A 54,294-nucleotide genomic window follows, 5' to 3' on the forward strand; every position below is an offset into this window, starting at 1 on the left:
AGGGCCGGGGCCATTTTTTTGCCATGCTGCGTTGTCGGTCGCTTATGTAGAGCGACTACGCCGCGCTTCCTCCGCCGTGCCTGGCCCCAAGATGGCCTCCGGCAAGCGGGTGAAGGAAACGTCAACAGACCCAGGCAAACGTCCTCGTTTATTTTCTCAATGATGGCATGATCACCAGGGCAGAACCAGCCGCACCACGGCGTGAATACCTGTCGATAGCACAGGCAAAGCCGATTGCGTTCTGACCCTTGCCGTCAGCCCGCCGCATCAGCAAGATAGGGCCTGACCTTTTCTTCAGACTGCCGGATAACAACATGAAGTTCTGTAGCGAGTGCGGCCAGTCGGTTACCGCACGCGTCCCCGATGGAGACACCCGTTCGCGCTTCGTCTGTGACCACTGCGAGACCATCCATTACCAGAACCCGCGTATCGTCGCCGGCTGCCTCGCCGTGCACGAGCAACAGGTGCTGCTGTGCCGCCGAGCCATCGAGCCGCGCCTGGGCTACTGGACACTGCCCGCCGGCTTTATGGAAAACGGAGAAACCACCGAGCAGGCCGCCCTGCGCGAAACCTGGGAAGAAGCCCGTGCGCGGCTGCAGTCGCAACAGCTGTACATGCTGTTCAACCTGCCCCACATCAATCAGGTGTACATGTTCTTCCGCGGCGAGCTGGCCGATCTGGACTTCAGCGCCGGCGAGGAAAGCCTCGAAGTACGGCTGTTCCACGAGGACGAGATCCCTTGGGATGAGCTCGCCTTCCCGACCATAGGCAAGACCCTGAAGCAGTACTTCATTGACCGGCAGCAACAGCACTACCCGGTACACATGCGCGACATCACCTACCGCCCCGGGCAGGTGCGCCGATGAGACTGGTCGGCCTGCTGCTCTGCTGCCTGTTCAGTGTGTCCGCGTTGGCGGCTCAACCGCCGATCGATCGCCTGCTGATCGACAAGTCGGAGCGCCGCTTGCAAATCATCAGTAACGGCGAGGTCTTGCACGAGTACCGCATATCACTGGGCCGGCAACCGGTTGGCCCCAAGCGCCAGCAGGGTGATCAGCGCACGCCCGAGGGCGTGTACAGCATTGATTGGCGGCACGAAAGCGCGCAGTACAATCTCAGCCTGCATTTGGACTACCCCAACTTGAAGGACCGCATGGCCGCCTTTGAGGCCGGCATCGAGGATCCGGGCGGCATGATCATGATCCACGGCACCCCCATCGACGAGGAATACCCTGAGTGGTACTTCAAGGGGCTGGACTGGACCAATGGCTGCATAGCCTTGGGCAACGCGGAAATGCGCGAGCTGTGGGAGCTGGTACCGGATGGCACCATCGTTGAGATCGTGCCTTGACCCATGGTCGACCAGGCTGAGTCACCTGGTCGCATTGCCCACCCGCTCTCGAAACAAGTGTGATGCAACCTAACCAAGCTTGCTCTCACGCCAAGCGGGGCGCAGACCGACCACGCGCGGCCGCCAATGGAGGTGTCATGTTTTTCAGTAGAAAGCACGAAGAAAAAATAGCTCAGCTGGAAAAGAAGTTGTTCCGCCTGGAGCAGGTGGCCGACAGCCTGAACAGGGAAATGCTGGTCATGACGCTCGATGAAGCCGGTGTCATTACCGGGCAGAACAGCAATTCGGCAAACGAGCTGGGTTATTCGCAGGACCGGGTAAGCGGCCGCAAGCTGCTCGACTTCGTGCCGGAAAATGCCCGCAGCACCCCGCACTTCAAAAGCCTGAAGGCGGCGCTGGAGAATAAAGAGCACTGGGTAGGCGCGATTCAGTTTCAGCGCGCAGAAGGCAAACAGGCTTGGCTGCGCTCCATCCTGCAGCCGATCAGGGATGAACGCCAGCAACTGCAACAGTTCACCCTGCACAGCACCGTGCTCACCCGCACCATCGAGACCTCGCGCGAGTATCAGGATCTGATTCAGGCCCTGAACCGCTCGATGGCGCTGATCGAGTTTGATCTCAAGGGCCATGTACTGCACGCCAATGACTGCTTTTTGAGCGCCATGGGCTACCGCAAAGAGGATATCATCGGCAAGCATCACCGCATTTTCTGTGATCCCGACGAAGTCAATTCCAGTGCCTATACCGCGTTCTGGGACAGACTGGGCCGCGGCGAGTGCGTATCCGACCGTTTCAAACGATTCGACCATTACGGCAACGCGGTCTGGCTGGAAGCCTCTTACAACCCGATCTTCAGCCAGGACAACGAGCTGTACAAAGTGGTCAAATTTGCGACCGTGATCACCAAGGAGATCGAGCGCGAACAGGCGGTTGCCAACGCTGCCAGTGTCGCCTTTGAGACCTCGACCCAAACCGACGCCATCGCCGACGAGGGCGCTCAGGTGATAGACAACACCCTGCAGGTCATACGCGAGCTGTCCGTGCAGATGGAGCGGGCCGGTGAGGAGATGTCGGCGCTGGACAAGCAGTCGCAACTGATCGCCAGTATCGTCCAGAGCATCAGCAGCATCGCCGACCAGACCAATCTGCTGGCCCTCAATGCCGCCATTGAAGCGGCGCGCGCGGGGGAACAGGGTCGTGGTTTCGCGGTGGTCGCCGATGAGGTGCGACAGCTGGCCCAGCGCACCAGTAAAGCCACCGAGGAAATCGTAGAGGTGGTGCAAAAAAACCAGAGTCTGACCCAATCTACCGTCACGGCTATCAAGCAGAGTCAGCAGAAGGCGCAGCAAGGCCTGGAACTGTCCAGCGAATCCGGCCGGGTCATGCATGAGATCAAGAAAGGCGCGCAGCAGGTGGTCAACGTGGTCAGTCAGTTTGCCAACCAGCTGAAGTAAATGTTGGCCAGGCAGGCTGCGCCCGATGCAGCCTGCCCGTCAGGCGATATGGGTGCGGACGTAATCGAATGCCGGCTCCTCGTATGGGTGAGCCGCTTTCAACGCCTCAATGGCCCCGGTTAGGCAGTCCCCGGCGCACAGCATCTCCACCCGGTACTCCTCAACCTGCTCGACCTGGTCCTGCATGCCCAGATGCGGGTTGCTGCCGGCCAGCGGGCGAAACTGCCCCAGCCCCGCAACCTGCCAGCAGCAACTGTCGTAGTTACCCAGGCGTCCGGCGCCAGCTGCAAACACCGCTTGTTTCACCTGTTCCAGGTGACTGACCGGCACGTAAAAGCATAATTTATACATTCGCTATCCTCCGAATAACTCCATGCCAGCGCAGCCCACGGACCGACAGCCTGGACTAGACTGGCAGCATAACAACCGCATGACCGGCAAGGAGACACCCATGACCATCGACAGCAACCGCCTGCTGCTGGAGCTCGAAAAGCTGCGCAGGGAAGTCAACCGCGAGGTGATCAATCCGGCCATTCCCGCGCTCAGCATTGAGGCCTTGAAACCCATGCTGAGCATGATCGCACAGTGCCGCAAAGACTATCTGTGCTGCCTGCTGGACATCGCCGAGCACAGCGCCGGCAAACCGCCGGGCGAAGAGCAGGTTGCCCGTTTGCGCGCCTATCGGGAAACCTACGATGAACTGGTCAACGCCGCCAACGCATTGGAGACCGCCGTTCAACGGGACTATCTGGACGTGCGCGTCAGTCGGCGCTGAGCGCTGCCGGGCTGGCCAGCAGGCGCAGGCAGCAGTCCACCTGCGCGCTGACGGCTGCCTGCAGTCGCTCCGCCGGTAGCTCCACCAGCAGCGCATAGCGCCGCGCCCCCCAGACCATCAGGTGCAAGGCCTCAAGCTGCGCATCAGATGGCATCGCCGGCAGATCATCGGCAGCCTCCAGCACCCGGCGCCAGGCCTGCAGCAACTCACTGTAGGCGCGCTGCTGATGCTTGGCCTCGGCTACCACCGGTTCCAGCTCCAGCATCTGCGGATGAAACCATGCCGACTCGCCAGCCACACCGCCCAGTAACCGCACCAGGCGCGCCACCCGCTCCTGCCAGCTCAGGTCAGGCGGGGCGATAGCCTGCTCCTGAATCGCCTCCAGCATGCGCTCGATGCAATGCCGCACATAGCCCGAGTGCAATGCCTCCTTACTCGGGAAGTAATCGTACAGCGTGCCCACCGCCACGCCCGCCTCCAGCGCCACCGCTCGGGTGGTGATGCGCTCCCAGCCCTCACGCTGCCAAATCCGAACATAGGTGTCGAAAATAGCCTGCACCGTGAACTTGGCACGCGCCTGAGTCGGACGTTTGAGTGGCTTGTTACGCGGCTGTGAGGGGGTGGCTTTACTGGTCATGGAATTCCGAACCCGGTAACGAGACAGACAGGCTACAGTCATTGCACAACGGATTCACCCCCAACCGGAGTCGACCATGACCGTTATCAGCCAGTTGCAGAACAACAAGAAAGACCTCCATCAGACCCGCATCGCCACCCAGCCGCTACCCGCCCTGCAACCGGGCGAAGCGCTGCTGCGCATCGATCGTCTGGCGCTGACCACCAACAACATCACCTACGCCGCCTTTGGCGAAACGCCCCACCTGCGCTACTGGGACTTCTTCCCCACCGGCGCCGCCGAGTGGTTTCACATGCCGGCCTGGGGCTTTGCCGAAATCGTCGAGACCACCGTCGAAGGCCTGCAGGTGGGTGAGCGCTTCTACGGTTACTGGCCGATTGCCTCGCATGTGGTGATGAACCCGGTACGGGTATCGGAGCGCGGCTTCTATGACGGCATCCCCCACCGCCTGGAGCTGACTTCTGCCTACAACCAGTATCAGCGCATCAGCACCGACGCCGCCTACCGTGCTGAAGATGAAAACTATCAAATGCTGCTGCGCCCGCTGTTCATTACTTCATTTATGCTGGCCGACTTTCTGGAAGACAACGCCTTCTTCGGCGCGCGCCGCATCGTTTTCTCCAGCGCTTCCAGCAAAACCGCCTACGGCACGGCCTTCTGCCTGGAAGACAACCCGAACGTCGAGCTGATCGGCCTGACCTCCAGCGGCAACACCGAGTTCGTCGAGAAGCTGGGCTGCTACGCCCAGGCGCTGGCCTATGACGATGTCGAGCAGCTGGATGCCAGCGTGCCGACCATTTACGTCGACTTCTCCGGCAACAACGACCTGCGTAACCGCGTGCACCAGCACTTCCAGGATAACCTGGTACACAGCTGCTTTGCAGGCTCGGCGCAGAACCACGAACACCTCAGCGCCGCCGACACGCCCTCCCACGGCCCGGCCCCGCAGCCCTATTTTGCGCCCTACCAGATCAAGAAGCGCAATGCCGATTGGGGCGCCGCCGAGGTCACGCGCAAGTTCAACAAGGCGCAATTGGCATTTACCCAGCGCATCAAGAACCCCGAGCAGCCCTGGATGCTGATCAACGAGCATCACGGCCTGGAACAGGCCAAGGTACTGGTAGAGGATCTGGTTGCCGGACGGATTGATCCCAAGGCTGGCCACGCCGTTCTACTCGGCTGATCCACGCGACACATCAGCCCCGGCTCTGCGCCGGGGCCGATCCACCGCTATGCCGGGTTCAGCCAACGACGCCACCGACCCAGCCGGATGCCCACCCGCCTTACTGTATCTCGAGTCGCACCGGCAACAGTCCTTCGCGCAAACTGCCAATGCGTGTAAAGGCAGACTTGGACAGATCGATCACCCGCCCGCGCACGAAGGGACCGCGGTCGTTGATCCGCACCACCACGCTCTTGCCATTATTCAGGTTGGTTACCTTGACCCGCGTACCAAAGGGCAGGGTCTTGTGCGCTGCCGTCAACCGGTCATGGCTGTAGCGCTCACCATTGGCGGTCAGCTGATTCTGGTGCCGGTCGGCATAATAGGAGGCCTGTCCGCTCTCCACACCCGCGCCCTTGGGCAGCACGCTGCAACCGGCCATCAACAGCATCAGGGTCACTAGAACAATCCGCTTCACGGGCACATCACCTCACACAAGCCGGCCACGCCGACAACAGGCAGATAGACCGCCCGCGATCACAGAGGTTCGCCCGTAAAAAAGGGGCGCAACAGCAGGCCGCAGCATCCCCCGACGCTACCAGGCGGACCCTGCCTGAATGTAAAACGCACTGTCCTCCGGCCCTTCAGCCACATCCCCCCCCATCCAGAACCCGTATTGCTGCAACACCTGATAGCGCACGCCTGCACCGCGGTTCACGCGGGAGGAGCTGGCGCCAATATCACCCAGGGTGTCACCCGTGCGGCCAACGCCGGTGAACAGGTTGAACTTCCAGTTGGGTCGCCACTTCCAGGTCAGCTCGGCCTCGGTGACCAGCACCGCTTCCCCCTGATAGCGGGTGGCGGAGATACCACGCAAGTCGATCGACGGCAGCACGTAGGGCGGCAGGCTGCGATCGCCGGCCACCGCGTCATACTGCGCGCGCAGGGCAACATCCCAGTGCGGAGATAACTCCCAGTAATTCAGGCCATGCAGATGTAGCGCGTTGTATTCCACGTCACTGCCAATCGCCTCGTCGAAACGGCTGAGGTGGGCAACATAGTTGAATCCCGCCGTCGGCCCCAACGGGTTGTTGCGTGAGTCGTACTCCAGTACCAGCCCGAGCCCGGACGTGGTGATGTCTTTTTCCAGAAAGCGGGCCACCAGGTCCGCTGCGGCGGGCGGCACCTTGCCGGCCTCGCGCGAGGCGGTGTAGGTCGTATTTACCTCGCGATAAAGCTGACGCACGCCGGCAAACCAATTGCTGTCGTGGTAACGCATCATCAGCTGCTGAAAGACAAATGGCCCTACCAGATTCATTTCGACCGGACGCTGGAGGCTGGTCTTACCCAGCGAATAGAACTCCAGATTCAGGTCACCGTAGAGCAGGAAGCCCTTGTAACGCAGGCGATCATCCATCCAGAACCCCAGATGGCCAATGCCGGCGCCCTTGGTGCCGTTATCGGTGGCGCCTACCCCCAGCAGGGAAATATTGCTCGGCAATTGACTCGCCTGGCCGCGCTCGCGCGCCGCCGCTTCCTCGTCGGACTCATGAAACAGCAGGCCGGTTACCGCCAGACCATTGCCCACCGCGGGCTCGGTGATAATGGTCGGCACCGGCACGAAACCGCCGGGCAGCTTGGAGAGAAAACCGTTGGAATCGTAGACCCCGTCCTCGGGGTCAATGATGTAGTGGTTGTTGTTCGCCGCAGCCGCATTGAGGCTGCATACCAATAGCATTGCGCTCCAGGATACCCGCTGCATCAGTCATCCTCGACAAGGTCCTCCACCACCGTTTCGGGCCTGAGGTGCGCGGGCCAGGGGTTGCTGGATGGCACCGATACCGGCTGAGACTCTGCGGCGGGAAAGACAAACCACACGCGATAAAGCAGATCCAGTGCCCAGGCAGCCATCTGCTGTGCATCGTCATCCGGTGCACCGAAAACCTTTTGATAATAGTCGGCCAGCGCCTGTTCTGCCGGAGCGTAGTGTGCATCCAGCTTATCCAGCAGTAGCCGATGTTCCGGGGCCTGGTCAGCCCACTCTCGCAGCGCGGCATCGACCGTTGAGCGACGGTTGTAGGCAGCTGTCGCGTCCAGCGCCCAGGGCCGCTGCGCGAGGTTGCCAAGCATGTGCGCCGCCGCCAGACGAATGCGCGCCGTCGGTTGCAGGGTCCCTTCATTGAGGCCGGGGCCAAGGGCCTGATCCAGCAAGGCTGTCAGCCGCTCAACCGCCGCCGGCAATGCGCTGGCCGGTGGACGAAAGCCGAGTACACAGGCCGGCCGCGCACTGTTGGCAGAGAACACCCGCCAAGGGGCAAGAACCTGATACGGCTCCCCCAGGGTCACCAGCCACAGCCCCTGGTCACTGGTAAACACCAGCGGCGGTCGCCAGCTGTCTTCCAGCAGCAGTGCATCCGGTGCAGCGGGACTGCGCCAACGGGCCGAATAGACGTCACCCTGCCAGCCTCGGGGTTGCTGCTCGACAACCAACTGCCGGCCTTGGGCGTTCGCTTGCGTCACATAACGATCGCGCCCCTGTGCATCTGACTCATGCACAAAGACGCCGCCATGATGCAAGGGCGCGCCAGCGGAAATATCGGCCTGCAAAGCCCCCAGCTGCCAACGCCCGGCGAAAGGCTCAGGCAATACCTGCGGCGCATACAGACGTGGCGCGGTGGAGGCATACACCGCTTCCGCCAGCTGACGTGCCTGCTCACAGACCGGCTCAGCGCCCTGCGCGCCAGCGCTCCAAACGGCCAACGCCGCGCTGATCAGGACGGCACTGCGCCGCCCCCCGCTGCACCCTCTACTCCACCCCGTCATCCAGCCCCTCCTGTCATCACTCATCACTTACCGGGCGTTCGCGGAGGTACCGGGCAAAGCGCGGCATCCCGCCTGCTGTCAGTCCGTTATAGCGATAGGTTACCCGGCTGCCCAGGGCCGGCGGTGTCACACGGTCGACGTCGCTGAGGCCCGACCCCAGCCGAAACCGCCGGCCCTGTTCATCCTCGACGATCAGCGCCCCCACCTGCCCGGCGTACTTGCCCTGCCCCGCGGTGTAGCCCACCACAAACGCCTCGGCATCGTCGTGCAGCTTGTATTTCAGCAGCGCGTCGCTGCGGCCTGCGTGGTAACGCGCACTCTGGTGATGCAGCATCAACCCCTCACCGCCCAGCGCCACCACCCGCTCCAGCTCACGCGCCAGTGCGGCGCTGTTGGGCAGTCTAGACTGCTGGACTGGCAGCAGGTAGTCACTGCCGAGCGCTGTCAGCCCCGCCATGACCGCCACCCGCTCAGAGAAAGGCCCGCCGTGTTCCGGCAGGTCAAACACCATAAAGCGCACGTGCCGCCACGCCTGCTCGGGAACATCGCTGCTGCGCACCAGCGCGCTGATTTGCGCAAAGCGCCCACGCCCCAACCACAGCTCGCCGTCCATCGGATACGCTGGCCAGCCCTGGGTAAACCAGTCCGGTACTCGCACTGGATAGCCTCCGCGCGTCAACAACTGTTCGCCGTCCCAGCGCCCACGCACACCGTCCAGCTTTTCGCTGATCCAGTATTGCTCAACCGCCACCTCGTCCCGGTAGCTCTGTGCCAACTGAAGCCCCGTTTGCTGCGCCGGCGACGCCTGCACCACCAACAGCATCAACGCCAGTCCCGCCTGCTTCCAGCCTCGCATCGTGCCTCCCTGCTCCATGTTGTCTGCCTCGCAGGCAACACAAAGGCACCACGCCCTTGGGGTCAAGGCACGCGGTCACGGCATGCGAACCACTGCGCACCCGCCAAGACAACAGGTTCAGATAGCACAACACCGGCTCGGGGCCGGTGTTGGTAGAAGCACAATCGAACGGTGTCAGCTGCCGGCGTCGTCATCGCCGTAATACTGCACGCCAATGCGAATCAGATCCCGTCCCTGGGAGCGACGATGCAGGTTGCTGTCGCGCAGCGAGTAGATACAGCCGCAGTACTCCTGCTGATAAAACCGCTCGCGCTTGCTGATGTCGATCATGCGCGCGCTGCCGCCGCCCTTGCGCCAGTTGTAGTCCCAATAACGCATGGCCGGGTAGGGCTTGGTGGCGCGGTGCCCGCAATCGTTGATCTGCGCCATGTTCTTCCAGCGCGAGATACCCAGCGAACTACTGATCAGCGAGAACCCATGCTCATGGGCGTACAGGGCCGTGCGTTCAAAGCGCATGTCAAAGCACATGGTGCAGCGCACACCGCGCTCAGGTTCATGCTCCATGCCCTTGGCCCGGGCAAACCAGTTATCAGTGTCGTAATCGGCATCAATAAAGGGCACGCCATGCTGCTCGGCAAAGCGAATATTCTCCTGCTTGCGGATTTCATATTCCTTGGCCGGATGAATATTGGGGTTGTAGAAGAAGATCGCGTAGTCGATACCGGTGGCATGGATCGCCTCCATGACCTCACCGGAACAGGGCGCGCAGCACGAGTGCAGCAGCAGCCGGTCCTTATCCGGATCAAAGTCCCTCGGCAACGGCAAGGGAGTGCGTTCAAAGGTATCGCTGGTCATGAGCGCCCTCGGTAACAGGAAAATGGCCGACCATTTTCACAGAAGATGGCGCTGGCGGCCAACTTGCCGGCCCTGCACCCCGAGTACAGCGGCCGCGTTAGCCCTTGCTGAACGCCTGCAGCGCCTCACCCGCCAACTGATAGCCCACCCACTCGCTCTTGGCCTTGGCGCCGATCGACTCATAGAACCTGATGGCCGGCTCGTTCCAGTCCAGCACGCTCCATTCAAAGCGCCCGCAGCCACCGTCCACGGCAATCCGCGCCAGATGCTTGAGTAACGCCTTGCCGGCACCCCCGCCGCGATACTCGGGCGATACGTAGAGGTCTTCCAGATAGAGGCCGCGACGCCCCTGCCAGGTGGAGTAGTTGAAGAAATACACCGCAAAGCCGATTGGCTGCCCATCAGCCTCGCAGATCAGCGCACGCACGGTCGATTGCTCACCAAAGATGGACGCCTCGATATCAGACCGCGTGGCAATCACTTCCTGTTCGGCTTTTTCATAACGTGCCAGCTCGCGCACAAAATGCAGGATCAGCTCGCTGTCGGCAACGTGGGCATCTCTGATGTGTAAGGTGCTCATGGGCACTCCTGAATCGTTGGATCGAACGACGTGGCAGCGTCGCTATCAGGCGCCAGCCGGTCGCTGGCTGCGGGCCCGCCACGCCGCTCGCTCAAGCCGGTACAGGCGCACCGGGCGGTCGTGAAAGCGGTGCACAGTGTACTGCGCAAAGCCGACCTTTTCTGCCACACGGATGGACGCGATATGCGCCGGCTCAATAATCGCCACCAGCGACTCGCAGCCTTTCTCGTCGAAGGCGTACTGAGCAACAGCGCGAGCCGCCTCCGTCGCCAGTCCCTGATGCCAATAGCGCCGGGCCAGCCGATACCCCAGACTGGTCTCCTCCTCGCCATCCACCTGCTCAGCATTGATACCGCAGAAGCCCGCCAGCTCACCTGTGGCTCGCTCCTCCAGTGCCCAAGGACCAACCCCCGACTCGGCATAACAGGCCTCGCACCACGCAATAAACTGCCGGGTAGCCGCCTCGTCGCAGACACCTCGAATGGAATACTCCATCACGGCAGGGTCGCCGAGCAGGGCCGTCAAGGCCGGCAGGTCCTGCATTGAGAGCGGCCGCACCTTAAGCCGAGCGGTTTCAAATAAGTACATACCCGTTCCTGTCATGGCGGCCACTGCGGGCCGCGCGGCGGACCTCTACGCATGTGTACGGGGCGCCCTGCGTTCAAGCAGATAGCGTGCTTGCGCCCACCTGGATAAACCACTTGGGCTGCATGGCCGCAAAGTCGGTGCGCACATTGGCCGGCAGGTAGCTGGCTGAATCCAGCACCCGCATGGCGCCTTCTACCCGCTCAAACACCACCCAGTGCCAGAAGGGGCGGTCGCCCTCCCAATGGTGTTTGATCGCCAGCAACGCCATATCCGGCAAGGCTTCCCAGGACACAAAGGGCTCCTCGGTGGCCGAGACCACAAGGTCGCCCGTCGCCAGCAGACGCCGCACATACTGCGTATCCGACCACAGTGCCGGGTCTTCGGCAAAGATGCCCATGGCGTTGGCCGTGGCCTTCATCTGCGCATAACTGAGCCCCAACAGCACCGCGGACGAGGCAATACCGCAGCCGGAGGTCTGTTCTTGAATCACAGGCTGCAGCATCTCAGGTGCTCCGGGCGTTGACGGGCATCGTTCCAGGCAGGCGGGTCAGCATCCACGCCAGCGTTCCCAGCCAGATAACCGACACGCCGTAGTTGATGCGCTGATAAAGCCCAAACGCCTCACCCGACTCCACCGCGGCAGCCATCAGCGGCATGACTGCCAGCGACACAATCAGGCAAACCAGCGAGAACCAGCTGAAACCGGTCGCCCCCACGCGTTTGCGTGCCAAATATACCCACAGCAGGTTGGCCAGCGTCAGCGAGGCGAACATCACCAGCCCGGAGAGATTATGCAGCACCTGATCCGGCGACGGCTCAACCGGGTTACAGCCCGGATCACAGGCAAACAGGCCGGCGCTGATGCTTGCCAGACCATGCAGCATCAACAGCAAGCCTGAGAACTGAGCCAGACGCGCGCCCGAGAACAGGCTGACCACCGCGCCGCCAAACAGCAGAAACAGAACGCCCAGCGGGAAGTTATTGATGATGGGAGACAGTTGATGCGTTGGCGCCTCCAACGCACCCAACTCACTCATGGCCTGGTCAACATGGCTATAGCCGGGATACAGAGAGCCTGCGATCAGCACACCGCAGAACAGCCAGACGGGGATCAGCATCCCGGAGAACAACGCGTACTTCTTCATCACATCACGTCCTGTGCAGACAAAGGGGCGAGGCCGCAGCGGACATCATGCGGCCTTCGGCGGCGGCCAACACTATACCAAGCAAAAACAGAACCGGCAGCTCTGGCACAAGCCTTCTGGCCAAGCCATCAGCTCAGCAAGCGCAGCCCGCGCCGACGCCCTGCGCTATACTGCGCCGAAATCACAGAATTGGGCTTTTTATGAAAGTGTGCGGTGTTGACCTCAACAGTAACGATGCAAATCTCTGCCTGCTGTCACTGGAGGACGAGCTGTTCCAACTACCGGATTTTCGCTCGCGCCGTCTGACCTTGCCTGGCAGCCATAGCGCCAGCGACCTGCGCTATTTCCAGCAGACCTTTGCCAAACTGATGCAAGATTACCAGGTGGACAAGGTCGTGATTCGCCAGCGGCCGATGAAGGGCAAATTTGCTGGCGGCGCGGTGGGCTTCAAGCTGGAAGCGGCGATTGAACTGATAGCCGATCTGGATGTGATCATCCTGTCACCGACCGACATCAAGGAGTCCATCAAGCGCAATCCGATTGCCGTGCCCTTCACCGAAACCGGTCTCAAGGCTTATCAGGAAACCGCCTTCAACACCGCCTATGCCTACCTGATGCAGGCAAAATACGCAGATTGATCTCCGCTTGCTGGCGGCGGGTCAGGCCCAGCCCTGCCGCCAGCGCTCAGCGTTTTTCAGCTCGCGCCAGTCCATCGTGTACTGACTTTTGGTCAGCACCGCCTCCAGCAGACACGACAGCACTACGCCCTCCTCGTCGCGCTCGACCTCCACCACCATAAAATGTTTCTCGCGCTTGACCGGCGATACTGCGGTCCACTTGCTGTGCAGCAGCTTGGCTGGGTTGATTCGGTTCATGTGTTCTCCTGATAAATCGCCGGGCCAGCAGCCAGCCCGAGCACCGGTAACGCCCTACCAGCGGATGTCGATCGGCGTGCCCGGCGCGACCAGCGACATAAACTCATCCATCTCGGCATTGGTAAGCGCAATGCAGCCGTCGGTCCAGTCAAAGCGCTGCAGCACCGGCGCCAGCCAACCAAACCCGTTACGTTGCCCATGCACCATGATCAAGCCGCCGGGACTGCCCCCGCGCTCAGCCGCCTGCTGAGTGTCTGCTTCGTTTGGGTAGCTGACATGCATGGAGCGATAGTAGGAGGACGACTCGTTCTTGTAGTCCAGCACATACCGCCCCTCAGGCGTTTTCTGATCGCCTTCCTGGGTCTTGTGTCCCTGCGGCGAGCCGCCCAGCGCAATGGCATATACCGCAACAACCTGCTCGCCATCCAGCAAGCGCATCTCGCGGGCCGACTTGTCGACAACCACCTTATCCACCGCCGCCCAGCAGAGGGTGGGCAGCCCCCAAAGCAGCAGCCAGATTCCACAACGCAGCGTCACTCATTCACTCCTTAAACTCGTTGGAAGTCGGAACAGCTCCTGGCGCTCAGACACCGAAGGCAAGGGTCCTTCAGCAAAGCAAACAGCAGAACGCATTGCCGACGTGACCCGCCAGCTGGCTACCGTCCTCAACAAAACACCCACTCCACCATGATCGTGACCGATGAAGTGGCAGCGCAAGGCTGGGGCATTGACCGGCTGCCGGTGATGGCATCGAGCACGCCAGGCGCTGACATGCACCAGGCTGTCTGGCGCGGCAGGCGGGCGACCATCCAGCCTGGTCAGCTATCTGCAGCAATGACCGTGGTATTGAAGCCCTCCTCGGGCCGGGGCGCCACAAAGTGCCGGTTAACCTGCTCAAACATCTCGGCAGTGTCCGTTGTGGCTCTGTGCGGCTGCTCCTTTCGTCTCTGGGCGATATGCGCCAGGCAAGTGGCATCCGAGCGATCAATGTAAACCAACTCATGCTCGGCCTGGACCTCAGAAAAGAGCCCCTTGAACCACGCGCGCTGCGCAACCGTATTGGCTGGAAAATCCATTACCACGTTAGTGCCGGTTAACAGCATCGACTGAACCAGTTTTTTTATTTGCGGCTTCAGCCTCCCCGAATAGGTAACGTAATCGCTCAGGGTTTTAATGCTGTCCGGGTAGATGGCCGCGAGCCATTCATCTTCGGACAGCAGCACAGCGTTTCGCTCTTGGGCATATTCACGCGACCGGGTGGATTTACCTGCTCCCATCTTGCCGCAGAAAAATATCAACACACCTGATGTCATTGCCTACCTCGTCTATCTGTCATTCGCGCCACAGCCGGACTGCACGCGCCTGGCCCAGCTACTGCCCGCCGCCCATCTCAGGCTGACGCTCACAGGGCGCGAGAAATTCAGAGGACAGCTCGATACCCTCCGCGGGCCGATAAGTCCTTTGCGGCACCCAAACGGGCCCGGCATCAGAAAAACCTCCGCGCGATGGCAGCTCAACCTCAGTACCCTGGAACTCACCGCTGGTTAACACGGCTTTGACGATCAACACCCGGCCGGTTTCGCCGCGAGGATACTCATAAAGACCGGTCATGCTCAGCGTGGTGCCAACGTCCACCGGAGCAATCATGCTTCTCTGTTTCTCAAACAAGAGCGGCTTAAATAGCGTCTCATCCCACGCGCGCCTTGCCTCAAGGTACGCCTCCCAAGACTTGGGATAGTCATAGTGATAGGTGTGATGATCAACCTGGTACGGCGCTGGATCAAACCCCTGAATACCGGTGCAAAACGTGCTGTCACCAAATCCGCCGGCATCCAGATCTGCGCAACGAGCCTCATATAAGAAGGCGGGCTTGAGGGTCACAAAACAGGCTGCCAGGGTCTCAGCATTGCCGTGGTCACGACTATGATCAACCACACCAAAGGCGCAGCCACCCAGCAGCAATGCGGAAAAGGCAAGCGATAGGTATTTCATCGCAGCGCCATTAGCCGTTTGATCAGAGGCGTTCGCGTTGCATGCAACGCCTTGGCGCAAACGAAACCTCGCCCGAGTTGCTGCGTCTTCATCCCCGCCCCCTGCTGGCTAAAACAGTTTCCAGCAGATCAGGCAATATCGACGGTTTGAAAACCGCTTCGGCGCTACGCATATCGTCGAGCGACCACCAGGCCCAGCGTTGTATGGTGGTCTTTTCCTCGTCGGTCCAGCTGGCCGCAAAGACCTCATCATCGGATGTGCACTGCACGAGAAAGTACTGCTCTTGCCAAATGGCGGGCACAGACATTGCCACCGCAAATACATCCTCACGCTCCAGCACTCGCTCGCCTATCGCGCACGCTAACCCGGTTTCCTCGTAAAGCTCTCGTTTGGCAGCAGCCAGGTAGGTTTCGCCCGCTTTGAGCTCGCCACCGGCAGTCGCCCAGAAAGGCTCTACGCCATGCTCATCCTTGTATTCGAATAAGAACAGTTGATCCTTTTCATTCACGATCAGCAATCGTGAGCACTTCCTGACCTTCATTGGATTCCTCATGTCATAGCCGCCTGCACCAGGCCGGATGGCGCCAGATCACTCATCACGTACCAGGCGCACCGCCAAGGCAAACCCTTCACTGTGCGCATCGACAGCGCCGTCCACAAAATCAATGAAATAAATCAGCGACGGCATTTCTTCAAAATGGGTATCACTCCAATAGGGTGCCCCCTCTTCGAAATGGGTCACGCCGGGAAACACCGTGGCGTCAAGCGCGGGATTGGCGCATTGCGGCTCCACGATACTGTGGAGTTCGACGATAGAGGGCAGCCGCCAACCTCCCCCCATCTCCTGGGCGAACTGTTTTGCTTCATCCAGCCGCAGCAGCGCTACTTCGCCAGCGCAGCCGCCGCCCTCAGTCCAGCGCGTACCTGCACTGCACCGGCTCCAGGTCAATTTTGTCTGCTGATCGTAGGCTTCACCCGCGTTCAGTACAAAGCGCGACGCCTCCGACGGTTTGACAGCGTCTTCGTTACAGGCAGCGAAAACAGAACTGGACGCCAACAACGACACCAAGATCCAAGGTGTACTAGTTATGTTCATCACAAGGCACCTCGTATCTAGCGGCGGACGACGCCGTACAGCAGAGGCCGACCCTCCATAGCAGCAACCAGACAGCACAACGCAGATTCACTCATTCACTCCTTAAACTCAGTGAAGCCGGAATAGCTTCTGGCGCTCAGACACCGAAGGCGCAGACGAATTCACAGTCAGATCAGACAACGGACTTGCCCGGGAGGTCAGCGAAGAATTATTTCCTGTATTTCTCGTACAAGGACTCAATGGAGCCTGCAAAGAGCTCTTTGATGTAACGCTTGGCTTCTGAGATGCTCACCACGTCGAAATCAACTGATAGTGATCTGCGCCCCAGAAAATTCATAACCCCCTTTTTTAAAACAACATCGAGCAGCAGCACGCCCTTATCAACGTCAGACGGTATAAGCTGGTAACTGGCGTATTTGTCATCCAAATCACCCAGAACAAACAGAAAGCCTCCGCCCTCCCCCAGCTTCTCGAAAAACGCCAACTCCTCTGCCCAGGGATAGTTATCAATCACCTCGTAGGCTTCACGATAAGACGCCAACTCTCGCTCGTGGTTAACCAGCTCCGCACCCTTTTCACGACACTGGTAATAGACTTTAACCATACTCAAAAAACATCCCTTCTTGGCTAGCGCTCACGTTGCAAGACCGCGTGCAAGGCAAAGAACATCTGCTTAACAGCCGCCCTGCAGCAGCCATCTGAATGGCCTATTGCAGGCAATAGCCCCCCAATACACTATCTCAGTGCGTCACCCCGCAGCGTATGCAGTCTTCCAGCTGACTGACCAGTTGCGTGGGCTCTAGCGCTTTCAGTTGCCAATCGCTTCTAATAGCGAACGTCATGTGCAGTCCCATCCTTCTCCACAACACGAAGTACACCCGGCCCGACCTGCGTCAGCTGCGCCTCATCCAGTGTCCTGTATTCAGACCAGATCGATCGCACCACCTTCATACCAAACGGGCCATCGCGCTCTGCTCTGAGTACCATGCCCCAACTGCAAGTCGCCCCGCAATCGCTTAGATAGAGTCGGTAATTCACGTTCTCCACCGCCAGCGAGTCCAGCAGCAGAAAGGACCCGTCCTCTCCCTGCTCCTGGACGCTGACCGCTTCGTAATAGGCAAAAAGCGCGATAGCCCAACAGGGTATTGCGCAGAAGAGGCAGACAACGCCAAAGGTCGCCTGGCGCCGTACCGGCACGATCAAGGCGACCAGCGTAGCGGCGGCCACCGGAAGCGTTGCAGCCAGCGCGCAAACCGCCCAGTAATTCATCGCAGGACTGGCAAAGCGCAGTTTTACCGGCAACCAGAGGTTAAGGGCAGCAGCCAACAGAACGGCAACCAATAAAACTCCGAGGGTAAAGGGAGAGCAGACCAACAAACGAATGTACGTCACAGGTTCTCTGCTAGGTGCCTGGCTGATGGCATGGCGAATCGGCTAAACGCGCCAAAGGAGCGCTGCCGCGCGTCAGTAAGTCTGAGATATGTTGTACTTGCTGATGAATGCGCCGGAACCGAAACACCCTGCCAGATTCCCGAGAGCGACAGAAAACGCAACAACAAAACAGGCGGCTTTGACCAGATCCCCAGCCGCCAAGTGCCCACCGAAGTAATACACCACCGCTGCGCAGGTGAACATCAAAGCGGCATATTTGTTAAAGAGGAAGAAACTGGGGATTTCAAAAGCCCATACTTCACTGCGACCTTTAAACGAGAACAGGCCAAACCCGACATAGAGTAATGCAGCGAGAACGGCGATCAGCATCACGCTCAGCGCATAGGGAAACAATGGCTTATCCACCAGGAGGTAGAAGCCCGCACGGCATGAGAAAAATAACGCTACCAGCCAAAAAATGACCGCAGGCAAAATAATCAAGCCCATCCAAACTCCTTATCAGACACGCGGACCCATAAGGGTCAACTCTGGCCTCGCCTTAAAACCAGAGCACTGTACCTCCCAACCAGCAGCAGTGACCACACCACAACACCTGAATACCCCGGTTTATGGGCAGGACCTTGACCTTCTGCACAGATTGCCAGTCCAATAACGCTGCATTAGCAGCCCAATACCGAGATTGCCTTCCGGTTTTCCGAATCGCTTTCTTTCGAGCCGAAGGCTAGGAATGTTGAGGCGCAGCGGGCTCATGCCGCATTTTTTCCCAGGTTTGCACCATGAGCTTCTTCGCTGGTCCCCAGCGGTATCCCCCGAGTGCGCCACTCTGCTGTATAACCCGGTGACAGGGAATCAATAGAGCGACGGGATTTGCGCCGATGGCGTTACCAACCGCCCTCGCAGCCTTGGGGGCGCCTAAAGCCTTCGCGACTTGGCCATAGCTGGCCACCGCGCCCGGCGGGATTTTCAGTAGAGCTCGCCACACAGCGACTTGAAAGTTAGTTCCTGTCACATGGAGCGATAGCGGGCCATGCTTGGAGGCAGTATCACTATTAAAAAATGCATCAATAACATAGCGCGTAGATAGAAGGCTCTCACTGATCGAGCCGAGCGGCCAAGCCGTTTGCAAGTTTTCCAGCAACTCTTCCAAGCGGTTGAAGTCCATGAACTCGGCCTGGCAAACACCACGCCGGGTGACCGCAACAAACATAGGCCCCAGCGGGGTGGAGTGCACACCGTACTCAATGTGAACCTGTTTACCTCGACTTTTATACTCACCGGGTGTGACTGCCTCCAGCTGCACAAAATGATCATGCAATCTAGAGCTGCCACTTAACCCGAGCTCATGTGAGACCTCGAGCAAGGAATGAGAATTCTCCAGCAGCACTTTGCCCCGTTCCAATGTCAGGACCTGTAGAAAGCGCTTCGGCGTGGTACCCGCCCAGCGGCAAAAAAGCCGTTGAAAGTGGTACGGGCTCAAATGCACATGGGCAGCGATCTGTTCCAGGCTGGGCTGATCCATTGCCCGATCAACCAGATAATCCATAGCGCTTGCGATTCGCTCATAGTCTGACATGGTGCCGCCTCTCAGACACGATTTATGGATACACCACCATCGACCAGCATCGCAGAACCAGTCGTAAAACTGGACGCATCGGATGCCAGGTACAATGCGGACTGAGCGATTTCATTTGGTGTCGCCATACGCTTGAGCGCATGCAGGTTGTGCACGAACGCCAATGCTTCTGGCGTACTGGCAAATTCGCGCCCCGCTGGCGTATCAGTACCGCCGGGAAGAAGGGCGTTGACCCGGATATTCTGAGGCCCGTGCTCTGACGCGAGTACTTGGGTCAAGCCAATAAGGCCAGCCTTACTGGCTGCATAGGCTGCCATGCCCGGCATTCCTGCAGTGTAACCAACGAAGGTAGAGGTAAAAATCAACGAACCTCCGCTTCGGGCGGCCATGGCGGGCAGTTGGTACTTTGCGCCCAAAAAGGCGCTGGTCAGGTTCGTCGCAATAACCTGATCCCATTCTGTTCTCGACATGTCCGGGACAGGCCCCATAGCACCGAGGATAGCTGCATTGTTGAACGCGATATCCAATCCGCCAAAGCGACTGACCGCCTCATCCACCAACGTTTTGGCAAAAGCCTCATCACCAACGTCGCCTGCGAGTGCCAGTGCCTGCCCGCCTTGCGCATTGATCGAGTCCGCCAGGTCAGCGAGCTCCTTTTGCCGTCTTGCTGCCAACACGACGGCAGCGCCTTCTCTTGCAAATAGCTTCGCGGTTGCGTAGCCAATACCGGTACTGGCACCGGTAACGATAGCAACTTTGTTAGCAAGTATAGTCATCGAACATGCCTCCTGGCTCTGCTCATCAAAAAAGGGCACAGGCCCGAACAGAGGCTATGTTAGGAGCAGGAACGACGACTGCCGACCCGAATCTTGCTGTGCTTCGATTGCATTGCAATGCACTGCTCATCGCTCAACTGAGCGCGACCCGAGCACCTTATCCGAGCGCAGAAAATCTGCCATGCCACGATTAACTTCCACTGATTTTGCGCAGAATCGGCTCCAATGGGCCGCGCCCGAAGATCTTGGCAAAAACACCGACCAACATCATGGCAGCCAGCGCGATCACCAAAGAAACTGGAAGCAAGGCCGCGTGACCAAACGAGTGAAACAACCCCAAACCATAGGCACCGAATACGAAGCCAGCAAGCACCCCTTGAGCAACATAGGATGACAGCGAATTTTGCCCGGCAAGGACCAATAAACGAGGCACTTTAGCCGCTCTTGAAAGGCGAATGAAGACATACAAATAAATCAATGAAAGAGCAGGCGCACCGATGGCTATTGACACAAACCCAAGCAAATTCAGCACTTCATAATGTCCCGGAACCAGACCGCCCACAACCGCAGCGTACAAAGCGTTCAGAGGTAAAGAAACAATAACTAAAAGGGGCAAGCGCTGTTGAATCAAATTCAACCCTTCGCTTTTTTGGGAGAAAAAATCTGTTTTAGCTGCGGCCAGGCCCGCCGCAAAAGCACCAAGAGCTAGCGGGCCTTGAAGGAGCACTAAAAATCCGAGAGTTACAGGCCAGTCCGACAACCTTGCCTCAGTTGCCTCGAGAAAGCCACCTCCCAGAGTGGCGCCTCCCACTGCGGCAACTGAAACAGTCGCATCGGTCATCACGGCATCAATGAGCACCGCAATGATTGTGAGAAAAATCATACTCAACGGCAGCATCCAGGCTGCGAATTTCATTAAGTTCCGAGGCGAATAATCTTTTATCAGCCAAAGAAACAAGCCCAGTAGCGCATACAACACTAAAATATCGCCACTAAACACCAACAACGCGTGACCGACGCCGATAATAGCCAGCCCAGCCAGCCGTCTAAAATAACGCCTTGAAAAAGACTGGCCTTTTGACTCTGCAGACCTTGACTGAACGGCCATCCCCCAACCAAAAATGAAGGAAAACAGGATAAAAAACTTCAACTGAAAAAAACCTTCCACCAGAAAGGCTGCAATTTTGTCGTAAAAACCATCAGGCGGAATAAACACAGACTCTACTGGGAGTGCCATAAAGGGCACATTGACAACGCAGATACCAATCAGCGCGGCCATTCTGACAATGTCTACTTCACTACTTCGCTGCAGAGTGTTCATGATATGGTTTCTCTTCAGACATGATGCTCGACACACGTGCCGATTTGTAGCCGCAGAGCGGTGTAGAAGCAGTCACCGTGCTGCCGCTGGCTAAGCATTTCGCACTTCGTTCCAGGTCACGCGCCAAGGGAATGGTAGACAAAGCCGTGTCTACGTGCCTATGGTTTTCCATTTACCCTGGTCAGGTACTTGCAGCCGAGCTTTCAGGCATCGGTCACCACGACATTGTTCAATGGCCCTCGACTCACCGCCAATAAAGCCACAAACCGCATCCACATAGTCGCTCACGCGTTCAGGATCTGTACAAGGAAACCACCCCAGACAAAAGTGGCCTACCGAAAAATGCAGTTCGTCATAGTTTTGAAGGCAAAGCCATATCTCTTGCTTGATTCCAGGTTGAACTGGAATCGTAACGCTCAGCTCCACGGGAACATCCCGATCCTCAATCAGCTTCAACCATGGAAAGCGCGGGCCGATCTCTGCGAGAGCCTTTCTGGCTATTGGCAAGCTGTCTAGCTTCATCGCTGCCTAACGCCCTTGGGTGAAGTGGCGAAGTTTTGCGTCTTCCTTACAAAACGGCAACAGCTTACCCAGGCCCGACTGATGGCACCGGCTGTGTGTTTTTACAATGCTGGCCATGCTGCAACCACACCAATTAAATGGAACAAACCAATAACCACGCAAATAGCCGAACTCCACACCCAGAAGGCCGTAGTGTTTTGACTTATTTGTGGGTGATTCGTTACAAACGGAGCAATTAACCCCACCACACCACGGAGCAAGTAAATAGCCGTAATTGCTGATAAAGCCAATTTAATAAAAGGCATGCTCGGCAAAAAACCAGCCCCAGACCACGCATAGCACCCCCAAACAAATAAAACTGCAGCTATACCAAGTGTTATAACCGTCGGTTTCAGTGAGTGCTGCTCAGCCATTTTTGCCATTGACTCCCCTGCCCCAAAAAGCCGATACCAGCTTGGACCGCCAACAACAACTCCGACATGCAAGGCTGCTGCAAAAAAACTAAATGATCCAGCAATGATTAAAATTTTAGAATCCACGAAAGATATCCTTATTCCTCATTAACATAACGTCATCCGGACCATCGCCTTGTTAGCTATTGATGACGGCATTTTGCTTGTAATCGACTTTTCTTTTGCGCCAGTAGGGGAAAAACAGCAGCCCGGTTGTCGAGTCCGTGAACCACTCTCCGGACTTCCGCCTCTGAACTGTCCATTTGTGCGGCCTCCCGCCACGGCTAACAATCATGAGCCTGCAATCGGCACTCAGCCCCCACGCGAAACAGTCGAGTGCCTCTTCTTTCGTCTCGAACTCCTCGTGCCAACCTTCAAAACCGATCGTAAAAGAGCCGCCATTGTCAGCAGCCCACACCGTAAATCCGCCTTCTGGCGTAACCGAAATGCGCCTCGACTCTTCGGTGTATTGAAGGTCCGGATACTGCCCAAGTCTGTTCTTTATCTCTGCGATCATGCTCATTAGGTATGTACAGTTAACGCGGAGCTTTGTGGCAATTTTGTAGCCGCGAAGCGGTGGAGAAATTGTCCGACAAAAGCGAATTGTTAAGTTTTGACTGCATGGCCCGAATTCGAAGATAAACGAACAGCTATACATGCAGCAGCTAAAATAATGCCCGCGACACCACTTATTGCCACAAGCACTGCTAAAGCGTAAAACAGCCAAGGACTAAGGTTCTTGTTTGAATAAATACAGTAACCCAGAGCAAACCGTCCAGCCAACAACACTGACTCAAAAGCCAAAGCACCAATAAATAGAGCTGTGCCGCTATTCGGCGCTGCCCAAGAGTCCCAGCCCTGCCTTGCTTCAGGGATACTTAGCACCTTTAATACAAGCAGCACAAACCCGCTCAAGATTAGAGCCACACCCAGTCCTCTCTGTATCAACGCTCGGCTCATAATTCGTAAACTTAACGATTAGCTAAAGGGCGGGCTTTGGCCCGTCCCAGCGAACGAAGTGAGCGACTTGAGCGCCTTGTTGGGCGTAACCTGCACATTACTTGAGCAATTGATCTTTCAGCCACTTTCGAAACTCCTCTTCGGATAAGGGATCCTTAACATCATTCCACTCGTTCCAACGCCGGTAAATCATGGCCGTCCATTCATCTGCTGTTTCTTTTATCTTGGGATGAGCTTCAGAGAAACGCAATACCGTGGCTAGCTGGCTGGCATAGCCGTTCAGTTCTTGAATTGAACAGCTCCCCGCGAGATAACGACTACCAGCATCGAGCATTTCTTTTACTTCAGGAATCTTAGATGCCATCTGCTTTTACGCCCAACGCCGTTATAACCGGCGCAGCTTTGCTGCGTCCGGCGCCGGAGGCGCATAGTTAATAACCTTGTTATGTGTTTTCACCATCAGGTGACCCCCGGTAAATTTCGTAGATTTCATCAATAATTGGCTGGATATCCAGCCTTACTCCAAGAGATTCAAAGATGCCTGATTCTGTAAAAAACGCTCTAAAAAAGTGATAAGGAACTTCGTCTCTTCGCATCTCTGGCCCTACATATGCTGGGTACACATGTCCCACTATAGGTTTCGACCACAAATATTTATCTAGATTCTCATCTAGGTGCTCAAGATGATTCCTTAGATCTTTGTTTCGAATAGCGCTGTCACTTTTTATATTAAAAGTTTTGCGTAAATTTTGAGCGCGCTTTTTATGAACGTTATTAACACCCTTGCTAATGGGCCAAAAATACTTAGAAAGGCTAGCGGTGTGAATTAATAAATTTTGTATAGAGTCAAGAATTGGGTCAGTGAGGCTATCAGGATCTTCTGCTGTGCTTGAGGCCTCTAGGCACTGTACAAGGAATTGAACAGAAGCAAGTGCAGACTCCAAATTGAACCTGATAGCTTGACCGTAGAACGCAAGATGAGGGGGTTGAATCCCTTGAAACCTATCTATGTATTCTTTCATTTCTTCCATGCCGACTCACTACACATAACGCCCGCAACACCGGGCAATTTGAAGCGAAGCGGAAAATTGGTCCGAGTGCTTGCGTTTGTTATGCAACACTACCGAATCCTTCTATGTGGTACGCCGACGCTTTCCGCCACTTTCTTAAGTGTAATCTGTTCAATGCGCTGAATTAAGTCCGAAGCATTTTTGAACCGATCCTCTCTCCAAAGCTCTATTTTTAGGATCATAGGATCTGATTGATCGTCAATAGGCTTAAGCTGAAGGTCATCAATTAATTTCTGCTCTCTTCGCTCTCCACCAAAAGGCCGATAAAGCATATAGTCTCTGCCCACCGAGACGTGAGCATGTGCAATCATGTTTCTTAAGTGGTAAAGCTCTTCGATATCTATTTTCTCTTCATCGGTAAGGATGTCTGCAAATGCTTCTTTAAATTCACTTTTCACTGGGCCAAACTGCTTTTCCCAATAGGTAACTCTAACTCGGTGAAATGCATTCGGAACACGACGTGGATTATCTATAAAATCAGCAAGCAAATCTGGATTGTTCTTAAAAATCACCAAATCGGACATTTGACCCTGAAGCCACGCCGTGAACATAAACACAATTCCGGCGTTTACCATATTTTTCTCAGGCATTTCCATTACAGCTCCCTAATGCATAACGACCGCCATCACCCGTGACGAAACCGGAGTGAAGCGGAGGTTCTGGCATTCGGTGGATGGCTTGCTTATGCGACGGCCTCATCCGGTATCTCAAAGTCAGCTTCGCAGTACCCGAGACGCTCAGCAAGCTTCGTAAAGTTGACTCGCTGCCAGTGCGGCTCACCTACTTCATTTTCCGACACCAACAAGTAATCAACATCTTCTCCAAGCCCTGTGCCTTTCGGCCAATGTTCAATCCAATATAGTTCCGGCTCTTCTCTGTTAATTTGGTCAAGCATCGGCACTCGGTTTGTAAGTGCTCTAGCCGCGAAACGGAGGAGGTAAGCGACCAGTGCGACTCTCAACTTCCTCGTTTTTTCTATGGTCTCGGCAAAACCTTCCAACTCCGTAGCCGTATCATGGCGCAGCTTCTCGGATTGCTTTTTTGCCAAATAATCAAAAACATGGCCTCGAATGATTTCATAGGCATTCATGATTGAGGTACCAGGTTCCGTTTTGACCTGAGAGCAAATCACCACCATCGGCTTTTTCGATTCAGCAAGCACTCGAACATGGCACCTGGACTGAAATCCGCTAAACCCCGGGAATTTGAGATGAAAATCTTCACGCAAACCTAGATACTCCTTTTTATCTAAGCGCATAACGCCGCCAACAGCGGCCGAGCGTAGCGAGCTCCAGCGCACATAGTGCGCGATACTGCTTGGCCTTGTTATGCGACTTACTCATTGATTTCAATTAATAGTCCAACTTCTTTTCTTTCAAAAGCACTTCCTATCGGTGCATTTAGAAAAGGAATAATCTCTGGGTCGTAGTTAGCAATTGTATTTACATCATAAACAGCATGATTGCTTGGTTCATCCATATATTCCTGAGATTCGTGTCCAGACATGAAACACCAGCCGCTATCCTGCGGATTATTTGGCTCGTCGCGATACATATAACCCACGGGCTTACCTTCTACGGTGATCATGTCCGTAGCGATACAGCCACCGAACCCTTTTGCCAACGGCTTTATTTGTTCAGCTTTGAGTTTGAAATTTTTCACGAACCTCTCCTTACCGCATAACGCCGCCATAAAAGGCGCGACGTCAGGAGCGTCCTAGGCCGCGCCTTTTGCGGCCGGTTTTTGATGGCTTTGTTAAGCTTTTTGTTCATTACTTATTGCGCACTCAGCCCACTGGATACCTGACAGCCTAAAATTACTTGCTGGCTGTTTGCTTAGAATCGCATTGTACTCAGAAGCAATATTACCTAATACTAACCACCCTGTACCGAGTTGTTGGGAAAATTGCATAACTTCAAAGATTATTTCAGGCCAAGATAATTTTTCATTGTGGTAAAACTCGAGAGTAGCCATAAAACCACCTTTAGAATAACTTTCAATTTTTGATTCTATTGGCGGGCGATCAAGAGCTTTGATACAAGAATTAACTACCTTCTTTGCTGATTCTTCTCTCTTTGCATCCAAATGCAATTTCCAAATTGATCTTGGCATAGTGGCTTGTAAGCTTAACGCCGCTATAAAAGGCGCGCGTTAGCGCGTCCAGTGGAGGCCATTCTTCGGCCGGAACGATTTTTGATAGCCTTGTTAGCTGTCATATCTCGGTTTTACAAAAATAGCTGGAAAATAATTTCCTAGATTTTTCTATTTCTATATCATCAAAACTACAGCCTTTCCCTGACATAAGATCACGACCAGTTTTTGAGAGCGTGAATAAAGGGCCGTCAAGCCTTTCTTGCATTGATGCAACTAACCCTTCTTCCCGCAAACCATTTAGAGCCTGCCATAATTCATCTTTCGATAATTTAACTTTAGGTGATTTCGGGTGATCTAGCATATCGAAGGCCAAGTAGCCGCCACGAATTTTGGCAAGTAAATTCAGCGCTATTTCTCTAGGTTCCATATGCATACTCTCGAGTACAGCTAACGCCTTGCTTTGGGGCAGCCGAAACAGAGCGAAGCGGCGTGTAGGCTGTCCCAGCCGCGCAGCGGCGACAACAGCAACTTGTTAAGTGTTTTTGGCACAATGCGCCCCTATTATTTGTTTTTGCAAATCACCCGGAACATTAACCCAGGAAACGCTTTGCGTAACCTTGAGCTCATAGCCTTGCTCTGATGCGGCCCTGATTATTTGTTGGAACCATTCAAAGTAACCCCACTTTCTTGGTTTAGCACCGTAAAGATAGCAACGCTCACTATTCCAGTGAACCTCCATTGCCTCGCGATATATCATAGGAAAGGTTGCAATTGAGGGCTTCACGTAGAGCCTCTCTTCTTCATCTATTCCTATTTCTTCGATTCTATCTTCCATACTCGATTAGACACTTAACGCTAACAGCAGAGGCGCAGCTATGCTGCGTCCTGCTGCCTGTTTTTGTTAGATTTAGTCATATTTCTTCCAGTTATCTACAAGCCACTTGCTTACATTTTTATGGCTTCGAGTGTCACCAGGAAGATGTTCCTTGATCAGTTTTTCGGTTTTTATTCCAGAAGCCTTTTTTTTAAGATTGTGTGTCTCGGCGAACCGATTTATAAAGGCTAAAACTTCATATCCCTCGTTGCGGTTTAGAAGAGTGCTATCTGGTTTGCCAGTCACTTGGGGATCATCAGGGGCGATCGCCGTCCATGAGTAGGTGTATTTCAAGTCCGATTTCGAAAGTAAGGGCATAGTTGCTTCCTTGTTTTTGCGCTGGGTAAAAATCTAACGCCCGGCTCACCAAGCAAATTTTGATGGCGGCTTTTTTGGAACAAAAAAGGTGACAGTAAAATTTGTCCGGTGGAGCCGTTGGTTATGCATCGTTTTGATTTAACCAGCTTGCCTTGGACAACTTCACTAACTGTTCAGAGTCTATTATAAAACCAAACCTAACTGAATGCTTAAAAGTTACCGAACCAATAAATTGATGACCAGTAATACCCTCTACTGCCATATGGCCAACACTATCGTAAGAATAAAACTTAAGGCTCAGCTCATCTGGCGACATTGAGTTTAGTACAGCTTCACCTTTTCGGGTTTTCTCCAGTTCTTTGAGGGATGCCGCAAACAAATCGAGTTCTTGTTTTGCAACCCAAACTTGGTTTTTACCAGAATATCCGTTACTTGAAACCGCAATACCGATCAAAGCATCCCCGCAACTTGTCAGACTGCTATCTGTTTCTAATTGAACTTCAAGTTCTAGATAATTTGAACCGTTTTCGATTTTCATTTTTTATGCATAACGCCGTGGTAAGGGGCAACCGAAACGCAGTGTAGGTTGTCCCGCGCAGGCCGCGTTTTTTTTGCGGCCGGAGTGAACTTGACCACCTTGTTATAAGCTGACCTTACCAATTGCGTTTGTCGCTTTTTAACCAATTTGTACAGCCATAATTAAGAGAAGCCCACGCTTCCTGAAGACGAGCCACAAATATTGTATCGTTAGAATCAACAAGGGCTTCTAGCTCATCACGGATGGTTCCTGCTGTTTTCGTAGTATCGATCAGCCAGAAAGATTCCAAATGCTTGCAATAGGCAAACTTTTTTATATATTCATGGACTGAATCATAATCCTGACCTGGTGATTTAAGATCATACGTTACACAGTAAACTGCCATGTAAATTCTCCTTTTGGGTATCTAGTTGCTTATAACGCCAATATTAAGCGGCGCCCGGCTAGGGCGTCCGGTGGACGGCCGTAAGGCCGGTAACAAACTTGAATGCTTGGTTAGAAAAGCCTACCCGCCGAAAGTAGGGGCAGACTGGATAAGGGTTGCAGAGTTTCGCACGCTCCACAAAACCATCTCCGAGAAAACCTTTCTCAACTCATCCCGAGCACTGTCTTTGGCCGCACCAGTCAAAATATTCTTGGCAGCATCCAGTAACCGATTTTCTGTTCCGGGTGCCGATCGAATTGATTCGAGGCCCTTGGCAGTTAAGCAAACATTCTGGAACTCACCATTTCGATACCCGTTGTGAGTAATGAATCCTGTATTTGTCAACCATTCAACAGTTGGCTTTGCCAGCCCTGCTGGGCTTTTGTGCCTGACGTATCCTTTGATTTGGCCTGTTTCTTCTAAAGGTTGTTCAGCCTCATCCCAATAATCATCGCCAAGTTCTAGCGCATAATGTGTCGGATCGATGTTTTTGGGGAGCGGGAAATACTCATACAGCTCGGCAAACAGGAGCCCAGATATGGCTTCAAAAATTTCGATATTTTTCATACATACCGTCCGATGGCTTTCTAACGCCTCAAACACCGGCTTGGTGAAATTGGCAGCTTTTTTGAAAAAAAGGTGACAGCTTTACCAAGTCCGAGTGCTTTGACTTGTTAGCTGTGACCACACTCATGCCTTTAAATAAGCTCATGCTCTACTAGAGCCTCTTCCCACAAAGCTGACTTATTCTCGCGAAAATACTTGCTCAGTAGGTCGCTGATTTCAGGCGACTGAAAACTATTGTTTTCTATATAGGCTTTCAACTTCTCTGAACTTACAACGTCCATTTCTTTAATTTCTGCTTGTGGTTCGCAACAACCATAGCCATCAAAAGATATTCTTACCAAGTAAAGGCAACCATTAGGATTTTCATCAAAGTCTGCAAAGACCGAATCATCCTGCAAAGCCAAGCAATACTTACATGGGCGCGTCGACATTGGTTCAAATTTTCGAATATCCATGTATTTCGCCTGTACAGCTAACAGTTGAGTGGACCGACGGCTTCACCATTGCATATCAGTGACTTCTTCATAACAACGCGAAGCCTCGCTTATCTGAAACAGAGTATTTATATTTAAATCAAACACTTATACCACTTCCACAACGCACAGCCTGTAATATCTTGACTTCCTCTTTTTGCGCACCCAATAATACTGTACAAACATACAGCACGGGTGCGATATGGACACCACACCAAGCAAGCCACGCCTGCGCGAGCAGTTTCGCAACGTTATCAGGGTGAATCACTACAGCATTCGTACCGAGAAAGCGTACTGGTATTGGATACGCTATTTCCTGCGCTACCACCGGATGCGTCACCCTCTGGAGATGGGACCAGCGGAAGTTAACGAGTTTCTCACCTGGCTGGCTGTCAGTCGGCACGTGGCCGCTGCCACGCAGAATCAGGCGCTCAACGCGGTGGTGTTTCTGTATGGCAAGGTGTTGGATCGCCCGCTGGGCGATATCGGCGAAACCGTCCGGGCCAAACGCCCTGCACGCATCCCGACGGTGCTGACGCACAGTGAAGCAACCCAGATCATTGGATTGCTGCCTGAGCCTCACAAACTGATTGCTTCGCTGATGTATGGCTCCGGGCTGCGTGTCGTTGAAGCTTGTCGGCTGCGTATCAAAGACATCGACTTCGACCGCCAGATCATTGCGGTTCGCAGCGGTAAGGGAGATAAGGATCGCACCACGCTGCTGCCGACCCCGCTGCTTGAACCTTTGCGGGAACGCAGAGCACGAATAAAACGAGCGTGGGCCGAGAAGGATGCGTTCTACCAGTGTGATGCCAGCCTGCCCTACGCACTGCGTCGTAAATACCCCAACGCTGCGCGATCGCTGGAGTGGCAGTGGTTGTTTCCCTCTCAGGGTTTGTGTGCTGACGATGAGGGCAACATCGTGCGGCACCACCTGCATATCAGTGCCGTGCAGAAGGCGGTAAGACGAGCTTTGCGGGCGACAGCGATTGGCAAACCAGCTGGCTGCCACACTTTTAGACATACCTTTGCTACGGAACTGCTGCGCCGCGGCAGTGATATTCGCACGGTCCAGACACTGCTGGGGCATGCTGATGTGCGTACTACGCAGATTTATACCCATGTCCTTGGTAACGCCTTTGCCGGGGTGCAAAGTCCGCTCGGCTGAGTCTGGCCCGCCGTGCCATCCCTGTGTGCGCTGAAACAGCGTGCACCTCTTGCAGATTATTCCAGCGAGCAACGCACTGTCTATCCCCCACAAACAACAACCCCGGCACGTGGCCGGGGTTGTTGTGTGCTGCGCTGGCGATTAACCGATCCAGGCGCGGGCGTTGCGGAACATGCGCATCCAGCCGCCGTCTTCGCTCCAGTCATCCGGATGCCAGGAGTTCTGCACCGCGCGGAACACACGCTCGGGGTGCGGCATCATGATGGTGACGCGACCGTCGCGGGTGGTCAGGCCGGTTATGCCGCGCGGCGAGCCGTTCGGGTTGGCCGGGTAGCGTTCGGTCATTCGACCACGGTTGTCGACGTAGCGCAGAGCAACCGCGTTGGCTGCCTCACAGGCGTCAACGGCCGCGCTGTTGGAGAACTCGGCGTGGCCTTCACCGTGGGCGATGGCAATCGGCAAACGGCTGCCGACCATGCCACTGAGGAAGATCGACGGCGAGGGCTGGACTTCGACCATGGCAACCCGCGCTTCAAACTGCTCGGAGCGGTTGCGCACAAAGTGCGGCCAGTGGTCACTGCCGGGGATCAGCTCACGCAGGTTGGAGAGCATCTGGCAGCCGTTACACACGCCGAGGGCGAAGGTGTCCGGGCGGGCGAAGAACGCGGTGAAGGCTTCACGGGCGATGCTGTTGAACAGGATCGACTTGGCCCAGCCCTCACCGGCGCCCAGTACGTCGCCGTAGGAGAAACCGCCGCAGGCGACCAGACCGCGGAAGTCAGTCAGGTCAACGCGGCCGCTGAGAATATCGCTCATGTGCACGTCGACCGCGCTGAAACCGGCGCGATTGAACGCAGCAGCCATCTCGACCTGACCATTGACACCCTGCTCGCGCAGAATGGCAACGCGCGGGCGAGCGCCCTTGCTGATGGCGGGTGCAGCAACGTCTTCGTTGATATCAAAACTGAGCAGCGCGTGCAGACCAGGGTTGGCGTCGTCGGCGATATTCTCGAACTCCTGATCCGCGCACTCGGCGTTGTCACGCAGGCGCTGAATCTGCCAGCTGGTTTCGCTCCAGGCCTGTTGCCAAACCGCTCGGGTGTTTTCCAGCACCGGCTTGCCGTTGAACTCGAAGCGGATACTCTGCTCGCTGCTCGGCTGACCGATCACCGCGCTGCAGTCACCTAGCCCGGCGGCAGACAGTTGCGCCAGCACTTCTTCGGTATCGTCCTGCGATACCTGAATGACCGCACCCAGCTCTTCGTTGAACAGCACCTCAGCCAGCGCACCGGCGCCCTGCGCTAGCACGTCGAGGTTGATGTTCAGACCGCAGCGGGCAGCGAAGGCCATCTCGGTCAGGGTGGTGAACAGGCCACCATCGGAGCGGTCGTGGTAGGCCAGCAGCAGTTCGTCCTGGTTCAGCCCCTGAATCACGGCGAAAAAGGCCTTGAGGTCTTCTGCGTCATCCAGATCCGGCACTTGCTGGCCGATCTTGTTGTAGACCTGCGCCAGCGCCGAGCCGCCCAGACGATTCTGGCCACGACCCAGATCGATCAAGATCAGGTCGGTCGCACCGTGATCCAGACGCAGTTGCGGCGTCAGGGTCGCGCGCACGTCCTGTACCGGCGCAAAACCGGTCACGATCAGCGACAGCGGCGAGGTGACCGACTTCTCCTGACCGGCTTCATCCCAGCGCGTCTTCATAGACATGGAATCCTTGCCGACCGGAATGGTGATACCCAGCTCGGGGCACAGTTCCATGCCGACCGCCTTGACGGTGTCGTACAGGCGCGCGTCTTCACCCGGGTGACCGGCAGCGGACATCCAGTTAGCCGACAGCTTGATGTCCGACAGCTTGTCGATGCGAGCAGCAGCCAGGTTGGTCACAGTCTCGGCAACCGCCATGCGGCCGGAGGCCGGGGCGTTGAGCAGCGCCAGCGGCGTGCGCTCACCCATGGCCATGGCTTCACCGGTGTTGACGTCGAAGCTGGTGGAGGTGACGGCACAGTCAGCCACCGGCACCTGCCACGGGCCGACCATCTGGTCGCGGGTGACCATACCGGTAATGCTGCGGTCGCCGATGGTAATCAGGAACTGCTTGCTGGCAACCGCCGGCAGGCGCAGCACGCGTTCGGCAACATCGCTCAGATTCAGCTCGTTGGCGCTGAACTCGTCGCCCTGCTCGGCTTCACGCTCGACGCTGCGGTGCATGCGCGGCGGTTTGCCGAGCAGAACCGAGAGCGGCATATCAACCGGCTGGTTGTCGAAGTGAGTATCGTTGAGCAGCAACAGTTGCTCTTCAGTCGCTTCGCCAACAACGGCAAAGGGGCAACGCTCACGCTGACAGATGGCTTCGAAACGCTCGTAATCGGCGTTCGGCACAGCCATCACGTAGCGCTCCTGAGACTCATTGGACCAGATTTCCAGCGGGCTCATGCCCGGCTCGTCGTTCGGCACGTTACGTAGTTCGAAGCGACCGCCGCGGCCACCGTCGTTGACCAGTTCCGGGAAGGCGTTGGACAGGCCGCCCGCGCCCACGTCGTGGATAAAGGCGATCGGGTTCTTGTCGCCCAGCTGCCAGCAGCGGTCGATGACCTCCTGACAGCGGCGTTCCATTTCCGGGTTTTCACGCTGCACGGAGGCAAAGTCCAGATCCTCGGCGCTGGCACCGGTAGCCATGGAAGACGCCGCACCGCCGCCCAGGCCGATCAGCATCGCCGGGCCACCGAGCACGATCAGCTTGGCGCCAACCGGGATATCGGACTTCTCGACGTGGGTCGCACGAATGTTGCCCATGCCGCCGGCGATCATGATCGGCTTGTGGTAGCCACGGGTTTCCGGGCCACGGGGCGAGTCGATGGTGGTCTCGAAGGTACGGAAGTAGCCGTTCAGGTTTGGGCGACCGAATTCATTGTTGAACGCGGCGCCGCCAAGCGGGCCCTCGATCATGATCTGCAGCGGAGTGACGATACGCGAGGGCTTGCCGTTGTCTTCTTCCCATGGCTGAACGAAGCCCGGGATACGCAGGTTGGACACGGTAAAACCGGTTAGGCCGGCCTTCGGCTTGCCGCCGATACCGGTAGCGCCTTCGTCACGAATCTCGCCGCCGGAACCGGTGGAGGCGCCCGGGAACGGGGCAATCGCGGTCGGGTGGTTGTGGGTTTCCACCTTCATCAGGATGTGTACCGGCTCTTCATGGGCGCGGTACTCATTGCTGCCCGGTACCGGGAAGAAGCGGCCTGCGGTAAAGCCTTCGATCACAGCCGCATTGTCTTTATAGGCCGACAGTACGCCTTCGCTGTGCATCTGATAGGTGTTCTTGATCATGCCGAACAGGCTCTTGTCCTGCGCCTGACCGTCGATATCCCAGCTGGCATTGAAGATCTTGTGGCGGCAATGCTCGGAGTTGGCCTGGGCGAACATCATCAGTTCAACGTCGCTCGGGTTGCGGCCAAGGCCGGTGAAGCTCTCGACCAGATAGTCGATCTCGTCTTCGGCCAGGGCCAGACCGAGGCTGCTGTTGGCCTCAACCAGGGCGTCACGGCCACCGGCCAGAATGTCGACGCGCTGGAACGGCTTGGGCTCGGTGTGGGCAAACAGCGCAGCGGCGGCCTGCAGATCGTCCAGCGCCAGCTCGGTCATACGGTCGTGCAGCTCGGCCTTCAGCGTCGCGCGGTCATCGGCAGACAGCTCACCACTGACGTAATAGGCGATACCACGCTCCAGGCGCAGCACCTGACTCAGACCACAGTTGCGGGCAATGTCGGTTGCCTTGCTGGACCAGGGGGAGATGGTGCCAAAGCGCGGCACTACCAGCACCAGCTCGCCTGCGGGCTCTTCCACCGGCACCGACGGGCCGTAGCGCAGCAGGCGTTCCAGCACCTGGCCAGACTGCTCGTCCAGATCGGCGCTCAGCTCGGCAAAATGCATAAACTCGGCGTATACCCCGGTCACTCCGGCAAGGCGGCTTTGCAGCTTGGCGAGCAACTTGGTACGACGAAAATCGGAAAGGGCTGGGGCTCCACGCAGGATATGCATGTCGGTATCGGCCTCGGGATGCGAACAGTGGGAAAAAGAAGGCGCATAGGATACCCCAAGCGGGGCGTTGGAGCCATGCCAAGCTGGCCAGCGGCAGAGGTGCGCGATTGCGTCGGCGGCTATTGCCGCAGCCCGCTTTTGCCTATACTGGCGCCATGCATCGACCAGCTCCTCGCCTTCCCCGTTTCAAGGCTCTGGCCACCGCCCTGTGCGCTGTGTTGCTGACCGCCTGTGAGCAAAGCACCCAACTGGAACAGATTCAGGAGGACGGCACTCTGCGCGTGATTACTCGCAATACGCCGACCACCTACTATCAGGATCGCAACGGCGACACCGGTCTGGAGTACGAGCTGGCCAAACGCTTCGCCGACAGCCTTGGCGTGGGCCTGGACATGCAGACCGCCGATACCGTCGACAGCCTGTACCAGCAGTTGGACAAGGCCGACGGTCCGCAGGTTGCCGCAGCCGGGCTGACGGTCAACCCGGCGCGCAACGAACAGGTGCGTTTTGCCGTGCCCTACCTCGACGTGATTCCACAGGTGGTCTACCGGCGCGGCAGCCGCAAGCCACGCAGCATCGAAGACCTCTACGGCCAGCGCCTGATGGTCCTCAAGGGCAGCACCCTGGCTGACGAACTGCACGCTTTGCAGCAAACCCACCCGGAGCTGACCTTCGAAGAATCCGACAGCGTGGAAGTGGTTGACCTGTTGCGACTGGTCAACGACGGCGAGATCGACAGCGCCGTGGTCTACTCTAACGAACTGGTAGTGAATCAGGCGTTCTATCCGGCGGTCAGCGTGGCCTTTGACCTGGGCGACAGCCAGCCGATGGCCTGGGCGCTGCGCCAATACGCCGACAGCACGCTGCTGGATGCGGTCAACGGGTTCTTCTCGCGCATCAAGGCCGACGGCACGCTGGATCAGCTGATTGAGCGCTTTTACGGCCATTCAGATGTGCTGGACTACGTCGGCGCGCGCGCCTTCGCCACCCATATGCAGAACCGCCTGCCACGCTTTGAGACCTTTCTGCGTCAGGCGGGCGACCAGAACGGGCTCGACTGGCGGTTGCTGGCGGCGATGAGCTATCAGGAGTCACTCTGGGACCCGAACGCCCGCTCCGCCACCGGCGTGCGCGGCTTGATGATGCTGACCCTGCCGACCGCCAAATTTGTCGGCGTCACCAACCGGGTTGATCCACAGCAGAGCATCAACGGCGGCGCGCGCTACCTGATCTGGGTGCGTGACCAGATTCCGACCGACATTCCCGAGCCGGACCGCACCTGGTTTGCCTTGGCCGCCTACAACGTCGGCCTCGGCCATCTGGACGACGCGCGCAAGCTCACCGCCGAAGGCGGTCGAGACCCGAACCGCTGGGTCGATGTGAAGGATTTTCTGCCGCTGCTGCAGAAGAAGGAGTGGTACAGCAAAACCCGCTACGGCTACGCCCGCGGCTCGGAACCGGTGCACTATGTACAGAACATCCGCCGCTACTACGACATCCTGCAATGGGTCACCCAACCGCAATCCGAATCTCGCCAGCAACCCGCCGAGCAATATCACGCGCCAGGGATTCTCGAGCAGTTGCCGGATGGGGTGTAGCGCAGCGCTACACAGCGGCAAGCTATAAGCTGCAAGCCTCAAGCTAAAAGCCAAACCACCTGCGCCGCGCAGTGAGCCGTCATACCCTCATGCAGACTTGATGCCGCCTCGGCGGACACGCCTTTGGCTTTGTCCGCCCTACAACACAGCGCCAGCCCGTAGGGCGGACTAAGCGCAGCGTGTCCGCCGCGTACCCGCAAGTGCCGCGACTCAACGTATTTTGCCGGCTTGATGCCACCCTCGCGGACACGCCTTTGGCTTTGTCCGCCCTACAGGAAGGTCGCCGACGAATGGGATGAAACACCTCGCGCGCACCGCCACGCCACAAAGAACCATAAAAAAACCCGCGCGATTCAACACCGCACGGGTTTTGCTTGCAGCTTGCGACTTGCGGCTACGCCTTACGCCTATCCCTGAAAAACCCCGACAACAACGCCCCGCACTCCTCGGCCAACACCCCACCTTCCACTTGCATGCGGTGATTCATCCACGGCTGGTCGAGTACCTGGCTGCGGCTGGCGACGGCGCCGGCGCGGGGTTCGCTGGCGCCGTAGACCAGACGTGCGATGCGGCTGTGGACCAGCAGGCCGGAGCACATGGTGCAGGGTTCGAGGGTAACGTACAGGGTAGAACCGGGCAGGCGGTAGTTCTGCAGGGCCGTTGCGGCCTGGCGGATGGCGACCATTTCGGCATGGGCGCTGGGGTCGTGACTGGTGATCGGCTGGTTAAAACCACGACCAATCACCTGCCCGTTCAGGACCAGCACAGCGCCGACCGGAACTTCGCCCCGCTCGGCGGCCAGCTTGGCCTCGGCCAGCGCCAGCCGCATAAAGTCGATATCAGCTGGCGTCATGCTTGAGCCTCTTCAACAGCCGATCAGATCAGCTTGCGTTCGCGCAGCAGGCCTACCACCTGCTCAACGCAGCCTTCCAGATCCAGCTCGGCGGTGTTGAGTACCAGGTCGGCATCGGTCGGCGCTTCATACGGGAAGGACACACCCGGAATGGTACCCTCGACGTTGGCCGCGTAGATACCGGACGGGTCACGCTGCTGACAGACGTCCAGCGGAGTATCCAGATGCACCAGCAGGCAGCGATTGCCGAGGATATGACGTGCAGTCGCGCGGCTTTCTTCGGTCGGTGCAACAAAGGCGCCAATGGCAATCAGGCCCGCTTCGTTCATCTGACGCGCAATACGCGCGCCCTTGTGCAGGTTTTCGGCACGGCCGGCAGCGTCCATCGGCAGGCCTTTGCTCAGGTCCTGACGCATGACCTTGCCGTCCAGCACATAACAGGCACGGCCGCCGTCGAACAGCTTGCGCTCCAGTGCATAGGCGATGCTGCTCTTGCCTGAGCCGGACAGACCGGTGAACAGCAGGGTCACCGGCTCCTGACCAAAGCGCTCGGCGCGCTCCTGCGGTGTGACGTGAGCGAAGCGGCCGTGTTGGCTGCCGCTGCTGTTCTGGTTGCCCTGGGCCTTGGCGACGATCATGCCAGCGCCCACGGTGCCATTGGTCATGCGGTCGATGACGATAAAGGCGCCAGAGGTATGGTTGCTCTGATAGTCGTCAAAGGCGATCGGGCGCTCAAGCGCGACCTGTACACGACCGATTTCGTTCAGCGCCAGCTCGGCCGCTGGCTGTTGCTCCAGCGTATTGACGTCAATGCGATGCTGAATGCGGGTAAAGGACGCCGGACTGTAGCTGGTAGCACGCTTGATGTCGTACTTGCGGCCGGGCTGCATCGGCTGCTCAGCCATCCACACCAGGGTCGCTTCAAACTGATCACCAATCAGCGGGCGGTTGTCCGCGTGGCACAGCATGTCGCCGCGGGAGATATCGATTTCGTCTTCCAGCGTCAGCGTCACTGCCTGACCGGGACCCGCCTCTTCCAGCTCACCATCAAAGGTGACGATGGATTTGACGCGGCTGCCCTTGCCCGATGGCAATACAGTCAGCTCATCGCCCTTGCGCACCACACCCGAGGCGATGGTGCCGGCAAAGCCGCGGAAGTTCAGGTTCGGGCGGGTTACCAGCTGAACAGGGAAACGCAGGTCGGTGGTGTTGCGATCGCTGGCGATCTCGACGGTTTCCAGAATCTCCATCAGCGAGGGACCGGTGTACCAGGGGCTGCGCTCGCTGCGATTGACCACGTTGTCGCCCTTGAGCGCCGACATCGGTACAAACTGCACCTTGTCGCCGTCCAGCAGTTCCAGACCGCTGGCGAACTGCAGGTAGTCTTCGCGAATCTTGTCGTAAACGGTCTGATCGAAATCCATCAGGTCCATCTTGTTGACCGCAACCACGATGTGCTTGATGCCCAGCAGGGATGCGATAAAACTGTGGCGCTTGGTCTGGGTCTGCACGCCGTAGCGGGCATCGATCAGGATGATTGCCAGATCACAGGTGGAGGCACCGGTCGCCATGTTGCGGGTGTACTGCTCATGGCCGGGGGTGTCGGCGATGATGAACTTGCGCTTGGCGGTGGAGAAGTAGCGGTAGGCCACGTCGATGGTGATGCCCTGCTCACGCTCGGCCTGCAGACCGTCAACCAGCAACGCCAGATCCACCTCTTCACCCGTGGTGCCGGACTTCTTGGAGTCACGGGTGATGGCTTCCATGTGATCTTCATAGATCATCTTGGAGTCGTGCAGCAGACGCCCAATCAGCGTGCTCTTGCCGTCGTCGACGTTACCGCAGGTCAGAAAGCGCAGCAGCTCCTTGCGTTCGTGCTGGCTCAGGTAGGCCAGGATGTCCTGGCTGATCAGATCGGATTGATGCGACATCTATCAAAGCTCCAAGCTGCAAGCTGCAAGCGACAAGCGGTCCCTGCAGCTATTCGGTAATTCGGTTAATCAAGCCTGTCAGCATGCGCGACAGCTCGCGGGTCTCACTGATCCAGTGTGTGGCCAGTGTCAATTCCAGAAACTCTATCTCCTGCCCCACCATCAACTGGGTTCGCACCTCAGCGCATGAGCCTTTGGCGACGCTGAGAAAATACCGCTTCTCGGCGTTGCCTCCACGCTCCATCCCCTCGGCAATATTGCTGGGAATAGACAGCGCGGCCCGCGTCAGCTGGTTGCGAAACCCGTAATCGGGGCAGTTTGCCAGCGCTCTGTACATGGCAACAGACAACGCCTTTCCACGCTGCCACACTTCAAGCCGTTCGAAATCCATCAGCAACCTCCTTGTTGCCTGCTCAAGCAGCCCTCCAAAGCGACTCAGACTGGCTTGTCGCTTACAGCTTGAGGCTTGCGGCTTTAGAAATAACCCTGCCTCTTCTTCTCTTCCATCGACCCTGCCGAGTCGTGATCGATGACGCGGCCCTGGCGTTCGGAGGTGCGGGTGAGCAGCATTTCCTGGATGATTTCCGGTAGCGTGGCGGCGCTGGATTCGACGGCGCCGGTCAGCGGGTAGCAACCCAGGGTACGGAAGCGGACCATTTTCATTTCCGGGGTCTTGCCGTCCAGCGGCATGCGATCGTCGTCGACCATGATCAGCGAGCCGTTGTATTCGACAACCGGACGTTCAGCGGCAAAGTACAGCGGCACAATCGGGATGCTTTCCAGATAGATGTATTGCCAGATGTCCAGCTCGGTCCAGTTCGACAGCGGAAACACGCGGATGCTTTCACCCTTGTGTACCTTGCCGTTGTAGATATTCCACAGCTCGGGGCGCTGGTTTTTCGGGTCCCAGCGGTGATGCTTGTCGCGGAAGGAGTAGACGCGCTCCTTGGCGCGGGATTTTTCTTCATCACGACGCGCACCACCAAAGGCCGCGTCAAAGCCGTACTTGTCCAGCGCCTGTTTCAGGCCCTGGGTTTTCATCACGTCGGTGTGCACCGCGCTGCCGTGGGTGAAGGGGTTAACGCCCTGCGCCAGGCCTTCGGGGTTCTGGTGCACCAGCAGGTCAAGATCCATTTCCTTGACCATCTTCTCGCGGAACTCGTACATCGCCTGAAACTTCCAGCCGGTGTCCACGTGCAGCACGGGGAACGGCAGACGACCCGGATAGAAGGCCTTGCGCGCCAGGTGCAGCATGACTGCGGAGTCTTTACCGATCGAATAGAGCATGACCGGGTTCTGGAACTCGGCCGCCACTTCACGAATGATGTGAATGCTCTCGGCTTCCAGTTGTTTCAGGTGAGTCAGTTTTTCCAGCATGGTGTACTCGCGTTGAATGGGTAACGGCCCTGCGGCCCAATTCGACTGCCGCGCATTGTATCAAAGGCTATTTTTTATAATAAGCGGGCTATCAAGAACCATCGGCTATAAGCATATGAAAAACTTAGCGGCAAGCGGCAAGCGGCAAGCGGCAAGCGCAATCAGGGTGAGTGCCCCGGCAAAGCCGTCACGCGTTTTCTGCAGCTCTGTCTAACCTCGCCTCTCCTCAAGCCAAACACCGCGCCACTCAGCCGCACGAGTTTTGCTTGTGGCTTGTGGCTTGTGGCTTGTGGCTTGTGGCTTGCGGCTTGCGGCTTGCGGCTTGCGGCTTGCGGCTTGCGGCTTGCGGCTTGCGGCTTGCGGCTCAGCGCCGCGCGCTGAGCTACACCGGATTATCGATATCAATAAACTGATGCTCGATACCAAAGGTCGCCGCCAGATGGTCGCCGAGCGCCTTGGCGCCATAGCGCTCAGTGGCGTGGTGGCCGGCGGCATAGAAGTGGATGCCGTTTTCACGGGCGGCGTGGACGGTCGGTTCGGAGACTTCGCCGGTGATGAAGGCGTCAACGCCGAGGGCGATGGCTTTATCGATGTAGCCCTGGGCGGCACCGGTGCACCAGGCGATGCGCTTGACCGGGCGCTCGTGGCCGGCAATAAACAGCGGCTCGCGCTGCAGGCGCTCGGCCAATTGCTGCGCCAGTGCGTCGCCGCTGCAGGGCTCTGGCAGCTCGCCGGTCAGCCCCACGGAGCGCGGGTTGTGCGGCTCCAGGCCGCCGCTGATCTGCCAGCCCATCAGCTGCGCCAGTTGCGCGTTGTTACCCAGCTCGGCATGCACATCCAGCGGCAGATGGTAGGCCATCAGGTTGATGTCATGCTGCAACAGCGCCTTGAGACGTCGATGCTTGATACCCACAACCTGCGCCGCTTCACCCCGCCAGAAGTAGCCGTGATGCACCAACAGCAGGTCAGCACCGGCCTCCACTGCGGCATCCACCAACGCCTGGCTGGCGGTGACGCCGCTGACAATCAGACGGATCTCGTTGCGGCCCTCTACCTGCAAACCGTTAGGGCAGTAATCCTGGAAGCTGCCGCTGTCGAGCAGTTCATTGCAGTAGCGCAGCAGCTTGTCGCGTTCGACCATAGGGCCTCCGATTGGGGTGTGTGCGGCGCATTATTGTCCGGTGTCCGACGAGCGGTTACAAGGCGGGGGTGATCGACCACGCCGGTGCGCACCACAACCCTGCATTATCTGTCCCGAGTCCGTATAATGCCGCAGGATTCGGCCCTCAGTGGCCAGCACAGACGACGGGCAGGATTTTCATGAAAGAACTGTTACGCAGCATGGGTTGGCCTGTGGTCTGCGGCGTACTGCTGGCGCTGCTGATCATTCAACAGTTCCCCGAATGGCTCGGCCTGCCGGCGCACGATATTGTCCTGCGCGAAGTGTCAGAACCGCGCTCGAACATGGGCCTGGTGTCTTACAGCCGCGGGGTTGAGCGCGCCTCCCCGGCCGTTGCCAACATCTATACCAGCAAAGCTGCCGACGGCACGATGCGTGACTACTCCGACAGCCTGAGCAGCCCCAATCCGACGCAGTCCAGCCTGGGCTCTGCGGTCATCCTCAACCCTGAAGGCTACCTGCTGACCAACAACCACGTGATTGCCGGCGCGGATGAAATCCAGGTGGCGCTGAAAGACGGTCGGGAGGCTCTCGCCACGGTGATTGGCGCAGACCCGGAAACCGACCTGGCGGTGCTCAAGATCGACCTGCCCAACCTGCCCTCGATCACCATCGACTCACGCGACCAGCAACGCATTGGCGACGTGGTCATGGCCATCGGCAATCCCTTTGGTCTGGGGCAGACCGTGACCATGGGCATCATTAGCGCCACCGGCCGCAACCAGCTCGGGCTCAATACCTATGAAGACTTTATTCAGACCGATGCAGCGATTAACCAGGGCAACTCCGGCGGTGCGCTGATTGATGCCGAGGGCAACCTGATCGGTATCAACACCGCCATCTTTTCCCAGGCTGGCGCGGCGCAGGGCATTGGCTTTGCGATTCCGGTGCAGTTGGCCGTTGAGGTCATGCAGGCGATTATCCAGCACGGTCACGTCATTCGCGGCTGGCTGGGGGTGGCGGTACAACCGATGACGCCAGAGCTGGCCGAGTCTTTCGGGCTGGAGGTAAGCCAGGGCATTGTGGTGACCAGCCTGTACCGGAACGGCCCGGCCTGGAACGCCGGCCTGCTGCCGGGCGATGTGATTTTGCGCATCAATGACCAGCCCACCACCAGCGGCCGGCAAGCCATGAATCAGGTGGCCCGTGCCAAGCCGGGCGACAGGATCGAGCTGGAGGTGCTGCGCAGCGGCCAGCCCGTCAACCTGAGTGCCGAAGTGGCCGTGCGCCCCTCCTTCCAGAACTGACGCGCGCCGCAAGGCGCGCTTACAGCACCTCGTCCAGGGCCGCCAGCAAGGCCTTGTTCTGCGCCTCGGTGCCGATGGTGATACGCAAAAACTGATCGATGCGCGGCAGCCGAAAATGCCGCACGATCACCCGCCGCTCACGCAGCCCTTGGGCCAGTTCGGCTGCATCGCGTTGAGTGTGGCGGGCAAACACGAAGTTGGCCTGCGACGGCAACACCTCAAACCCACGCTCCGTGAGCGCCTCGGCCAGACTCTCGCGACTGCGCATGACCGCCTGACGCGTCTGGTTGAACCAGCTCTGGTCCTGGAAAGCGGCGACCGCACCCGCAATCGCCAGACGGTCGAGCGGGTAGGAGTTGAAGCTGTTCTTGATACGCTCCAGCGCCTCGATCAGGTCCGCATGACCAACCGCCAAGCCGACCCGCAGGCCCGCCAGCGAGCGCGACTTGGACAGGGTCTGGGTGACCAGCAGGTTCGGGTAACGATCCACCAGGGTGATGGCGGTTTCGGCACCAAAATCGACGTAGGCTTCATCCACCACCACCACCGAATCCGGGTTGGCGTCGAGAATCTGCTCGATCTGCTCCAGCGCCAGCGCGACGCCGGTCGGAGCGTTCGGGTTTGGGAAGATGATGCCGCCATTGGCCTGGCGGTAGTCCGCCGGATCGATGCTGAAATCGTCACGCAGCGGCTGCGGAGCGGCCTCGATACCGTACAGGCCGCAATACACCGGGTAGAAGCTGTAGGTGATGTCCGGGTAGAGCACCGGACGGCCGTGCTGAAACAGGCCGTGGAAGATATGCGCCAACACCTCGTCCGAGCCGTTGCCGACGAACACCTGCGCGGTATCCACCCCGTAGTAGCCGGCGATCTCGTCTTTCAGCGCATCGGCGTTGGGCGCCGGATACAAACGCAGGCTGTCATTCAGCTCCGCCTGAATCGCATCCACCACCCGCGGCGACGGCCCGTAGGGATTCTCGTTGGTATTGAGCTTGACCAGGTTCTCGACCTTGGGCTGCTCACCCGGTACGTAAGGCACCAGGTCGTTGACAAAGGGACTCCAGAAACGACTCACGGGCAATCCTCGATTGAGCTACAAGCGGCAAGCCGCAAGCTTCAAGCCAACCCCGGCGAGCTGAGTCTGCACAACTCAGCTTGTCGCTTGCAGCTTGAAGCTTGCCGCTAGTTCTTAATGCGGTACTCCGCGCTGCGCGCGTGGGCGGTCAGGCTTTCGCCACGGGCCAGCACGGATGCAGTCTTACCCAGCTCCGAGGCCCCTTCCGGCGAGCAGAAGATGATCGAGGAGCGCTTCTGGAAGTCGTAGACGCCCAGCGGCGAGGAGAAACGCGCGGTACCGGACGTCGGCAAGACGTGGTTGGGGCCGGCGCAGTAATCGCCCAGTGCCTCGGGGGTGTAACGCCCCATGAAGATGGCGCCAGCGTGGCGCACATGCGGCAACAGTGCTTCCGGATCGGCCACCGACAGCTCAAGGTGCTCCGGTGCAATACGGTTGGTCAACACACAGGCCTGCTGCAGATCATCCACCTTGATCAGCGCGCCGCGGGTCTCCAGCGAGACACGGACGATGGCGTCGCGCTCCAGCTCACCGATCAGCCGATTCAGGCTGGCTTCAACCGCATCAAGGAAGTCAGCATCCGGCGACAGCAGAATGGACTGAGCGTCTTCATCGTGCTCGGCCTGCGAGAACAGGTCCATGGCAATCCAGTCAGGGTCGGTCTGACCGTCGCAGACCACCAGAATCTCGGACGGACCGGCGATCATGTCGATGCCCACCTGACCGAACACCGCGCGCTTGGCGGTGGCGACATAGATGTTGCCGGGGCCGACGATCTTGTCGACCTGCGGTACGCTTTCCGTGCCGTAAGCCAACGCCGCAACGGCCTGTGCACCGCCGATGGTGAACACGTGGTCAACCCCGGCCAGACAGGCCGCCGCCAGCACCAGTTCGTTGATTTCACCACGCGGGGTCGGCACGACCATGACCACTTCCGGCACACCGGCGACCTTGGCAGGAATGGCGTTCATCAGTACTGACGACGGGTAGGATGCCTTGCCGCCCGGCACGTACAAACCGACGCGATCCAGCGGCGTGATCTGCTGCCCCAGCACGGTGCCATCGGCCTCGGTGTAGCGCCAGGAGTCCTGGCGCTGGTGTTCGTGGTAGCTGCGTACTCGCTCGGCAGCTACCGCCAGCGCTTCGCGCTGCTCGGGGGTAATACGCTCGAGGGCCAGCTCCAGACGTTTACGATCGAGAATCAGGTCAGCCATGCTGTCCACAGACAGGCCGTCAAACCGCTCGGTGTACTCGACCAAGGCGGCGTCACCGTTAGCGCGCACGGCGGCAATGATTTCTTCGACGCGGTCGTTGACCGCCTTGTCAGAGACCCCTTCCCAGGCCAACAAAGCATCCAGATGCTCGGCAAAATCGCTCTGATTGGCGTTCAGACGGGCGATTTTCAACGGCGTACTCATAGGGATACCTTCATGGAAACAGGGAGACGGGTTCAGAGTCAGAATCAGGCACTGCGGCGTTCGACAGCCTCGGCCAGCAGATCGATCAAGCTTTTGATGCGTGCATGCTTCATCTTCATCGAAGCCTTGTTGACGATCAAGCGCGAACTGATGTGGGCGATCAGCTCCTGCGGCTCCAGACCATTGGCCTTGAGCGTATTGCCGGTGTCGACGACATCGATGATTTTGTCCGCCAGGCCAACCAGCGGTGCCAGCTCCATCGACCCGTACAGTTTGATCACATCAACCTGACGGCCCTGTTCGGCATAATAGCGACGCGCGACGTTAACGAACTTGGTCGCGACCTTCAGGCGACCGGTCGGCTCCGGCGCATCCACCGGGCCCGCGGTCATCAGCTTGCAGTTGGCAATTTTCAGATCCAGCGGCTCGTACAGCCCCTGGCTGCCGTATTCCAGCAGCACGTCCTTGCCGGCCACCCCCAGGTCGGCGGCGCCGTGCTCCACGTAGGTCGGTACATCCGTGGCGCGCACAATCAGCAGGCGAACAGTCGGGTCAGTGGTCGGGAAAATCAGCTTGCGGCTCTTTTCCAGATCCTCGGTCAGCTCGATACCGGCCTCTTTGAGCAGTGGCAAGGTATCGTCAAGGATGCGCCCCTTGGACAGGGCAATGGTCAGGGTCTGGCTCATGAAAGTTCTCTGTCAGGCTGGGACCCGGCGGATGATACCGCCCAGGGCTTGCAGCTTCTCTTCAATACATTCGTAACCGCGATCAATGTGGTAGATGCGATCGACCATGGTTTCGCCCTCTGCTACCAGACCTGCAATCACCAGGCTGGCGGAGGCGCGCAGGTCCGTGGCCATCACCGGCGCCGCCTTCAACTGCTCTACACCGGTGACAACGGCGGTATTACCCTCGACCAGGATACGCGCGCCCATGCGGTTCATTTCCTGAACGTGCATGAAGCGGTTTTCGAAAATGGTCTCGATCACGGTGCCGGTACCTTCGGCAACCGCGTTCATGGCAACAAACTGGGCCTGCATGTCAGTCGGAAACGCCGGATAAGGGGCGGTCTTCAGGTTGACGGCACGCGGTCGATTGCCCTTCATGTCCAGCTCGATCCAGTTCTTGCCGGTCTCGATATGGGCGCCCGCCTCTTCCAGCTTGAGCAGCACGGAATCGAGAATGCCGGCGTCGGTGCCCTTGAGCTTGACCCGACCGCGCGTTGCCGCAGCGGCAACCAGAAAGGTGCCGGTTTCAATGCGGTCAGGCATCACCGAATAACGTGCGCCATGCAGGCGCTCGACACCGTGCACGGTAATGGTATCGGTGCCGTGACCGGTAATTTGCGCGCCCATGGCGATCAGGCATTCAGCCAGGTCCACCACTTCAGGCTCGCGCGCCGCGTTTTCGATGACCGACTTGCCTTTGGCCAGAGTCGCCGCCATCAGGATGTTCTCGGTGCCGGTCACACTCACGGTATCAAACAGGAAGTGCGCGCCGCGCAGGCCACCCTCGGGCGCCTTGGCCTTGATGTAGCCGCCATCTACGGTAATGGTTGCCCCCATGGCTTCCAGGCCACGGATGTGCAGATCAACCGGACGCGAACCAATCGCGCAGCCGCCCGGCAGCGCCACTTCGGCCTCACCAAAATGCGCCACCATCGGCCCCAGCACCAGAATCGAGGCACGCATGGTCTTGACCAGTTCGTAGGGTGCCACCAGCGTACTGATACGGGTGGGGTCGACTTCGACACCCAGGCGCTCATCAATGACCGGGCAGACTCCCATGCGACCGAACAATTCGATCATGGTGGTGATGTCGTGCAGATGCGGCAGGTTGGAGATGGTGACAGGTTCATCCGCCAGCAGCGTGGCAGCGAGGATCGGCAGAGCCGAGTTCTTGGCTCCGGAAATCCAGATTTCCCCGTCCAGGCGATTGCCGCCGGTGATGATCAGTTTGTCCATTTGCGGTACGTACTCCAGACCTCAGGCGCGCGACGCCCAGGCCTCTTGGGTGTAGAACTTCATGGTAACGGCGTGGATACGACCGTCGGCAATGTAGGGGTTAAGCAGTGCGTACACCTGCTGCTGACGCTTGACCGGCGAGAGCGCGGCCAGCGAATCGCTGATCAGGTTGAGCTGGAAGTTGCAGCCTTCACCCTCCACTTCGACCCGGGTGTCAGACAGGCTGCTTTCGATCAGCGTTTTAACTTCGGTAGATTGCATCTTGCTGAATACTCCTTGCGGCGCACCGCGACTGCGATACACCCTGTTCGATTAGGTTGGCGGCTGAGTGTGCTGCTGCAGCCAGTCTTCCAGGTCGCACACCCGCGCCATGCTCTGCACGCCAGCGGGCAAAGCACGGACCTGCAGCTCACGGGCGCTGCGCGACGCCTGTTCGGCCACCCGCAGCAGCAGCGACAGCGCCACGCTATTGGCTTGGGTTACCTGGGCAAAATCCAGCACCAACGGCCCCTGGCCCGACTCGACGGCGGCCAGCAATTGCTCGCGTAGCAGCGGTGCGCTGACAAAGTCCAGCTCGCCGGCCAGCTGCAACACGCCGTCGGCATCGACCTGCAGGCGCGCCTGACTCACTGCTCGGTCTCTTTTTCAACGGTCTCGCGGGACTGGGCAACCACGCTGCCCCAGTTGTCGATGACCGCATCCAGGTCGTTGCGATGGGTTTTCATCGCCTGGGCGAACTGGTCACGAAACAGCAGGCCAATATTAATGCCTTCAACAATCACATTGCGCACCTTCCACTGGTCATCCACCAGCGACATGGTATAGGTGGCAGAGTAGACCTGACCATCACCAGCCTTGACCTGCATGTCGACGCTCGCGCGATCCGGACGTGGCTCGCGGCTGTTGGCCGGCAGCACGCTGATCTCACCACTCTGGAAGTCCAGCAGGGCGTTGCCATAGAACTGCACCATGCTGCGCTTGAAGGTATCGATAAAACGCTGCATCTGCTCATCGGTGGCACTGCGGCTGTAGCGCACGGTCATTACGCTGCGGGCGATACCATCAAAGTCGACGACCGGCTCCAGCACTTCGTTCAGACCTTCGGTAAAGGCCTCGACATCGTTACGGTAGGTTTCGCGGTTGGCGTCCAGCACCGCCATAACCTTGTTGGATGTATCCTCGACAATTTGCTGAGGGGTCGCGTTGGCGTGCGCCAGAGCCGGCAGCAGCAGACCCAGGGCGACGAAGGCATTGATGATCGAACGCATAACTTGTTTCTCCTGAAAGGCCGACCGGGATCAGTCGTCCTTGCTTACCGTATTGAGCAGGAACCGACCAATCAGTTCCTCCAGCACCAGTGCCGACTGCGTGTCGTACAGCTCGCTGCCATCCACCAGCAGCTCGTCGTCGCCACCGACCGAGATACCCACGTACTTCTCTCCCAGCAGGCCGGCGGTGAGGATCGAGGCAGTGCTGTCAGCCGGCAAGGTGTCGACCTTGCTGTCAATCGCCAAGTCTACCCGCGCGCTGTAACGGTTCTTGTCGAAGCTGATGGCTGTCACCTGACCAATGGTCACGCCGGACATGGTGACCTTGGCGCGCGGCGTCAGCCCCGCGACATTGTCGAAGTAGGCATGCACGCTGTAGGTGCTGCCGGTGCTGGTGGCCGTCAGGCCGCTGACGCGCACCGCCAATACCGCCAACGCAAGCAAGCCGGCAAGAATAAAGACGCCGACAATCAGTTCCAGGTTACGGGTACGCATGACAGGTTCCTTGGCTAATCAAAACATCAGTGCAGTCAGAATAAAGTCCAGCCCCAGCACAGCCAGCGAGGCGTAAACCACGGTACGCGTGGTCGCCCGGCTGATGCCTTCGGAGGTTGGCTCGCAGTCGTAGCCCTGGAACACGGCGATCCAGGTCACGACAAAGGCAAAGACCACGGCCTTGATCAGGCCGTTCAACACATCCTCGGTAAACTCGACCGAGTTCTGCATGTTCGACCAGTAGGACCCGGAATAGACGCCCAGCCAGTCAACCGCAACCATCGCACCGCCCCATATGCCGACAACGCAGAACACCATCGCCAGCAGTGGCATCGAGATAAAGCCAGCCCACAGGCGCGGGGCAATAACGTACTTGAGCGGGTCGACACCGATCATTTCCATGCTCGACAACTGCTCGGTGGCTTTCATCAGGCCGATCTCGGCAGTCAATGCCGAGCCTGCACGCCCGGCGAACAGCAAGGCGGTAACCACCGGTCCCAGTTCGCGCAGCAGCGTGAGGGCAACCATCTGGCCGACCGCCTGCTCCGAGCCGTAGCCGACCAGGATGTTGTACCCCTGCAGGGCCAGCACCATACCGATAAACAGCCCCGACACCACGATGATCGCCAGCGACATCACGCCCACGGCGTGCAGTTGCTTGACCAGCAGTGTCCAGCCATTGCCGAAGCGGGCACGGCCAAACAGCACATTGATCAGAAACAGGCCCGAGCGACCCAGCGCGGCCAGCGTATCCAGACCTGCCCGTCCGAGCAGTACCACCCTGTCGACCAGGCTCACGCGTCTTTCTCCGTCTGCATCAAGTCCTGCACATAGTTCTGTGCCGGGTAGTGGAAAGGCACCGGACCGTCCGGCTCACCCTGCATAAACTGGCGAATGCGCGGGTTGTCAGAGTTCATCAGCTCCTCTGGCGTACCCTGCCCCAGCACCTGCCCGTCGCCGACCACATACAGGTAGTCGGCAATGCTGGCGGTTTCCGCCAGGTCGTGGGAGACCACAATACTGGTCAGCCCCATCGCATCGTTGAGCAGGCGAATCAGACGCACCAGCACCCCCATGGAAATCGGGTCCTGGCCGACAAACGGCTCGTCGTACATCATCAACGCCGGATCCAGCGCAATCGCGCGCGCCAACGCCACTCGTCGCTTCATGCCGCCGGACAGTTCATCCGGCATCAAGGCGCGCGCACCGCGCAACCCCACGGCCTCGAGTTTCAGCAACACAATGTCACGAATCATGTCTTCGGGCAGGTCGGTGTGAACGCGCAGCGGGAAGGCGACGTTCTCGAAAACGTCCAGATCAGTAAACAATGCACCGCTTTGGAACAGCATGCCCATGTGCTGACGGGCGGCAAATAGCTGCTCACGACCCAGCTCGGGAATATTCTGTCCATCCACCCAGATAGAACCGCTATCCGGGCGCAACTGAGCACCGATCAGACGCAGCAACGTAGTCTTGCCGCAGCCTGAAGGCCCCATGATACCGGTCACCTTGCCGCGCGGAATGCGAATATCCACGTTGTCGAAGATCACCCGGCTACCGCGCCGAAAGGTAATGTTCTTCAGCTCAACTATATAATCCGACGCGTCATTCATGGGGTGCCTGGGCCTTTAACGGTCATGCCCAGTCCTAGGGCAAAATCAAGCCGCGTAATATAGCAGAGCGCCGAGAGCAGCCCAAGCCGCGAATGCGGGGGATACCCCGAACCGGGGATAATCCCTCAGGCTTCGTTGTCCATGGGTGAGTTGGCGAAGACAAACCGCTATACTTGCCGGCTCAGCGACCACCGACAGACATTCCATGGCCGATTTTGACTACATAGCCTCTGCCCGCCGCACCATCAGCATGGAACGCGACGCCGTCGATTCCCTGCTGCAGCGCCTGGGTGCCCCCTTCAGTACCGCCTGTGACACCCTGCTCGCCTGCCGCGGCCGCGTGGTGGTGACCGGCATGGGCAAATCCGGCCATGTCGGGCGCAAGCTGGCCGCCACGCTGGCCAGTACCGGCACACCGGCATTCTTTGTTCACCCCGGTGAAGCCAGCCACGGCGACATGGGGATGATTACCGCCGAGGACGTGGTCATCGCGCTGTCCAACTCCGGCAATACCGCCGAAGTGGTCACCCTGCTGCCCTTGATCAAGCGTCTGGGCGCGCCCTTGATCAGCCTGACCGGCAATGCCGAGTCAACCCTGGCGCTGGCCGCCGTGGCCAATCTGGACACCGGCGTCGAGCAGGAAGCCTGTCCGCTCAACCTGGCCCCCACGTCCAGCACCACCACCGCCCTGGTCATGGGCGATGCACTTGCCATCGCCCTGCTTGAGGCCCGCGGCTTCAGCGCCGAAGACTTTGCGTTCTCGCACCCCGGTGGCAGCCTCGGCCGCCGCCTGTTGCTGCTGGTCGACGACATCATGCACAGTGGCGACAGCATGCCGCTGGTACGCCCGGACGTGCCGCTGCGCGACGCGCTGCTGGAGATGACCCGCAAGGGCCTGGGCCTGACCGGCATTGAGGACGAGCAGGGCGAGCTGGTTGGCATCTTTACCGACGGCGACCTGCGCCGCACCCTGGATCAAAACATCGACTTTCAGCGTGTCAGCATCGGCGAACTGATGACCCGTGGCAGCAAGACTGCCCGTGCCGGCATGCTGGCCGCCGAAGCCCTGAAGATAATGGAAGACGCGCGCATCAACGGCCTGTTTGTGATCGACAGCAACGGCCGCCCAGTGGGCGCCCTGAATATGCATGACCTGCTGCGCGCGGGGGTAGTGTGAGCCAGAACATGGACAAACTGCATGAACGTGCCCAGGCAATCCGCCTGGCCATCTTTGACGTTGACGGCGTGCTGACCGACGGCCGTCTGTATTTCATGCCTGATGGCACCGAGTTCAAGTCTTTCAATACGCTCGACGGCCACGGCATCAAGATGCTGATGGCCTCAGGCGTGGAGACAGCCATCATCAGCGGGCGCAAATCGCCGCTGGTCGAGCGCCGCGCCGCCAACCTGGGCATCAAGCACCTGATCCAGGGCCGCGAGGACAAACTCACCGCACTGAACGAGCTGCGCCAGATCATCCCGGTTGAAATGCATCAGATCGCGCACCTGGGCGACGACCTGCCAGACCTGCCGGTCATGCGTCGGGTCGGCCTGGGGATGGCCGTCGCCAGCGCCGATGGCTTTGTGCGCGAACACGCCCACGGCGTTACCCGTGCCGTCGGCGGCGCAGGCGCCGCGCGCGAGTTCTGCGAGCTGATCATGCGCGCCCAGGGCACGCTCGAACAGGCACAGGCAGCCTACCTGTGAAGCTGGGGCTGCCGCGCTACCTGACCCTTGGCCTGCTGCTGGCTGCCGGCGCCGCGCTGGCGCTGGCCGTGGGCTACTGGAACATAAGCCCGGGCAGCTTTGCGCCGGCGGACGTCGAGCAAAGCAACGCCCGCCCCGACTTTTATATCGACAACGCGCGCATCCAGATGCTGGACGAGCAAGGCAAGATTGCCTACCAGTTGACCGCCGCACATGCGGTGCACCAGATCGAAGACGGCAGCACCCGTCTGCAGCAGCCTGAACTGCTGTTCTTCCGCGGCGAGAACCCGACGCCCTGGCTACTCAAAGCCGACCAGGGACTGGTTACGAAAAAGGGAGACCGGGTAGACCTCGAAACCGACGTACTGCTGCAACAACAACCCGATGGTCAGCCGCAGCGACAGCTGACCACCTCGGCGCTCACACTGTATCCACGCCGTGACTACGCCGAAACCGATCAACGCGTTAGAATCGAGGCCGCTCGCAGTGTGACCACTGCCGAGGGCATGCAACTATTTCTCAATGACGGCCGCTTGCAGCTGCTGTCCACAGTAAGAGGCCAATATGAGGTGCGTTAACTCCCTCCTTGCCCTGACCCTGCTGGCTGGCTGCGCCACCCACGCCCTCGCGCTGCCGAGCGACAGCAGTCAGCCGATTCGTATCCAGGCTGACTCAGCCACCCTGGACGACAAGCGCAACACAGCCGTGTATACCGGCAACGTGATAATCACCCAGGGCAGCATGCGCCTGACTGGCGGTCGCGTCACGCTGAGCACCAATGCCAACGGCGAGCTGAACAGCATGGTCACCCACGGCAGCCCGGCGACCTATCAGCAGACACCGGAAGCAGAAAAGCCACCGGTCAAGGCCCGCGCGCAAACCATCGAGTATCACGCTGATCGCGAGACCATCATCCTGATTCAGGAGGCCTTTCTGGAGCAGTCAGGCAATACCTTCCAGGGCGACTATGTCAGCTATGACATTCCGCGCCAGGTGGTCGATGCCGGCCGTGGCGGCGAAAGCGCCAACGGCGGCCAGAGCGGCGGCGGACGCATCGAGATCGTCATCCAGCCGCGCAGCCGTGGCAACGACAGCAGCAACGAAGAGCCGGCCACACCATGACCACCCTGCACGCCCAACACCTGGCCAAGGCCTACAAGGCACGCAAGGTCGTGCGCGACGTGTCAGTCTCCATCGACAGCGGCCAGGTGGTCGGCCTGCTTGGCCCCAACGGCGCCGGCAAGACTACCTGTTTCTACATGATTGTCGGGCTGGTCAAGGCAGACCAGGGCACGGTCACCATCAACGGTAAAGACGTCACCCGCCTGCCCATGCACGGTCGCGCCCGCGAGGGCATCGGCTACCTCCCGCAGGAAGCCTCGATCTTTCGCAAGCTGACGGTGGCCGACAACATCATGGCCATCCTCGAAACCCGCAAGGACCTGAACCGCCAGGCCCGAGAAGGCAAGCTGGAATCGCTGCTGCGCGAATTTCACATTCACCACCTGAGCGACAGCCTCGGCATGAGCCTGTCCGGCGGCGAGCGACGGCGCGCCGAGATCGCCCGCGCCCTGGCCACCGACCCCAGCTTCATCCTGCTCGACGAGCCCTTTGCGGGCGTCGACCCGATCTCCGTCGGCGACATCAAACAGATCATCCAGCACCTCAAGGACAAGGGCATCGGCGTACTGATCACCGATCACAATGTGCGCGAAACCCTGGATATCTGTGACAAGGCGTACATCGTCAACGATGGCCACATCATCGCCGAAGGGGATGCCGAGACCGTGCTGGCTGACCAGACGGTGAAAGATGTATA

Annotated in this window: 68 protein-coding genes and 2 pseudogenes (1 of these 70 only partly in view); 15 read left to right on the top strand and 55 right to left on the bottom strand. The window is 58.2% G+C overall.

The genetic code is table 11. The features are described 5' to 3' along the window. Positions 1-314: 314 nt before the first annotated feature. The 4 genes and pseudogenes from ASB58_RS11990 to ASB58_RS20590 all read left to right on the top strand — a co-directional run. Positions 315-866, top strand: coding sequence for an NUDIX hydrolase (locus ASB58_RS11990; RefSeq protein WP_096003121.1), 552 nt, complete (start codon positions 315-317; stop codon positions 864-866). Beyond that, complete coding sequence (locus ASB58_RS11995; protein ID WP_096003122.1) at positions 863-1,351, top strand: L,D-transpeptidase family protein; 489 nt, start codon at positions 863-865, stop codon at positions 1,349-1,351. Before ASB58_RS11990 ends, ASB58_RS11995 begins: the two co-directional genes overlap by 4 nt. Positions 1,352-1,590: 239 nt before the next feature. Then, a pseudogene (locus ASB58_RS20585) lies at positions 1,591-2,268 on the top strand (PAS domain-containing protein); the annotation flags it as partial. Positions 2,269-2,373: 105 nt separating this feature from the next. Then, a pseudogene (locus ASB58_RS20590) lies at positions 2,374-2,805 on the top strand (methyl-accepting chemotaxis protein); the annotation flags it as partial. Between the two features lie 39 nt (positions 2,806-2,844). On the opposite strand, the gene ASB58_RS12005 reads toward ASB58_RS20590, so the two are convergent. Continuing rightward, positions 2,845-3,156 carry a YqfO family protein gene (locus ASB58_RS12005; protein ID WP_118131004.1) on the bottom strand — a complete coding sequence of 104 codons (312 nt, stop codon included), beginning with the start codon at positions 3,154-3,156 and terminating at the stop codon, positions 2,845-2,847. Between the two features lie 100 nt (positions 3,157-3,256). Here ASB58_RS12005 and ASB58_RS12010 point away from each other — a divergent pair, with 100 nt between their 5' ends. After that, the gene (locus tag ASB58_RS12010) at positions 3,257-3,580 is read left to right on the top strand and encodes a hypothetical protein (protein ID WP_096003124.1); all 324 of its coding nucleotides are present in this window, start codon (positions 3,257-3,259) and stop codon (positions 3,578-3,580) included. Here ASB58_RS12010 and ASB58_RS12015 read toward each other — a convergent pair. After that, positions 3,567-4,217 (bottom strand): TetR/AcrR family transcriptional regulator, encoded by a 651-nt coding sequence (locus ASB58_RS12015; RefSeq protein ID WP_118131006.1) that lies wholly within the window; start codon positions 4,215-4,217, stop codon positions 3,567-3,569. The two genes, ASB58_RS12010 and ASB58_RS12015, sit on opposite strands and share 14 nt — an antisense overlap. A 76-nt stretch (positions 4,218-4,293) precedes the next feature. Here ASB58_RS12015 and ASB58_RS12020 point away from each other — a divergent pair, with 76 nt between their 5' ends. Continuing rightward, on the top strand, positions 4,294-5,400 hold the full coding sequence (locus ASB58_RS12020) for a DUF2855 family protein (protein WP_118131008.1): 1,107 nt from the start codon (positions 4,294-4,296) through the stop codon (positions 5,398-5,400). A gap of 100 nt (positions 5,401-5,500) precedes the next feature. Here ASB58_RS12020 and ASB58_RS12025 read toward each other — a convergent pair whose 3' ends face one another. The 9 genes from ASB58_RS12025 to ASB58_RS12065 form a co-directional block, all read right to left on the bottom strand. Then, entirely contained in the window at positions 5,501-5,830 is a 330-nt protein-coding gene (locus tag ASB58_RS12025; RefSeq protein ID WP_118131146.1) for a septal ring lytic transglycosylase RlpA family protein, read from the bottom strand. A gap of 144 nt (positions 5,831-5,974) precedes the next feature. Beyond that, entirely contained in the window at positions 5,975-7,141 is a 1,167-nt protein-coding gene (locus ASB58_RS12030) for a BamA/TamA family outer membrane protein (RefSeq protein WP_235827288.1), read from the bottom strand. Next, positions 7,141-8,202 (bottom strand): hypothetical protein, encoded by a 1,062-nt coding sequence (locus ASB58_RS12035; protein ID WP_147336821.1) that lies wholly within the window; start codon positions 8,200-8,202, stop codon positions 7,141-7,143. The genes ASB58_RS12030 and ASB58_RS12035 overlap by 1 nt, the downstream gene beginning before the upstream one ends. 16 nt (positions 8,203-8,218) lie before the next feature. Next, a complete protein-coding gene (locus ASB58_RS12040; protein ID WP_118131014.1) occupies positions 8,219-9,058 on the bottom strand; it encodes a DNA ligase in 840 nt (279 codons plus the stop codon). Between the two features lie 174 nt (positions 9,059-9,232). After that, positions 9,233-9,913 (bottom strand): epoxyqueuosine reductase QueH, encoded by a 681-nt coding sequence (locus ASB58_RS12045; protein WP_118131016.1) that lies wholly within the window; start codon positions 9,911-9,913, stop codon positions 9,233-9,235. A 97-nt stretch (positions 9,914-10,010) separates the two neighbouring features. Then, the gene (locus tag ASB58_RS12050) at positions 10,011-10,493 is read right to left on the bottom strand and encodes a GNAT family N-acetyltransferase (RefSeq protein ID WP_096003129.1); all 483 of its coding nucleotides are present in this window, start codon (positions 10,491-10,493) and stop codon (positions 10,011-10,013) included. A 45-nt stretch (positions 10,494-10,538) separates the two neighbouring features. Further along, entirely contained in the window at positions 10,539-11,081 is a 543-nt protein-coding gene (locus ASB58_RS12055; RefSeq protein WP_118131018.1) for a GNAT family N-acetyltransferase, read from the bottom strand. Between the two features lie 73 nt (positions 11,082-11,154). After that, positions 11,155-11,583 carry a hypothetical protein gene (locus ASB58_RS12060; protein ID WP_118131020.1) on the bottom strand — a complete coding sequence of 143 codons (429 nt, stop codon included), beginning with the start codon at positions 11,581-11,583 and terminating at the stop codon, positions 11,155-11,157. Position 11,584: 1 nt separating this feature from the next. Next, a complete protein-coding gene (locus ASB58_RS12065) occupies positions 11,585-12,226 on the bottom strand; it encodes a DUF998 domain-containing protein (protein ID WP_118131022.1) in 642 nt (213 codons plus the stop codon). 200 nt (positions 12,227-12,426) lie between these two features. Here ASB58_RS12065 and ASB58_RS12070 point away from each other — a divergent pair, with 200 nt between their 5' ends. Continuing rightward, positions 12,427-12,864, top strand: a complete 438-nt coding sequence (locus ASB58_RS12070) for a DUF3010 family protein (protein ID WP_118131024.1) — start codon at positions 12,427-12,429, stop codon at positions 12,862-12,864. Positions 12,865-12,885: 21 nt separating this feature from the next. Here ASB58_RS12070 and ASB58_RS12075 read toward each other — a convergent pair whose 3' ends face one another. The 28 genes from ASB58_RS12075 to ASB58_RS12180 form a co-directional block, all read right to left on the bottom strand. Next, positions 12,886-13,101: a TIGR02450 family Trp-rich protein gene (locus ASB58_RS12075; protein WP_118131025.1), complete on the bottom strand. Its 216-nt coding sequence runs from the start codon at positions 13,099-13,101 to the stop codon at positions 12,886-12,888. Positions 13,102-13,155: 54 nt separating this feature from the next. Then, positions 13,156-13,638, bottom strand: a complete 483-nt coding sequence (locus ASB58_RS12080) for a L,D-transpeptidase family protein (protein ID WP_235827289.1) — start codon at positions 13,636-13,638, stop codon at positions 13,156-13,158. A gap of 281 nt (positions 13,639-13,919) precedes the next feature. After that, the gene (locus ASB58_RS12085) at positions 13,920-14,414 is read right to left on the bottom strand and encodes a P-loop nucleotide/nucleoside kinase family protein (protein WP_118131026.1); all 495 of its coding nucleotides are present in this window, start codon (positions 14,412-14,414) and stop codon (positions 13,920-13,922) included. Positions 14,415-14,472: 58 nt separating this feature from the next. After that, entirely contained in the window at positions 14,473-15,093 is a 621-nt protein-coding gene (locus ASB58_RS12090) for a hypothetical protein (protein ID WP_118131027.1), read from the bottom strand. Positions 15,094-15,181: 88 nt separating this feature from the next. Beyond that, positions 15,182-15,634: an NUDIX hydrolase gene (locus tag ASB58_RS12095; RefSeq protein ID WP_118131028.1), complete on the bottom strand. Its 453-nt coding sequence runs from the start codon at positions 15,632-15,634 to the stop codon at positions 15,182-15,184. A 48-nt stretch (positions 15,635-15,682) separates the two neighbouring features. Continuing rightward, positions 15,683-16,189 (bottom strand): Lcl C-terminal domain-containing protein, encoded by a 507-nt coding sequence (locus ASB58_RS12100; RefSeq protein ID WP_118131029.1) that lies wholly within the window; start codon positions 16,187-16,189, stop codon positions 15,683-15,685. A 208-nt stretch (positions 16,190-16,397) separates the two neighbouring features. Beyond that, on the bottom strand, positions 16,398-16,793 hold the full coding sequence (locus tag ASB58_RS12105; RefSeq protein WP_202974628.1) for a hypothetical protein: 396 nt from the start codon (positions 16,791-16,793) through the stop codon (positions 16,398-16,400). Between the two features lie 221 nt (positions 16,794-17,014). Further along, the gene (locus ASB58_RS12110; protein WP_118131031.1) at positions 17,015-17,581 is read right to left on the bottom strand and encodes a hypothetical protein; all 567 of its coding nucleotides are present in this window, start codon (positions 17,579-17,581) and stop codon (positions 17,015-17,017) included. A gap of 72 nt (positions 17,582-17,653) precedes the next feature. Then, complete coding sequence (locus tag ASB58_RS12115; RefSeq protein ID WP_118131032.1) at positions 17,654-18,067, bottom strand: hypothetical protein; 414 nt, start codon at positions 18,065-18,067, stop codon at positions 17,654-17,656. Between the two features lie 235 nt (positions 18,068-18,302). Continuing rightward, on the bottom strand, positions 18,303-19,154 hold the full coding sequence (locus ASB58_RS12120) for a bifunctional transcriptional activator/DNA repair enzyme AdaA (RefSeq protein ID WP_118131033.1): 852 nt from the start codon (positions 19,152-19,154) through the stop codon (positions 18,303-18,305). Between the two features lie 11 nt (positions 19,155-19,165). Continuing rightward, complete coding sequence (locus ASB58_RS12125) at positions 19,166-19,930, bottom strand: SDR family oxidoreductase (RefSeq protein ID WP_118131034.1); 765 nt, start codon at positions 19,928-19,930, stop codon at positions 19,166-19,168. A 190-nt stretch (positions 19,931-20,120) separates the two neighbouring features. Next, on the bottom strand, positions 20,121-21,251 hold the full coding sequence (locus ASB58_RS12130) for a DUF418 domain-containing protein (RefSeq protein WP_118131035.1): 1,131 nt from the start codon (positions 21,249-21,251) through the stop codon (positions 20,121-20,123). Between the two features lie 150 nt (positions 21,252-21,401). After that, on the bottom strand, positions 21,402-21,773 hold the full coding sequence (locus ASB58_RS20260; RefSeq protein ID WP_147336822.1) for a hypothetical protein: 372 nt from the start codon (positions 21,771-21,773) through the stop codon (positions 21,402-21,404). A gap of 101 nt (positions 21,774-21,874) precedes the next feature. Continuing rightward, entirely contained in the window at positions 21,875-22,312 is a 438-nt protein-coding gene (locus ASB58_RS12135; RefSeq protein WP_118131036.1) for a hypothetical protein, read from the bottom strand. A gap of 52 nt (positions 22,313-22,364) precedes the next feature. After that, positions 22,365-22,748, bottom strand: coding sequence for a hypothetical protein (locus tag ASB58_RS12140; RefSeq protein ID WP_147336823.1), 384 nt, complete (start codon positions 22,746-22,748; stop codon positions 22,365-22,367). Between the two features lie 534 nt (positions 22,749-23,282). Beyond that, a complete protein-coding gene (locus tag ASB58_RS12145; RefSeq protein WP_147336824.1) occupies positions 23,283-23,549 on the bottom strand; it encodes a hypothetical protein in 267 nt (88 codons plus the stop codon). Between the two features lie 79 nt (positions 23,550-23,628). Continuing rightward, on the bottom strand, positions 23,629-24,216 hold the full coding sequence (locus ASB58_RS12150) for a hypothetical protein (RefSeq protein WP_118131039.1): 588 nt from the start codon (positions 24,214-24,216) through the stop codon (positions 23,629-23,631). 89 nt (positions 24,217-24,305) lie between these two features. Continuing rightward, a complete protein-coding gene (locus tag ASB58_RS12155) occupies positions 24,306-24,851 on the bottom strand; it encodes a hypothetical protein (protein WP_118131040.1) in 546 nt (181 codons plus the stop codon). Between the two features lie 86 nt (positions 24,852-24,937). Continuing rightward, positions 24,938-25,483, bottom strand: coding sequence for a hypothetical protein (locus tag ASB58_RS12160; RefSeq protein WP_147336825.1), 546 nt, complete (start codon positions 25,481-25,483; stop codon positions 24,938-24,940). A gap of 107 nt (positions 25,484-25,590) precedes the next feature. Then, on the bottom strand, positions 25,591-25,917 hold the full coding sequence (locus ASB58_RS12165) for a DUF2185 domain-containing protein (protein WP_202974629.1): 327 nt from the start codon (positions 25,915-25,917) through the stop codon (positions 25,591-25,593). A 93-nt stretch (positions 25,918-26,010) separates the two neighbouring features. Further along, entirely contained in the window at positions 26,011-26,340 is a 330-nt protein-coding gene (locus ASB58_RS19895) for a hypothetical protein (RefSeq protein ID WP_147336826.1), read from the bottom strand. Between the two features lie 127 nt (positions 26,341-26,467). After that, positions 26,468-26,776 carry a hypothetical protein gene (locus ASB58_RS19900; protein WP_147336827.1) on the bottom strand — a complete coding sequence of 103 codons (309 nt, stop codon included), beginning with the start codon at positions 26,774-26,776 and terminating at the stop codon, positions 26,468-26,470. Between the two features lie 105 nt (positions 26,777-26,881). Then, positions 26,882-27,184, bottom strand: a complete 303-nt coding sequence (locus ASB58_RS19905) for a hypothetical protein (RefSeq protein WP_147336828.1) — start codon at positions 27,182-27,184, stop codon at positions 26,882-26,884. A 72-nt stretch (positions 27,185-27,256) separates the two neighbouring features. Further along, positions 27,257-27,541, bottom strand: a complete 285-nt coding sequence (locus tag ASB58_RS12170) for a hypothetical protein (protein ID WP_118131043.1) — start codon at positions 27,539-27,541, stop codon at positions 27,257-27,259. A gap of 121 nt (positions 27,542-27,662) precedes the next feature. Beyond that, positions 27,663-28,079: a WapI family immunity protein gene (locus tag ASB58_RS19910; protein WP_147336829.1), complete on the bottom strand. Its 417-nt coding sequence runs from the start codon at positions 28,077-28,079 to the stop codon at positions 27,663-27,665. Positions 28,080-28,194: 115 nt separating this feature from the next. After that, positions 28,195-28,464: a hypothetical protein gene (locus tag ASB58_RS12175; protein WP_118131044.1), complete on the bottom strand. Its 270-nt coding sequence runs from the start codon at positions 28,462-28,464 to the stop codon at positions 28,195-28,197. Positions 28,465-28,584: 120 nt separating this feature from the next. After that, positions 28,585-29,070, bottom strand: coding sequence for a hypothetical protein (locus ASB58_RS19915; RefSeq protein WP_147336830.1), 486 nt, complete (start codon positions 29,068-29,070; stop codon positions 28,585-28,587). Positions 29,071-29,201: 131 nt separating this feature from the next. After that, complete coding sequence (locus ASB58_RS12180) at positions 29,202-29,525, bottom strand: hypothetical protein (RefSeq protein WP_118131045.1); 324 nt, start codon at positions 29,523-29,525, stop codon at positions 29,202-29,204. A 220-nt stretch (positions 29,526-29,745) separates the two neighbouring features. On the opposite strand from ASB58_RS12180, the gene ASB58_RS12185 reads away from it, so the two are divergent. Continuing rightward, positions 29,746-30,711, top strand: a complete 966-nt coding sequence (locus ASB58_RS12185; protein ID WP_118131046.1) for an integron integrase — start codon at positions 29,746-29,748, stop codon at positions 30,709-30,711. 141 nt (positions 30,712-30,852) lie between these two features. On the opposite strand, the gene purL is transcribed toward ASB58_RS12185, so the two are convergent. Beyond that, the gene (gene purL / locus ASB58_RS12190; RefSeq protein WP_118131047.1) at positions 30,853-34,749 is read right to left on the bottom strand and encodes a phosphoribosylformylglycinamidine synthase; all 3,897 of its coding nucleotides are present in this window, start codon (positions 34,747-34,749) and stop codon (positions 30,853-30,855) included. Between the two features lie 155 nt (positions 34,750-34,904). On the opposite strand from purL, the gene mltF reads away from it, so the two are divergent. Continuing rightward, positions 34,905-36,347, top strand: coding sequence for a membrane-bound lytic murein transglycosylase MltF (mltF, locus tag ASB58_RS12195; protein ID WP_096003347.1), 1,443 nt, complete (start codon positions 34,905-34,907; stop codon positions 36,345-36,347). A gap of 394 nt (positions 36,348-36,741) precedes the next feature. Here the strand turns inward: mltF and tadA are convergent, their stop codons facing one another. The 5 genes from tadA to ASB58_RS12220 form a co-directional block, all read right to left on the bottom strand. Further along, positions 36,742-37,200, bottom strand: coding sequence for a tRNA adenosine(34) deaminase TadA (gene tadA, locus ASB58_RS12200; protein ID WP_235827290.1), 459 nt, complete (start codon positions 37,198-37,200; stop codon positions 36,742-36,744). A 23-nt stretch (positions 37,201-37,223) separates the two neighbouring features. Further along, positions 37,224-39,131: a sulfate adenylyltransferase subunit CysN gene (gene cysN / locus ASB58_RS12205; RefSeq protein ID WP_096003140.1), complete on the bottom strand. Its 1,908-nt coding sequence runs from the start codon at positions 39,129-39,131 to the stop codon at positions 37,224-37,226. Positions 39,132-39,180: 49 nt separating this feature from the next. After that, positions 39,181-39,522: a four helix bundle protein gene (locus ASB58_RS12210; RefSeq protein ID WP_096003141.1), complete on the bottom strand. Its 342-nt coding sequence runs from the start codon at positions 39,520-39,522 to the stop codon at positions 39,181-39,183. Between the two features lie 83 nt (positions 39,523-39,605). Continuing rightward, positions 39,606-40,508: a sulfate adenylyltransferase subunit CysD gene (gene cysD / locus ASB58_RS12215; RefSeq protein ID WP_096003142.1), complete on the bottom strand. Its 903-nt coding sequence runs from the start codon at positions 40,506-40,508 to the stop codon at positions 39,606-39,608. 382 nt (positions 40,509-40,890) lie between these two features. Beyond that, positions 40,891-41,649: a Nif3-like dinuclear metal center hexameric protein gene (locus ASB58_RS12220; RefSeq protein WP_096003143.1), complete on the bottom strand. Its 759-nt coding sequence runs from the start codon at positions 41,647-41,649 to the stop codon at positions 40,891-40,893. A gap of 179 nt (positions 41,650-41,828) precedes the next feature. Between ASB58_RS12220 and ASB58_RS12225 the strand changes: the two genes are divergently transcribed. Further along, on the top strand, positions 41,829-42,935 hold the full coding sequence (locus tag ASB58_RS12225; RefSeq protein ID WP_096003144.1) for a S1C family serine protease: 1,107 nt from the start codon (positions 41,829-41,831) through the stop codon (positions 42,933-42,935). A gap of 19 nt (positions 42,936-42,954) precedes the next feature. Here ASB58_RS12225 and hisC read toward each other — a convergent pair whose 3' ends face one another. From hisC to ASB58_RS12275, 10 genes are all read right to left on the bottom strand, one after another. Further along, positions 42,955-44,010 carry a histidinol-phosphate transaminase gene (gene hisC, locus ASB58_RS12230; protein WP_118131048.1) on the bottom strand — a complete coding sequence of 352 codons (1,056 nt, stop codon included), beginning with the start codon at positions 44,008-44,010 and terminating at the stop codon, positions 42,955-42,957. Between the two features lie 107 nt (positions 44,011-44,117). After that, entirely contained in the window at positions 44,118-45,428 is a 1,311-nt protein-coding gene (gene hisD, locus ASB58_RS12235) for a histidinol dehydrogenase (protein WP_118131049.1), read from the bottom strand. 44 nt (positions 45,429-45,472) lie between these two features. Further along, on the bottom strand, positions 45,473-46,114 hold the full coding sequence (gene hisG, locus ASB58_RS12240) for an ATP phosphoribosyltransferase (protein WP_096003147.1): 642 nt from the start codon (positions 46,112-46,114) through the stop codon (positions 45,473-45,475). Positions 46,115-46,126: 12 nt separating this feature from the next. Then, positions 46,127-47,392, bottom strand: a complete 1,266-nt coding sequence (gene murA / locus ASB58_RS12245; RefSeq protein ID WP_118131050.1) for a UDP-N-acetylglucosamine 1-carboxyvinyltransferase — start codon at positions 47,390-47,392, stop codon at positions 46,127-46,129. A gap of 21 nt (positions 47,393-47,413) precedes the next feature. Then, positions 47,414-47,653, bottom strand: coding sequence for a BolA family protein (locus ASB58_RS12250; RefSeq protein ID WP_096003149.1), 240 nt, complete (start codon positions 47,651-47,653; stop codon positions 47,414-47,416). Positions 47,654-47,704: 51 nt separating this feature from the next. Continuing rightward, complete coding sequence (locus ASB58_RS12255) at positions 47,705-48,022, bottom strand: STAS domain-containing protein (protein ID WP_118131051.1); 318 nt, start codon at positions 48,020-48,022, stop codon at positions 47,705-47,707. Continuing rightward, on the bottom strand, positions 48,019-48,660 hold the full coding sequence (locus ASB58_RS12260) for an MlaC/ttg2D family ABC transporter substrate-binding protein (RefSeq protein ID WP_096003151.1): 642 nt from the start codon (positions 48,658-48,660) through the stop codon (positions 48,019-48,021). The genes ASB58_RS12255 and ASB58_RS12260 overlap by 4 nt, the downstream gene beginning before the upstream one ends. Before the next feature lie 30 nt (positions 48,661-48,690). Next, entirely contained in the window at positions 48,691-49,155 is a 465-nt protein-coding gene (mlaD, locus tag ASB58_RS12265) for an outer membrane lipid asymmetry maintenance protein MlaD (RefSeq protein WP_096003152.1), read from the bottom strand. A gap of 18 nt (positions 49,156-49,173) precedes the next feature. Then, entirely contained in the window at positions 49,174-49,953 is a 780-nt protein-coding gene (gene mlaE / locus ASB58_RS12270) for a lipid asymmetry maintenance ABC transporter permease subunit MlaE (protein WP_118131052.1), read from the bottom strand. Next, entirely contained in the window at positions 49,950-50,768 is an 819-nt protein-coding gene (locus ASB58_RS12275) for an ATP-binding cassette domain-containing protein (protein WP_096003154.1), read from the bottom strand. Before ASB58_RS12275 ends, mlaE begins: the two co-directional genes overlap by 4 nt. Before the next feature lie 205 nt (positions 50,769-50,973). Here ASB58_RS12275 and ASB58_RS12280 point away from each other — a divergent pair, with 205 nt between their 5' ends. The 5 genes in view from ASB58_RS12280 to lptB are tightly spaced (at most 8 nt apart) and all read left to right on the top strand, a layout consistent with a single transcriptional unit that may run on beyond the window. Further along, on the top strand, positions 50,974-51,945 hold the full coding sequence (locus tag ASB58_RS12280) for a KpsF/GutQ family sugar-phosphate isomerase (protein ID WP_096003155.1): 972 nt from the start codon (positions 50,974-50,976) through the stop codon (positions 51,943-51,945). A gap of 8 nt (positions 51,946-51,953) precedes the next feature. Next, on the top strand, positions 51,954-52,475 hold the full coding sequence (locus tag ASB58_RS12285; RefSeq protein WP_118131053.1) for a KdsC family phosphatase: 522 nt from the start codon (positions 51,954-51,956) through the stop codon (positions 52,473-52,475). Then, a complete protein-coding gene (gene lptC, locus ASB58_RS12290) occupies positions 52,472-53,053 on the top strand; it encodes an LPS export ABC transporter periplasmic protein LptC (RefSeq protein ID WP_181977927.1) in 582 nt (193 codons plus the stop codon). The genes ASB58_RS12285 and lptC overlap by 4 nt, the downstream gene beginning before the upstream one ends. Next, the gene (gene lptA / locus ASB58_RS12295; RefSeq protein ID WP_096003158.1) at positions 53,040-53,597 is read left to right on the top strand and encodes a lipopolysaccharide transport periplasmic protein LptA; all 558 of its coding nucleotides are present in this window, start codon (positions 53,040-53,042) and stop codon (positions 53,595-53,597) included. The genes lptC and lptA overlap by 14 nt, the downstream gene beginning before the upstream one ends. Then, positions 53,594-54,294, top strand: the 5' portion of a protein-coding gene (lptB, locus tag ASB58_RS12300) for an LPS export ABC transporter ATP-binding protein (protein WP_096003159.1). The gene runs 25 nt beyond the window's last position; only the first 701 of its 726 coding nucleotides appear in the window; its start codon is at positions 53,594-53,596; the stop codon falls past the right edge of the window. Before lptA ends, lptB begins: the two co-directional genes overlap by 4 nt.

The organism is Pseudomonas abyssi, from assembly GCF_003444685.1.
In the GTDB taxonomy this organism is placed as follows: Bacteria; Pseudomonadota; Gammaproteobacteria; order Pseudomonadales; family Pseudomonadaceae; genus Halopseudomonas; species Halopseudomonas abyssi.

Bases quoted from the DNA above. Each gene is read 5' to 3' on its own strand.
- cysN (WP_096003140.1), bottom strand. From the start codon at position 39,131: ATGTCGCATCAATCCGATCTGATCAGCCAGGACATCCTGGCCTACCTG.
- ASB58_RS11990 (WP_096003121.1), top strand. From the start codon at position 315: ATGAAGTTCTGTAGCGAGTGCGGCCAGTCGGTTACCGCACGCGTCCCC.
- mlaD (WP_096003152.1), bottom strand. From the start codon at position 49,155: ATGCGTACCCGTAACCTGGAACTGATTGTCGGCGTCTTTATTCTTGCC.
- ASB58_RS12105 (WP_202974628.1), bottom strand. From the start codon at position 16,793: ATGGTTAAAGTCTATTACCAGTGTCGTGAAAAGGGTGCGGAGCTGGTT.
- hisG (WP_096003147.1), bottom strand. From the start codon at position 46,114: ATGAGCCAGACCCTGACCATTGCCCTGTCCAAGGGGCGCATCCTTGAC.
- tadA (WP_235827290.1), bottom strand. From the start codon at position 37,200: ATGACGCCAGCTGATATCGACTTTATGCGGCTGGCGCTGGCCGAGGCC.
- ASB58_RS12045 (WP_118131016.1), bottom strand. From the start codon at position 9,913: ATGACCAGCGATACCTTTGAACGCACTCCCTTGCCGTTGCCGAGGGAC.
- ASB58_RS19905 (WP_147336828.1), bottom strand. From the start codon at position 27,184: ATGGAAGATAGAATCGAAGAAATAGGAATAGATGAAGAAGAGAGGCTC.
- ASB58_RS12025 (WP_118131146.1), bottom strand. From the start codon at position 5,830: ATGCTGTTGATGGCCGGTTGCAGCGTGCTGCCCAAGGGCGCGGGTGTG.
- ASB58_RS12145 (WP_147336824.1), bottom strand. From the start codon at position 23,549: ATGGCATCTAAGATTCCTGAAGTAAAAGAAATGCTCGATGCTGGTAGT.
- ASB58_RS12065 (WP_118131022.1), bottom strand. From the start codon at position 12,226: ATGAAGAAGTACGCGTTGTTCTCCGGGATGCTGATCCCCGTCTGGCTG.
- ASB58_RS12085 (WP_118131026.1), bottom strand. From the start codon at position 14,414: ATGACATCAGGTGTGTTGATATTTTTCTGCGGCAAGATGGGAGCAGGT.
- ASB58_RS19915 (WP_147336830.1), bottom strand. From the start codon at position 29,070: ATGAAAAATATCGAAATTTTTGAAGCCATATCTGGGCTCCTGTTTGCC.
- ASB58_RS12170 (WP_118131043.1), bottom strand. From the start codon at position 27,541: ATGCCCTTACTTTCGAAATCGGACTTGAAATACACCTACTCATGGACG.
- ASB58_RS12285 (WP_118131053.1), top strand. From the start codon at position 51,954: ATGGACAAACTGCATGAACGTGCCCAGGCAATCCGCCTGGCCATCTTT.
- ASB58_RS12260 (WP_096003151.1), bottom strand. From the start codon at position 48,660: ATGCGTTCGATCATCAATGCCTTCGTCGCCCTGGGTCTGCTGCTGCCG.
- cysD (WP_096003142.1), bottom strand. From the start codon at position 40,508: ATGCTGGAAAAACTGACTCACCTGAAACAACTGGAAGCCGAGAGCATT.
- ASB58_RS12005 (WP_118131004.1), bottom strand. From the start codon at position 3,156: ATGTATAAATTATGCTTTTACGTGCCGGTCAGTCACCTGGAACAGGTG.
- ASB58_RS12100 (WP_118131029.1), bottom strand. From the start codon at position 16,189: ATGAACATAACTAGTACACCTTGGATCTTGGTGTCGTTGTTGGCGTCC.
- ASB58_RS11995 (WP_096003122.1), top strand. From the start codon at position 863: ATGAGACTGGTCGGCCTGCTGCTCTGCTGCCTGTTCAGTGTGTCCGCG.
- lptA (WP_096003158.1), top strand. From the start codon at position 53,040: ATGAGGTGCGTTAACTCCCTCCTTGCCCTGACCCTGCTGGCTGGCTGC.
- ASB58_RS12070 (WP_118131024.1), top strand. From the start codon at position 12,427: ATGAAAGTGTGCGGTGTTGACCTCAACAGTAACGATGCAAATCTCTGC.
- ASB58_RS12210 (WP_096003141.1), bottom strand. From the start codon at position 39,522: ATGGATTTCGAACGGCTTGAAGTGTGGCAGCGTGGAAAGGCGTTGTCT.
- ASB58_RS12095 (WP_118131028.1), bottom strand. From the start codon at position 15,634: ATGAAGGTCAGGAAGTGCTCACGATTGCTGATCGTGAATGAAAAGGAT.
- ASB58_RS12125 (WP_118131034.1), bottom strand. From the start codon at position 19,930: ATGACTATACTTGCTAACAAAGTTGCTATCGTTACCGGTGCCAGTACC.
- ASB58_RS12090 (WP_118131027.1), bottom strand. From the start codon at position 15,093: ATGAAATACCTATCGCTTGCCTTTTCCGCATTGCTGCTGGGTGGCTGC.
- ASB58_RS12275 (WP_096003154.1), bottom strand. From the start codon at position 50,768: ATGAATGACGCGTCGGATTATATAGTTGAGCTGAAGAACATTACCTTT.
- ASB58_RS12060 (WP_118131020.1), bottom strand. From the start codon at position 11,583: ATGCTGCAGCCTGTGATTCAAGAACAGACCTCCGGCTGCGGTATTGCC.
- ASB58_RS12180 (WP_118131045.1), bottom strand. From the start codon at position 29,525: ATGGATATTCGAAAATTTGAACCAATGTCGACGCGCCCATGTAAGTAT.
- ASB58_RS12075 (WP_118131025.1), bottom strand. From the start codon at position 13,101: ATGAACCGAATCAACCCAGCCAAGCTGCTGCACAGCAAGTGGACCGCA.
- ASB58_RS12015 (WP_118131006.1), bottom strand. From the start codon at position 4,217: ATGACCAGTAAAGCCACCCCCTCACAGCCGCGTAACAAGCCACTCAAA.
- ASB58_RS19900 (WP_147336827.1), bottom strand. From the start codon at position 26,776: ATGGAACCTAGAGAAATAGCGCTGAATTTACTTGCCAAAATTCGTGGC.
- ASB58_RS12030 (WP_235827288.1), bottom strand. From the start codon at position 7,141: ATGCAGCGGGTATCCTGGAGCGCAATGCTATTGGTATGCAGCCTCAAT.
- ASB58_RS20260 (WP_147336822.1), bottom strand. From the start codon at position 21,773: ATGAAGCTAGACAGCTTGCCAATAGCCAGAAAGGCTCTCGCAGAGATC.
- purL (WP_118131047.1), bottom strand. From the start codon at position 34,749: ATGCATATCCTGCGTGGAGCCCCAGCCCTTTCCGATTTTCGTCGTACC.
- ASB58_RS12280 (WP_096003155.1), top strand. From the start codon at position 50,974: ATGGCCGATTTTGACTACATAGCCTCTGCCCGCCGCACCATCAGCATG.
- ASB58_RS12220 (WP_096003143.1), bottom strand. From the start codon at position 41,649: ATGGTCGAACGCGACAAGCTGCTGCGCTACTGCAATGAACTGCTCGAC.
- ASB58_RS12050 (WP_096003129.1), bottom strand. From the start codon at position 10,493: ATGAGCACCTTACACATCAGAGATGCCCACGTTGCCGACAGCGAGCTG.
- ASB58_RS12140 (WP_147336823.1), bottom strand. From the start codon at position 22,748: ATGAGCATGATCGCAGAGATAAAGAACAGACTTGGGCAGTATCCGGAC.
- ASB58_RS19910 (WP_147336829.1), bottom strand. From the start codon at position 28,079: ATGAAAATCGAAAACGGTTCAAATTATCTAGAACTTGAAGTTCAATTA.
- ASB58_RS12175 (WP_118131044.1), bottom strand. From the start codon at position 28,464: ATGGCAGTTTACTGTGTAACGTATGATCTTAAATCACCAGGTCAGGAT.
- ASB58_RS12155 (WP_118131040.1), bottom strand. From the start codon at position 24,851: ATGGAAATGCCTGAGAAAAATATGGTAAACGCCGGAATTGTGTTTATG.
- ASB58_RS12120 (WP_118131033.1), bottom strand. From the start codon at position 19,154: ATGTCAGACTATGAGCGAATCGCAAGCGCTATGGATTATCTGGTTGAT.
- ASB58_RS12150 (WP_118131039.1), bottom strand. From the start codon at position 24,216: ATGGAAGAAATGAAAGAATACATAGATAGGTTTCAAGGGATTCAACCC.
- ASB58_RS12115 (WP_118131032.1), bottom strand. From the start codon at position 18,067: ATGGGCTTGATTATTTTGCCTGCGGTCATTTTTTGGCTGGTAGCGTTA.
- ASB58_RS12020 (WP_118131008.1), top strand. From the start codon at position 4,294: ATGACCGTTATCAGCCAGTTGCAGAACAACAAGAAAGACCTCCATCAG.
- ASB58_RS12040 (WP_118131014.1), bottom strand. From the start codon at position 9,058: ATGCGAGGCTGGAAGCAGGCGGGACTGGCGTTGATGCTGTTGGTGGTG.
- hisD (WP_118131049.1), bottom strand. From the start codon at position 45,428: ATGAGTACGCCGTTGAAAATCGCCCGTCTGAACGCCAATCAGAGCGAT.
- murA (WP_118131050.1), bottom strand. From the start codon at position 47,392: ATGGACAAACTGATCATCACCGGCGGCAATCGCCTGGACGGGGAAATC.
- ASB58_RS12185 (WP_118131046.1), top strand. From the start codon at position 29,746: ATGGACACCACACCAAGCAAGCCACGCCTGCGCGAGCAGTTTCGCAAC.
- ASB58_RS12035 (WP_147336821.1), bottom strand. From the start codon at position 8,202: ATGACGGGGTGGAGTAGAGGGTGCAGCGGGGGGCGGCGCAGTGCCGTC.
- ASB58_RS12250 (WP_096003149.1), bottom strand. From the start codon at position 47,653: ATGCAATCTACCGAAGTTAAAACGCTGATCGAAAGCAGCCTGTCTGAC.
- ASB58_RS12130 (WP_118131035.1), bottom strand. From the start codon at position 21,251: ATGAACACTCTGCAGCGAAGTAGTGAAGTAGACATTGTCAGAATGGCC.
- ASB58_RS12010 (WP_096003124.1), top strand. From the start codon at position 3,257: ATGACCATCGACAGCAACCGCCTGCTGCTGGAGCTCGAAAAGCTGCGC.
- ASB58_RS12225 (WP_096003144.1), top strand. From the start codon at position 41,829: ATGAAAGAACTGTTACGCAGCATGGGTTGGCCTGTGGTCTGCGGCGTA.
- ASB58_RS12055 (WP_118131018.1), bottom strand. From the start codon at position 11,081: ATGTACTTATTTGAAACCGCTCGGCTTAAGGTGCGGCCGCTCTCAATG.
- mltF (WP_096003347.1), top strand. From the start codon at position 34,905: ATGCATCGACCAGCTCCTCGCCTTCCCCGTTTCAAGGCTCTGGCCACC.